The sequence below is a fragment of the Streptomyces sp. UC4497 genome (genome assembly GCF_054871485.1).
On record NZ_JBTYHB010000004.1, the window covers coordinates 283690 to 340187 of the forward strand.

Consider the following 56498-nt stretch of genomic DNA (forward strand, 5'->3'; position numbering starts at 1 on the left):
AGGTCCTCAGCCGCGTACTGGACGAGGATCCGGACGCGGTCGCGGCGCCACCGCCACCGCCCCGGCTGCGCGGCTGCGCGTACGCGGCGGCCCGGAGGGCGGGCCGGGCCTGGGGCGGGCGGGCCATGGCGGTGGGAACCACACTGGCCGTCGTCACGGTGACGGTCGCGGTCCTGGCCGTCACCCACCAGTCGTCCGGAACCGGCTCGTCGGGCTCCGCCTCGCCCGGCGGTGCCTCGGGACGCGCCACTTCCCCGCGGCCCACCGCCTCCTCCACCCCGTCCGGCACGGCGCCTGCCCTGCCGCCCGGTTTCCGCCGCTACGACGCGCCCGAGGGCTTCTCCCTCGCCCTGCCGGAGGGCTGGCGGCGCCAGGGCATCACGCGCGCGCCGGACGGCGCCTACCGCGTCGACTTCGGGGCGAGCGGGGACGCCCGCGGCTTGGCCGTCACGTACACCGAACGCGTCGACCGGGACCCGGTCGCCGTCTGGCGCGACAATGTGGAACCCGGACTGCGGCAGCGGACCGGCTACCGGCGCGTCGGGGACATCCGCGGCACGACCTACCAGGGGTACCGGGCCGCCGACATGGAGTGGCTCGCCGGCAGCGGGGACGAGCGGGTGCGGACCTTCGGGCGCGGCTTCCGCCTCGGCGGCGAGCGCGGCTTCTCCCTGCGCTGGACGACTCCCGCCGACGCCTTCACTGCCAGCACGAACCGGCAGGCGCTGCGCGTCGTGTTGAAGTCGTTCGACCCGGGCAGGGTGTGACACGCAAGAGCCCGGGCCGCCCGCGAAGGGGCGACCCGGGCACTTACGTAGAGGGCGGTTACGCCGGGCTCTCGCCCGCCTCCAGTTCCACATCCTTCGTCTCCTTGCTGCACAGCAGCGCGACGAGGGTGAGGACGGCCATCGCCGACAGGTAGACGCCGACCAGCCACGGAGAGCCGTCGCCGGCCTCCCACAGCGCCACCGCGATGAAGGGGGCGACGGCCGCGCCGAGGACGGAGCTGACGTTGTAGGAGATGCCGGAGCCGGTGTAGCGCACGGACGTCGGGAACATCTCCGGGAGCAGCGCGCCCATCGGGCCGAAGGTCAGGCCCATCAGCGTGAAGCCGAGGACCAGCCACAGCACCACACCGAGCGTGCCGAGCCCGATCAGCGGCACCCACACCAGGCCGAACACGAAGATGCCCGCGGTGATCCACGCCAGCGTCTTGCGGCGGCCGTACTTGTCGGCCAGCGGCCCGGAGATGAGCGTGAACGCGGCGAAGAAGACCACGCCGAAGATCAGCATCAGCACGAACGTGGTGTAGCTGTAGCCGAGCCCGGGGACGGCGGCGTCCTTCGCGGTGCGGCCGTAGCTCAGCGAGAACGTCGTCATCAGGTAGAAGAGCACGTACGTCGCCAGCATCGCGAAGGTGCCGAGGATCAGCTGCTTCCAGTGGTGCCGGAACACGGTCGCCAGCGGCAGCTTGCGGACCTTCTTGGTCTCCTGCGTCTTGGTGAAGACCTCCGCCTCGACCAGGCGCGTGCGCACCCACAGGCCGATCGCGACCATCACGGCCGAGAACAGGAACGGGATCCGCCAGCCCCACGACAGGAACGCCTGCGAAGGCTGCGAGGGGTCGGCGCCCGCCGCGGACGGCAGCAGGGCGGCGATGACCAGGAAGAGGCCGTTGCCGATGATGAACCCGAGCGGCGCGCCCAGCTGCGGGAACGTGCCCCACAGCGCCCGCTTGCCCGGAGGCGCGTTCTCCGTGGCGACCAGCGCCGCGCCGCTCCACTCGCCGCCGAGCGCGAAGCCCTGCGCGAGCCGCATCAGCACGAGGAACGCGGTGGCGACCCAGCCGATCGACCCGTACGTGGGCAGCACGCCGATCAGGAAGGTGGCGATGCCCATCGTGAGCAGCGAGACGACCAGCGTCTTCTTGCGGCCGAGCCGGTCACCGAGGTGCCCGAAGAAGGCCGCGCCGATGGGCCGGGCCACCATCGCGGCGCCGAACACGGCGAACGACGACAGGAGCGCGGTGGTCGGGTCGCTGCTGGGGAAGAAGAGCGCGGGGAAGACGAGTACGGCGGCCGTCGCGTAGACGTAGAAGTCGTAGAACTCGATCGTCGTCCCGATGAGGCTGGCGATCAGGACCCGCGAGCGCGGGTTGAGCGGCGCGGCCGGGTTCGGGCCGGAGGCGGGTGACGGCGCGGCAGACGTGGCAGGGGCCGGGCCGGTGGCAGAAGCGGACATCTTCGGGTCAATCCCAGGGGTGTTGCGGTGTGCGTCCACCGGCACTCGACGCCGGCGACCCTCGTACCGGTCGGACGGTACGAGGATCACAACCCTTTCATGTGTCTCACTGACCGGTAATGAGTGTTCGATATATGAGACACGTAAGGATGTGGCGGTCCGGCTACGCCGCCATCCACCGCTCCAACCCGGCCGCGTCCAGCGGCAGTTCGGCCGACAGCACCTCCGAACCGGACCCGGTCACCAGAATGTCGTCCTCGATGCGTGCCCCGATGCCGCGCAGCTCCGGCGGCACCGTCGTGTCATGGGCGTGGAAGTACAGGCCCGGCTCGACCGTGAGCACCATGCCGGGGGCCATGCGGGCGCCCTGGTACGCGGAGTAGTCGGCGCGGGCGCAGTCGTGCACGTCGAGGCCGAGGTGGTGGCCGATGCCGCACACCAGATAGCGGCGGTGGTGCTGGCCCTTGGGGGAGAGGGCCTCGTCCACGGAGACCGGAAGCAGCCCCCAGTCGTCCAGGCCGCGCGCGACCACCTCCATCGACGCCGTGTGGAAGTCGGCCCACTCCCGCCCCGGGCCCACCGCGTCGAGCCCGGCCCGGTGCGCGCGCTCCACCAGGTCGTGCACGGAACGCTGGGCGTCGGTGAAGCGGCCGGACGCCGGGAAGGTGCGGGTGACGTCGGCCGTGTAGTAGCTGTTCGTCTCGACGCCCATGTCCAGGAGCACCGCCGCGTCCTCGGCCACGGGCCCGTCGCAACGCACCCAGTGCAGGGTCGCGGCGTTGCGACCGCTGCCCACGATCGTGGCGTAGCCGGGGCCGTTCCCGTACGTGCGGGCGTAGCGGTCGAAGGTGCCCTGAAGCCAGCGCTCGCCACCGCCGCGCACGGCCGCGGGGAACTCGCGGACCACCGCGGCGAAGCCCTCGACCGTACGGTTCACGGCCTCGCGCAGCTGGCCGATCTCCCACGCGTCCTTGACCATGCGCAGCTCGGAGAGTGTGCGGCCGAGGTCGGCGGAGAACGCGATGCCGTGGCGGCGGGCCGTGTCCGGATCCAGCGGGCCGGTGAGCAGTGGGCCCTGCGACGCGCACGCGGCCAGCGCCTCGTCCAGGGCACCGAGCGGCGCCGTGTCCACGCGCAGCGCCTCGCGCCAGTCGTCCAGGCCGGGGGCCGGGCCCACCCACAGTTCGCCGTGCGCCGCGTCCGCGAAGAACGCGGTCTCGCCGGGGCGGGCCGGCGGCGGCAGATACAGCACCGCGTCGTGCCCGCCGGGCGCGGGACGCAGCACCAGAACGGCGTCCTCGACCGCGCACCCGGTCAGCCAGTAGAAGTCGCTGTCGGGCCGGAAGTCGTACGCGGTGTCATTGCTGCGCACCGGGGCCCGTCCGGCGGCGACCACGAGCGGCCGACCGGCGAACTGAGCACTGAGCCGCGCCCGGTGCGCGGCGGCCGCATCGGCGACGCCCGGCACGGTGGGCGGCGTACGGTCGGCCTCGTCCCACCCCTGGCCCATGTACGCGGCGAAGTCCGGCAGTTCGGCCAGGCGCGGCATCCGGGGGTCCGGGGTGCTCGACCTGGGCACGGAGGTGGCGGGGGTCGTTTCGGTCATGCCGACTCCACTCCTTGAGAGGTCCGGGGAGCGGCACGCCTGCGGCGGTCCCACTCCGGGTTGATGCGCGGGATCGCCCCGAGCAGGGTGCGGGTGTACGCGTCTTGCGGCTGGTCGAAGACGTCCGCGGCGCGGCCGGACTCGACGATACGTCCCTGGTGCATCACCGCCACGCGGTGGGCGATCCGGCGGACCACGGCGAGATCGTGGGCGATGAACAGGTAGGAGAAGCCGTTCTCCCGTTGCAGGCGCAGCAGCAGGTTCATCACCTGGGCCTGCACCGACACGTCGAGTGCGGACACCGCCTCGTCGCAGATCACCAGCTGCGGGCCGACCGTGAGCGCGCGGGCGATGCCGATCCGCTGCGCCTGCCCGCCGGAGAACTGTGCGGGATAGCGCAGCGCGTGGTCCGGGTTGAGGCCGACGCGCTCCATCAGCTCGCGGGTGAAGGCGCGGCGGCCTCCCGGGATGGGCAGGTGCTGGTAGTCGAGCGGGGCGGTCAGGATGCGTTCGACGGTGTGCCGGGGGTTGAGCGAGGAGTACGGGTCCTGGAACACCACTTGTACGTTGCTGCGGAAGCGGGCGAGCGCGGCGCCGCCCGCGCGTGTCACGTCCTCGCCCGCGAACTCCAGGGTGCCGGCGGTGGGTTCCATCAGCTTGGCGACCAGGCGTGCGGTGGTCGACTTGCCGCTGCCGGACTCGCCGACCACGGCGAGTGTCTCGCCGGGGTGGATGTCGAGGCTCACGTCGTCGACCGCGGTGGTCACGGACGTGCGGCCGAGGGAGCCGCGCGTGGTGAACGTCTTGGTCAGCCCGCGGGCGCGCAGCAGTGGTGCGGGCCCGGAGCCGGAGTGGTCGGGGGTCACCGGGAGTCCTCCTGTGCCGCGCCGAGCGGTGTCAGATCGGCGAGCGTCCCGCCGGGCCCGGCCAGTTCGTCGTCGATGCGGGGGATCGCCTCCAACAGCTTTCTCGTATAGGCGTGTTGGGGTGCGCAGAAGACGTCCTCCGTCGTCGCGTACTCCAGTTGCTCGCCGCCCCGCATCACCAGCACGCGGCCCGCCAGGTTGGCGATGACCGCCAGGTCGTGGGTGATGAACAGCATGCCGGTGCTGGTCTGTTGCTGGAGTTCGGTCAGGAGCGTGAGGATCTGGTCCTGCACGGTGACATCGAGGGCGGTGGTCGGCTCGTCCGCGATCAGCAGCGCCGGCTCGCACACCAACGCCATGGCGATCATGACGCGTTGGCGCTGGCCGCCGGAGAACTGGTGCGGGAAGTGGTCCACACGCTCGGCGGGCCTCGGGATGCCGACCTGGCCGAGCGCCTCGACGGCCTGCCTGCGTGCCGCCCGCCGCGATCCGCCGCGGTGGCTGCGGTAGGCCTCGGCGATCTGCAGGCCCACCGTGTAGTACGGGTTGAGCGAGGACAGCGGGTCCTGGAACACCATCGACATCGCGTCACCGCGCAGCCGGCGCAACTCCCGGTCGGGGCGGCCGAGCAGCTCGCGGCCCTGGAAGCGGACGCTGCCGCTGGTGCGCGCGCCGCGCGGGAGCAGGCCCATGACCGCGAGCGAGGTCATGGACTTCCCGCTGCCGGACTCGCCGACGATGCCGAGGGTCTCGCCCCGCTCGACGGTGAACGACAGATCGCGGACGACGTCGACGGGCCCGCGCCCGGTGGGGAACGTGACCGTCAGCCCTTCGACCGTCAACAGACCGTCCGTAGAAGCGCGTTGGTTGGGGAAATCAGTCATGACGCGGTGATCCTCACGCGCGGGTCCAGGAAGGTGTAGAGGACGTCGACGACGAGGTTGCCGAGCACCACGAAGAAGGCCGCGAGGAGTGTGACCGCCATGATGACCGGCTGGTCGTTCTTGGAGATCGCGTCGGAGGCCATCTTGCCCACGCCGTTGAGCCCGAAGACGGTCTCGGTGATGATCGCCCCGCCGAGCAGCCCCGCGAAGTCCATGCCGAAGAGTGTGGTGATGGGGGTGAGCGCGGGGCGCAGCGCGTGCCGGCGCATCAGCAGCGTCGGCCGCAGACCCTTCGCCCGCGCCGTGCGCACGAAGTTCTCGGAGAGGGTGTCGATGACGTTGGAGCGGGTCAACCGCGCGTACAGACAGGCGTATCCGGTGGCGAGCACGATCCACGGCATCAGATACGACTCGAGCCACATCTGCGGGTCGTCGCCGAAGGAGACCGCCGCGGGGAAGGGCAGGATCTGGAGCTTGACCACGAGCACGTACTGCAGGGCAAGCGCCAGTACGTAGTTGGGGATGCTGGAGCCGCCGAGCGCGAGGCTCATCGCGCCGCGGTCCCACCAGGTGCCCTCCTTGACGCCGCTGAGCAGCCCGCAGGCCACCCCGGCCAGCAGCCACAGCACGGCCGCGCCGATCGCGACGGTCGCGCTCACCGGCAGCCGCTGGAGCACCATGTCCCAGACGGACTGGCCGCTCTGGAAGCTGTAGCCGAGGCAGGGTGCGTGGCAGTGGACGAGGTTCGCGCCGCTGCCGTAGTCGCGGCCGACGACGATGCCGCTGAGGAAGTCCCACAGCTGGGTGAAGAACGGCAGATCGAGACCGAGGGACGACCTGATGGTCTCGATCCGCTCCGCCGTGCAGGTTTTGCCGCAGATCATCACGGCCGGGTCGGGGGAGAGCTGGAAGAAGATCAGATACGTGAAGACGCAGACGGCCACGAGGATGAGCGCCACCCAGGCGAGGCGTCCGGCGAGATAACGGGCCATCAGACGGCCTCCCCCGCGTCGAGGGCGTGCCGGATCCGGTCGCCGAGCACGGTCAGCGAGAGCACCGTGCCGAAGAGGAAGGCGCCGGGGATCGCGAAGTACAGGGGGTCGACCTGGTACCAGGAGACCGAACTCGCGATCATCTGCCCCCACGACGCCGTCGGCGGGGTGACACCGACACCGAGGAAGGACAGACCCGCCTCGGTGCCGATGTAGCCGGGCACCGACAACGTCGCCATCACCAGGACCGAGTTGCGCAGATTCGGCAGGATCTCCTTGAACACCAGTGGCCACTTGGCCGCGCCCGAAGCCCTGGCCGCCTCGACGAACTCCCGCTCGGCCAGCGCCAGCGTCTGCCCGCGCACCACGCGCGCCAGATAAGGCCAGCCGAACACGCTGAGCACGACGACAAGGAGCGGCGCCCGGCCACTGCCCGGCAGCGCGGACAGGATCGCGATCATGAAGATGAGCGCGGGGAACGCCATCAGGAAGTCCATGAGCCGGGAGATCACCGTGTCCACCCAGCCGCGCAGGAACCCGGCGAGCACCCCGAGCACCGTGCCGATCGCGGTGGTGATCAGGGTGGCCGCGACGGCGATCAGAAGCGAGGTACGGGCCCCGTATGCGATCCGCGCCAGCACGTCGCGGCCGTTCTGCGGCTCGACGCCGAACCAGTGCTCGGCGCTGATCCCGCCGAACGAGCCGCGCGGCAGGCCGCCGATGTCGGTGTCGACGGCCGCGCGGTCGAAGGCGTCCGGGCCGTGCCCCGTGATCATGGTGAGCAGCGGGGCGAACAGCGCCATCAGGACGATCAGGAGCAGGAAGGCGGTGCTGAGCACCGCCCCGACATCGCGGGACAGGGCGTGCAGGACCCGGCGCCCGGTGGAGCCGGGCAGCTCGGTGCCCGGCGGCGCGCCGGCCGTGCCCGGCTGCGCCTCTTGGAGGACGGAAGTGGACATGGCGGGCTACTTCTTCGGGTCCGCGAGACCGACGGAGACGAGGTCGATGCCGCCGGAGAACGACTGACTCAGGTACGCGCCCGCGATGTTGTCGCCGGTGACGGAGACGACCTTGGTGTAGTGCAGCGGCACGATCGGCGCCAGCTTCATGATCTGCCCGTCGAGCTTGCCGTACGCCGCGTTCTGCGCGTCCGGATCGCTCATCGCCTCGATCGCGTCCATCCGATCGTTGATCTTCTTGTCGTCGAGCATGGCGATGTTCGGGTTGCCGCTGTCGGAGATGTTGCGGCCGTCGAACAGCGGCGGCAGGAAGGTGCTGCCGCCCGGCCAGTCGGGGCACCAGCCGGTCAGCGCGCCGTCGTGCTGTTGCGAGGGTGTACCGATGACCTCGTAGAACGTTGACGTGTCAATGGTGTTGACCCTGACCTTGATGCCGACCCGCTTCAGGGCCTGCTGCACCGCGACGGCCGTGGCCTGCTCCACACCGGCCGCCCGGGTGTCCAGCGTGAACGTGAAGCCCTTGGAACGCCCCGCCTCGGCAAGGAGCTTGCGGGCCTTCTTCACATCACCGGTGCCGCCCTTGCTCGGGTACACGTCGGTCGTGTCACGGCCCGGAATGCCCGGCGGCTCGATGGACGTCGCGACGGTCGCGAGCGAGGAACCGCCGTGCGCGTCAACAGTTGTCTGCTTGTTGACCGCGTACTCGATGGCTTGACGGACCCGTACATCCTTGAGCGGACCCTTGCTCGTGTTGATGCTCATGTACGAGGTGCAGCCCGTCATGCCCGACAGGGTGCGCTGCTTGAGTTGAGGGGTCTGGATGCGGGAGACGCTCGCCGGCTGGAGCTGGGCGGCCCCGGTGATGGCGTTCGCGTCCGCGCCCTGCCCGGCGATCAGACGTTCGTCGATGGTCGCCGCGTCCAGACCGAAGGTCCACACGAAACTGTCCGGCTTCGCGTCCCTCACCTCGTCCGTCGACCGCTTCCACGCCTTGTTGCGTACGAGGACGAGCTTCGAGCCGTGCTGATAGCTCTTGAGCTTGTACGGGCCGGAGGCGATCGGCTCGCGGTCGAAGGCCGCCTTGGTGCCGGTGCCCTTCGGGAACGGCGTGAACGTGGGCTGCGCGGCGATGTAACCGAACTGCGCCGTCGCCTTCTTGAGATGGAAGACGATGGTGTGCTCGTCCGGCGTCTCGATGCTCGACAGGCCACCCGACTTGTACGGGCCCTGGTAGTCGGCCGGCGCCTCGATGTACTGCTTGGCGTACGGCGAGCCGATGCCGGCGTCCGGGTCCCAGGCGCGCTCGACCCCGAACTTGACGTCCTCGCTGGTGATGTCGGTGCCGTCCTGGAAGGCGGTGCCGGACTTCAGCTTGAACGTCCACGTCTTGTTGTCGTCGGACGGCTTGCCGGCGTCGGTGGCCAGGTCACCGACGATCTTCGTCCCCTTGGCGCCGGGGGCGGCCGCCTGTGTGGTGAGGGTGCGATAGATGAGGCGATAGAAGTTGTTGACCCCGCCGTCGAACCCGCGGGCCGGGTCGAGGTGGGAGAAGTCGGCGTTGGCCAGGACGTGCACCGTGCCACCGGTCGCGGCGGCCGCGCCGGGGCCGGCCTCCTTGGCAGCGGACGCGCCGCCGCCCTTGCAGGCGGAGAGCGTGAGGGCGAGCGCGGTACACAGGGCGGCGGCGGGCAGGGCTATTGCTTTTCTCATGACGCCTTCTGGAGAGGGGGAAGGATGAGAGGGGAGAGCGGCGTGCGGGGCCGAGGTGCGAGTGGGGCGAGGGGCGTGCGGGCCCGAAGTGTGAGTGCGGCGAGGGGGAGGCGGAGGACCGGCACTCAGGCGCGCCGGATCCAGACCCGCATGGGTGCTGCCTCGCGATTGCCCCACAGGAAGTACGGGACGAGGGTGAGGCCGGTGGTCCCGGCGGCGGTGGCCGTCCCGGACGCGGCGGACGTGGCGGTGCCGGCCAGTACGGGGTACAGCTCGGGCGACGCCGGGGGCGCGACGCCCGCTTCCGCGTCGAGGACGACCGCGTCCTCGAAGTGCGTGTCCGTACGGGGACGGGCGGCCGCGACCTGGCCCACGTCGAGCGTCACGTCGTCGATGTCGACGCCGCAGTCCTGCTGCTCGACGCAGTAGACGAGGGGGCCGCGGGCGACGGCGACGGCGCCGCGGGTCGCGTCCAGGTGGGGGTGGGAACCGTGGGCGCGCACGGCCATCGGCAGCCGCAGCACGAGCTCGTCGCCGTCCCGCCAGGTACGCCGGACGCTCACCCAGCCGTCCGTGACATCGGGGTCCGAGGCCTCCCCGCACACGGTGAGCCGCACATCGCCCGGGTCGGCCCAGCCGGGCACGCGCAGGGTGAGGGCGTAGGGCCGCTCCGGCGCCGCACGGACCGTCAGGCGGACCTCGCCGTCCCACGGATACCGGGTCACCATGTCGACCGCCAGCTCCTGGCCGTCGATCCGGGCCGTCGCGTACCCCGCGACCACGAGCTCGTCCGTGCGCTCGGCCGCGAGGTGCTCGCCGAGCTGGGACATCCACCGCACGATGTTGGGCGGGCAGCACGGGCACCCGAACCAGGGCCGGCGCAGCAGCTCCCCTTCGGCCTCGGCGCCGCTGCGCTGCTCGTGGTCGGCGCGGCGCTGAAGGGGATTGTCGTAGAAGAAGGCGCGACCGTCGGCGGAGGGGCCGACCGCGAACGCGTTGTAGAGGACGGTCTCGAAGGTGTCGAGGTACGTGGCGTCCCCGGTCGCCAGGAACATCCGCCAGCCCCACTGCATGGTGGCGATCGCCGCGCAGGTCTCGCTGTAGGACCGTTCGGAGGGCAACTCGTAGCGGTCGCCCACCGCTTCGTCGGAGTGCCGGCTGCCCAGGCCCCCCGTGACGTACAGCTTCGTGGCGGCCATGTCGGCCCACAGCCGGCGCAATACGTCGAGCAGCGCGTCGTCGCCGGTCTCCAGCGCCACATCCGTCGCGCCCGCCGCGAGATACGCCATGCGCACCGCGTGCCCGGTCACCGACGGCAGTTCGCGCAGCGGCACCTCGTCCTGGAAGTACGAGGGCGGGAAGACGCTGTGCCGCAGCCCGCTGCGCCGCCCCTGTCCGCGCCGGTCGATGAAGAGCCGGGCCTGCGCGAGATAGGCGTCGTCCCCGGTCTCCCGGTACAGCTCCACCAGGGCCATCTCGACCTCGGGGTGCCCGCAGACGGCCTCCTCGCCACCCGGCCCGAAACGTTTCACCACGAGATCGGCGAAGCGCACGGTGACATCGAGCAGCCGCCGGTCGCCGAGCCGCCGGTGAGCGGCGATCGCGGCCTGGGCGAGATGACCGAAGGAGTAGAGCTCGTGCCCCCAGGCGAGGTCGGACCAGGGTTCCTTGGCCTGATCGGGGTCCTGGTAATAGGAGTTGAGGTACCCGTCGGGTGCCTGGACCCGATCGAGGAGCGTGACGGTCTCCTCGTAGAAGTCACGCAGACGGTCGCCCAACTCACCGTCCAACACGCCCTCAGGTTGGGCCAGTTCGTATACGAGCCCTTCCAACGTCTTGTAGACGTCGGTGTCGAGAAACGGATACCGCCCGCGGAACGCGGGGGCCCCGCTCTCATCGGGCAGAAGCCTGCGGAGGTTGTCCACATTGCCCGCCGCGCGGAGCTGCTGCACCGTGTGCGGCAGAGTCGCCTCGCGGTTGCGGCGCTGCCAGTCGGCGAGGAGACCGCCGACGAGCTCCACCCGGGCACGGGGGAGCGGTCGGAGACGTTCAGAGGGGTGCCGCACGATCAGTCCTCCAAGTGGCGTGTACTTGGGTGCTGTTGCGTCGAAAGCGTCGAAAGTATGGAAACGAACGAGGAACCGTTCGGGTCAGTAAACGCGTTGTGCGGCATAGTGTTCGTCAAAGCGAACGCTGTCAAGGGAGTCAGGGAGAGGCTATGGACGTTCCTCAGGAGTCGGTGCGCGACATGGTGGCGGCCAATCTCCGCCGGGCGAGGACGCAGCGCGGCCTGTCGATCTCGGAGCTCTCGCGACGCTCCAAGATCGGCAAGGCGACGCTCTCCCAGCTCGAGTCCGGCACCGGAAACCCCACCATCGAGACGGTGTTCAGCCTCTCGCGCGCTCTGGAAGTGCCCGTCTCCGACCTCCTCGAGACTCGGGCGCCCGGCGGCCTGACCGTCGTGCGCGCCAAGGAGGTCGAGGTGCTCAGCGGCCAGGGCGTCGACCTGCGGCCGCTGCGCCGGATGGAGTTCGGTGACCTGGTCTTCGAGGTGTACGACCAGGTGGTGCGGGCCGACAGCAGGCAGGACTCGCTCGGCCACGTCGGCACCGAGCACACCATCGTGCAGACCGGCCGGCTCCAGGTCCGCGTGGACGGCGACGAGGTGGAGCTCGGCCCCGGCGACTACGTGGGCTTCGACGCCACGCTGCCGCACTCCTACACGGCGCTCGACGGCGACGTGCACTCGGTGCTGCTGCTCCAGTACCGGCCGCACGAGCACGCCCACTTGGGGATCCCGCACCCGAAGCAGGGTGCCTCCGAACCCGAGAACGAGTGAGCGTTACAGGTAATTAATCGATCACTCCTTCCGGACCCGTTGACACCCCCTGAAAGGCCGTCCTAGCCTCCGAGCTGTTCGATGAAACGAACGGAGGCGGTTCGATGTACGGAACGCGGGCGGTCATTCTCGGGGCCGGAATCGTCGGAGCCGCCTGTGCGCGGGAGTTGGCCCTCGCGGGCTGCACCACCACGGTCGTCGACCGCGGCCGCCCGGCCGCCGCGACCACCGCGCACGGCGAGGGCAACATCCTCGTATCCGACAAAGGCCCGGGCCCCGAACTCGAGTTGGCGCAACTGTCCGGCCGCCTGTGGCCGCAGATCATCGCCGAAATGTCCGAACGGGCCACGGACGTAACCGACTTGACGGAGTGGGACCCCAAGGGCGGCATCGTCGTCGCCACCACCGACGACGGGGCCCGCGAACTGACGAAGTTCGCGGCGGCCCAACGCGAGGCCGGCGTACGGGCCGAGACCTTGGACGCAGCGGAACTCGCGGCCGCCGAGCCGTACGTCACCCGGGAACACACAGCAGCGATCCACTACCCCGAGGACGCCCAAGTGCAGCCGTCGGGCGCGGCCGCCGCCCTCCTCGCCGACGCCCTGCGGGCAGGCGCGAGCCTGCGCACGCACTGCGAGGTGCACGGCGCGGTCACCCGTTCCGACCGCCTCACCGCGGTCCGCACGGCCGACGGCGACCTCATCGAGGCGGACATCTTCATCAACGCGGCAGGACCCTGGGCGGGCGAACTCTCCACCCGCCTCGGCGCCCCCGTCGACGTCCGCCCCCGCCGCGGCGACGTCCTCGTCACGACCCCGCTCCCGCCCACCGTCTTCCACAAGGTGTACGACGCCGACTACGTGGGCGCCGTCGGCAGCAGCGCCGAGGACCTCCAGACCTCCGCCGTCGTCGAATCCACGCGCGGCGGCAGCGTCCTCATCGGCTCCTCGCGCCGCCGCGTCGGCTTCGACGACCGACTCCGCGTCGACGCCCTCTCCGCCATCGCCGCCAAGGCGCTGCGCCTCTTCCCGTCCCTCACGGACGTACCGGTCATGCGCGCCTACGGCGGCTTCCGCCCCTACGTACCCGACCACTTGCCCGTCATCGGACCCGACCCGCGCCTCGCCGGACTGTGGCACGCGGGCGGCCACGAAGGCGCGGGCATCGGCCTGTCCGTGGGCACCGCACGCCTCGTGCGGGACCTGCTCCTGGGCCGGCCCACCGAGATCGACGCGACACCGTTCCGGGTGGACCGCCCGGCCGTCCTGGGAACCACTCAAGGAGGTTGGGCGGCATGAGCCCACGACGCGTACCGGCGGCCACGGACGCCGTCGGGCGGCGCGAGACGCCGCTCACGATCACCGTCGACGGCGAGCCCGTCGACGGAATCGAGGGCCAGTCCATCGCGGGCGTCCTGCTCGCCTCCGGCCGCCGCGCCTGGCGCACCGGCCGCTCCGGCGCACCCCGCGGAGTGTTCTGCGGCATCGGAGCCTGCTTCGACTGCCTGGTCACGGTCGGCCCCGAGCGTGATGTACGGGCGTGCCGCAGGCGGGCGCGGGACGGCGACGAGGTACGGACGCAGGCGCGCGGGGAGGAACGGTGAGCACGCGTCGACCGGATCGCCCACCTCGCCCGCTTCGTTGCCCGCGGCGGGGGACTGTGGCGCCTAACTACGGCCGATTCGAAGTCCCACGTCACAGTCCCCTTACGTACTCGCTCAACCCGATCCCCACGGAGGCCACATGACACGCCACGTAGTGGTCGTAGGCGCGGGGCCCGCAGGGCTCGCCGCCGCCGATGCCGCGCTCGGCGCGGGCGCGCGGGTCACGCTGGTCGACGAGGCCGAGCAGCCCGGCGGCCAGTACCACCGGATGCTCCCCGAGGCCTACGCCGCCGCCCGGCCGGAGCGCCTCCACCACGGCTGGCGCGCCTTCGACGCGCGTCGCCGCCGGGTCCTCGCCCATCCGCGCTGCGCCTGGTGGTCCGAGACCGCCGTGTGGGCCCTGGAGCGGCCAGACCCCGCCGAGCCGGGGCCGCCGCGCGTGCACGTGCTGCGCGGACCGTCCGACGGGGGCGGCCGGGACCGGCAGGTGCTCGACCCCGACGCGCTCGTGCTCGCGGTCGGCGCCCACGACCGCGTACTGCCCTTCCCCGGCTGGGAGTTGCCCGGTGTGTTCACCGCGGGCGCGGCGCAGGCGCTGGCGAAGGGGGAGCGGGTGGTGGTCGGCGACCAGGTGGTCGTGGCCGGGAGCGGGCCGTTCCTGCTGCCGGTGGCCGCGTCGCTGATCGAGGCCGGGGCGCGGGTGCGTGAGGTGCTGGAGGCCAGTACCCCTGCCACTCTCGCCCGCGGGTGGGGGCGGCGGCCCTGGGAGCTGGCCGCGCAGGCCGGGAAGGCCGCCGAACTCGCCGAGTACAGCGCACTGTTGGCGCGGCACCGGATTCCGTACCGCACCGGACGTACGGTCATCGAAGCGCGCGGCGACGGGTGTGTGGAGGAGGTCGTCACCGCTCGGCTGCGTGCCGACTGGTCGGTCGTGCGGGGCAGTGAGCGGACCGTCGCCGTCGACGCCGTGTGTGTCTCGCACGGGTTCAGTCCGCAGCTGGAGCTGCCGCTCGCAGCCGGGTGCGCGCTGCGCGCCACCCCCGCGGGGGAGTTCGTCGAGGTCGACGGCGACCAGCGCACCACCTGTCCCGACGTGTACGCGGCCGGGGAGATCACCGGCATCGCGGGCGCGCCCGCCGCGCGCGTCGAGGGCGCGCTCGCCGGGTGGCTCGCCGCGGGCGGCGACCGGAACACCGCCACCGTGCGCCGGCTGCGGACCAGTCGCGACCAGGGCCGCGCCTTCGCCGCCCGGCTCGCCCGCGCGCACCCCATCGGGGCGGCCTGGACCGGCTGGCTGCGGCCCGAGACCGTGGTGTGCCGGTGCGAGGAGACGGACTACGCCACCGTGTGCCGCGCCGCCACCGACGAGTCCACCGCCGCACCGCGCGCCGCCAAACTCGCCACCCGCGCCGGACTCGGGCCGTGCCAGGCCCGGATGTGCGGGCCGACCGTCGCCGAGATCGGTGCACGCCTGCGCGGGCCCGGCGACGACGACCGCACCATCGCGGGCCTGCCCCAGGCCAGCGAGCACCGGCGGCCCGTCGCCCGCCCGATCCGGCTGGGCGATCTGGCCGCCACCATCGAAACCACTGCCACGACCCCCGAAACCACTGCCACGTCCGCCAGCAACTCCCTTACAGAGGAGAGCAGTTCATGAGTGCCAATAAGCAGCAGGCGAAGGGTTCCATCGGTCTTGGTGGCGTTGTCGTCGCCACCGCTCTGCCCTATTCCGAGGACGCCTCCGCGCCCGCCGGGCTCGCCGTCGACTACGACCGTTACGCCGAGCACTGCCGCTGGCTCGTCGACAACGGCTGCCGTGGTGTCGGTCCGAACGGGTCTCTCGGTGAGTACTCGTCCCTCACGGACGAGGAGCGGCGGAGGGTCGCCAAGACCGCCATTGAGGCGGTGGGTGACGATGGTGTTGTCGTCGTCGGTGTGCACGGGGTCGGGTCCCACCAGGCGAAGCACTGGGCCGAGGTCGCGGCCGAGGACGGGGCCGACGGTGTGCTGTGTCTGCCGCCCACCCTGTACCGGGCCAACTCGCGTGATGTCATTGACCATTTCACGGCCGTCGCTTCCGTCGGGCTGCCTGTGATGGTCTACAACAACCCCTTCGACACGAAGGTGGATCTCACGCCGGATCTGCTCGCCGAGATCGCGCAGATCGACAACATCGTCGCCGTGAAGGAGTTCTCTGGTGATGTGCGGCGAGTCCTTGAGATCAAGGAGAAGGCGCCGGGGCTCGAGATCATCAGTGGTGCCGATGATGTCGTGCTCGAGAGTCTGCTGATAGGGGCCACCGGGTGGTTCGCCGGGTTCCCGAATGTGTTCCCTGCCGAGTCCGCCCGGCTGTACGACCTGGCTCTCGCGGGGAAGGTGGAGGAGGCGCGGGCGCTGTACGAGCCGCTGGTCGCCGCCTTCCGCTGGGATTCGAGGACCGAGTTCGTGCAGGCCATCAAGTTGGGGATGGAGCAGGTCGGGCGGTTCGGCGGGCCCTGCCGTCCGCCGCGCGGCGCGCTGCTGCCGGAGATGCGCGAGCAGGTCGAGGCCGACATGGCCCGCGCGATCGCGTCCCTGGAGAAGGGGGAGGCCGTCTGATGCGGTCCGTCCGGACGCTGAGCGCCGTCGACTCGCACACCGAGGGCATGCCCACGCGCGTCGTCACCGGCGGCGTGGGTCCCATCCCCGGTGACACCATGGCCGAGCGTCGCACCTACGCGCTCGAACACCTCGACGAGCTTCGCCGGTTCCTCGTCGACGAGCCGCGCGGCCACCCCGCGATGAGCGGCGCCATCCTGCAACCGCCGACCCGCCCGGACGCGGACTGGGGTGTCCTGTACATCGAGGTCAGCGGCTTCCTGCCGATGTGCGGGCACGGCACCATCGGTGTCGCCACCGTGCTCGTGGAGACCGGGATGGTGGAGGTGAGCGAGCCGGAGACCATCGTGCGGCTCGACACACCCGCCGGGCTCGTCGAGGCGCGGGTGGGTGTGCGTGATGGTGTCGCCGAGCAGGTCACCCTGCGCAATGTGGATGCCTTCGCGTTGGAGCTGGATGCCACCGTGAAGGTGCCGGGGTTCGGCGAGGTCCGTTACGACATGGCGTATGGCGGCAATTTTTACGCCATCACCGAGCTCGACCAGCTCGGGCTGCCCTTCGACCGGGCCCGCAAGGACGACATCCTGAAGGCCGGGCTCGCCATCTCCGACGCCATCAACGAGCACAACCGGCCGCAGCATCCGCTGGACCCGGTCATCGGCGGCTGCAAGCACGTGCAGTTCCTCGCCCCCGACTCGACCGCCCGGCACTCGCGCAACGCCATGGCGATCCAGCCCGGCTGGTTCGACCGGTCGCCGTGCGGCACCGGCACCTCGGCCCGGATGGCGCAGCTGCACGCGCGCGGCGAACTCCCGCTGCACACCGAGTTCGTGAACGAGTCGTTCATCGGTACGCGGTTCACCGGACGGCTCGTCGGCGACGCGAAGGTCGGTCAACTCGACGCCGTCGTACCGGAGTTCTCCGGTCGGGCCTGGATCACCGGCACGGCCAACTACCTCCTCGACCCACGCGACCCGTTCCCGCACGGCTTCGTGCTCTGACACAGCAGGGCCCCCACGGCCCCTGAGGGAGTCACCGTGTCCCGTACGAAAACCAACCCGCACCGAGACCCGGCCGGGCCCGACGGGGGGCTCCTCTCCCGCGCCGGCATCTTCCGCCTCAAGCCCGTCGACGACTCGGAGGAGGAGACCAGCGGCGGACTGCGCCGCACCATGGGCCTGTGGCAGCTGGTCGCCCTCAGCCTCGGTGGCCTGGTCGGCGCGGGCGTCTTCTCGCTGGCCGGAGTCGTGGCCAACGAGGACGCCGGGCCCGGCGTCATGCTCTCGTTCCTCATCGCCATCGTGGCCAGCGGCGCGGCCGCCCTCTGCTACGCCGAGTTCGCCGGCACCATCCCGAAGGCGGGCTCCGCCTACACCTACTCCTACGCCGCGCTCGGCGAGTTCGTCGGCTGGGCGATCGGCTGGGACCTGCTGCTCGAATACACCGCGATCGTGGCCGTCGTCGCCATCGCGGTGTCTGGGTACTTCTCGTACATCCTGGAGCACGTCGGCATTGATGTGCCGACCTGGATGCTGGGCGCGCCCGGCACCGGGTCCGGGCATCGTGTCGACCTGTTCGCGCTGTTGTTGTGTCTGCTGCTTGCGTTCGTGCTGTCGCGCGGGACGAAGGAGTCGGCGCGGTTCGAGACCATCCTGGTTGTGGTGAAGCTGGGGATCGTCGCGCTCGTCGTCGTCGCCGGGGCCTTCCACATCAAGTCCGGCAACTACACGCCGTTTCTTCCCTACGGAGTAGGGGGCGCGTTCACGGGCGCCGCCACCGCCTTCTTCGCCGTCTACGGGTACGACGCCATGAGCGCGGCCGCCGAGGAGAGCGCCGAGGCGAAGAAGGTGCTGCCGAAGGCCATCCTCGTCTCGCTCGGCATCGCCGCGTTCATCTATCTCGCGGTGTGCGTCGTGCTGTTGGGGATGCAGAACTATCGGGACATCGACGTGGCGAGTCCGTTCTCCAGTGCCCTGGGGGCAGTTGGGCTCGGCGGGCTCGGGCTCGTCGTGGCCGTGGGCGCCGTCATCGGCATCACCACCTCGGCGTTCGCCAACATGCTGGCGGTGTCGCGGGTCTGGTACTCGATGAGCCGCGACGGGCTGCTGCCGCGCTACTTCGCGCGCAACCACCCGCGCAGGCACGTGCCCACGCGGGTGATCTGGCCCGTCGGCATCGGCTCCGCGCTGATCGCCGGATTCCTGCCCATCCGGGAGGCAGCCGACCTCACCAACATCGGCATCCTGATGGCGTTCATCGTGGTCGCGATCGCCGTCGTCGTGCTGCGGAAGACGCGGCCCGATCTGCCGCGCTCCTTCCGTACGCCGCTGGTGCCGTGGGTTCCCGCGACCGGCGTCGCCTTCTCCGTGTGGCTGATCAGCAACCTGGACTGGGTGACCTGGGTCCGGTTCGCGGCGTGGATGCTCATCGGGGTGGGCGTCTACGCGGCGTACGGATACCGGAACTCGGTCGAGCACCGGGAGGGTCAGCGCAGATAGGCGAGGCCCGGGTGCGCCTGCCGGTACTCGTCCACCAGGCGCCGCGCGACATTCGCCGAGTCCACCAGCGGATGCAGTGCGAACGCCTTCACCGCCGTCGCCCGCGATCCGGAGCGGGCGGCGGCGAGGATCTCCCGCTCGACCGCCTTCACCGAGGTCACGAGACCCGTGGCGTGCCCCGGCAGCGGGTCGACGGCGACGGGGTGCGCCCCATTGGCGTCGACCAGGCACGGCACCTCGATCACGGCGTCCGCGTCGAGCGCCGAAAGGGTCGTGCGGTTGCGGACGTTGAGGATCAGCGTGGTGCGCTCGTCGCGGGCGATGGCCCGCATCAGGTCGAGCGCCACCTTCTCGTAGCCGCCGGACTCGGTGAGCGAGGCCTCGTCGCGCTCGCCCGCGCCCGCAGCCTCCCGGTTCTCCGCCATGTACGTGGCCTCGCGCTCGGCCCGCGTCGCGTCCCACGTCTTGAGCGGCGGGGCCGCCGGGTCGCGCATCCGGTCGTAGAAGCGGGACTGCTGCTCGTGCAGGAACGCGCCGCGCGTGGCCTCCGCCTCCTGGTAGGCGCGGACCGCCTCACGGTTGAAGTAGTAGTAGTGCAGGTACTCGTTGGGGATCGAGCCCAGCTCGCGCAGCCACTCCGTGCCGAACAGCTTGCCCTCCTCGAAGGAGCCGAGGAGGGTGTCGTCGGCGAGAAGGCGGGGGAGTTCGTCGCGGCCGTTCACCTTCAACCCGCGCAGCCAGCCAAGGTGGTTGAGGCCGACGTAGTCGACCCACGCGTTCCGCGGGTCGGCGCCGAGCGCCCGCGCCACACGCTTGCCGAGGCCCACGGGGGAGTCGCAGATGCCGATGACACGGTCGCCCAGGTGATCCGCGAGCGCCTCCGTCACGAGGCCCGCCGGGTTGGTGAAGTTGATGAACCAGGCGTCCGGGGCGAGTTCGGCGACCCGCCGCGCGATCTCCTCGACGACCGGGAGCGTCCGCAGCCCGTACGCGAGTCCGCCCGCGCCGACCGTCTCCTGGCCCAGCACGTTCTCGGCGAGCGCGATCCGCTCGTCCGCCGCCCGCCCCTCGAGGCCGCCCACCCGGATCGCCGAGAACACGAAGTCCGCGGCGCGCAACGCCTCGTCGAGGTCGGTGGTGACAGTGACCGCCGGCGCGTCCGGCACCCCCTCTGCCTGCTCGGCGAGGACCCGCGCGATCGCGTCGAGCCGCTGCCCGTCGAGGTCGTACAGGGCGACCTCGGTGACGCGGCCCTCCGCGTGGTCGGTGAGCAGGGCCCCGTACACCAGCGGCACCCGGAATCCGCCGCCGCCGAGAATCGTCAGCTTCATACTTGCACTACTTTCACGCCGGCCTCCGTCAGCGCCGCACAAGTCGGCGCCGGGGCGGAGGAGTTGGTCACGAGAACGTCGAGGGAGTCGGGGCCGCACACCTTGGCCATGCCGGTGCCGGGGAACTTGGAGGAGTCGGCGAGGAGCACCGTCCGGTCGGCGGCCGCGATCATGGCGCGCTTCACCGGGACCTCCACGACGGTGGTGTCCATCACCTGCCCGTCAGGGCGGACGCCGCTGGTGCCGAGGAAGAGCCAGTCGGCGTGCAGCTGGCGCAGGTTGTCCTCGGTGAGGAAGCCGACCAGGGAGCGGTACTCGCGGCGCACCATGCCGCCGAGCAGCACCAGGTCGATGCCGGTGTCGTCGGCCAGCTCCTCGTACACCACCAAGTTGCTGGTGATGACGGTGAGCCGGCGGCCGTGGAGTTGGCGGGCCAGGCGGTACGCGGTCGTCCCGATGTCGAGGAGGACCGACTGGCCGTCGGTTATCAGGGACGCCGCGTGCTCGGCGATGGTGTCCTTCTCGGGGACCCGCACCTGCGCGACCTCGGAGAAGGGCTGGTCGCCCTCCTCCATGACGGCGCCGCCGTGCACGCGGGTGAGGAGTCCGTCCTCCTCCAGTCTCACCAGGTCGCGGCGGATGGTCGCCGGGCTCACGGTGAGCTGCTCGGCGAGCTCGGCGACGGACGCGGGCCCACCGGAGCGCAGCGCACGCAGGATCAGGTGGTGTCGTCGCTCTGCCAGCATGCGGCGCACACTACTCGTCAAATTCAAGCAATTCCATGCTCACATTTGTCCAGAGCTTGATTGTGTGGTGCCGACATGAGTTCATCCGGTGCTCACCATCCGTACCGTCTGCACTCGTAGCGTCCCTGCGTACCGCGTCCGACCCGCCATCGAACCCAGGAGCCGCCGACATGACCGATCCCCTTTCCAACCCCGTGTCCCGGCGTCGGGCGCTCGCCCTCGGGGCGGGCGCCGTCGGTGCCGCCGCGGCGGGATCCCTGCTGCCGCCCTCGCTCCAGCGCGCCCTGGCCGCCGAGCCGCCGTCCGGCGGGCTCGACGCCATCGAGCACGTGGTGATCCTCATGCAGGAGAACCGGTCCTTCGACCACTACTTCGGCATGCTGCGCGGCGTCCGCGGCTTCGGCGACCGCAATGCGGTCCAACTCGCCGACGGCAAGCCCGTGTTCGAGCAGCCGGACGGCCTGAAGAGAGTCCTGCCGTTCTCGGTGCGGGCGGCCGCCGAGGCGCAGCAGCGCGACGCGCAGTACATCGGCGCCCTCAACCACGACTGGAACGGCGGCCACAAGGCCTGGAACAACGGCTGGATGAACCAGTGGGTCTCCGCCAAGACCGCGGCGACCATGGCGTATTACGACCGCTCCGACATCCCGCTCCAATACGAACTCGCCGACACGTTCACCATCTGCGACGCCTACCACTCCTCCATGCACAGCTCCACCAGCCCCAACCGCAACTACCTGTGGAGCGGCAACTCCGGCGACGAGCCGGGCGGCGGTCGCGCCATCGGCAACGACGCGTACGACGAGGGCACCCACAAGGGCTACGACTGGCCCACGTTCGCCGAACTCCTCGAGAAGGAGGGCCGCAGCTGGCAGACGTACACCGAGTGGGAGAACTTCACCGACAACCAGATCGAGTTCTACGCCTCCTTCAAGGCGGTCGCCCGCAAGGCGCTGGCCAAGACCGGCGGGCACACGTACATGGAGTCGTTCTACGCGCTGGTCCGCAAGGCCGCCGACGCCGGCGACACGGCCGAGCGGGACCGGCTGCTCGGGCTCCTGGAGGAGGGAGTCAAGGCGCTCACGAAGGCCGAGCGCAGCCTGTTCGAGCGCGCCCTGCGCCGCGTGCCCACCGGCACCCTGGCCGAGCGATTCGCCGCCGACGTCGCCACCGGGAAGCTGCCCGCGGTCTCCTACCTGGTGCCGTCCGCCGTCGACTCCGAGCACCCCAGCGTCTCCGTGCCCGCCGCGAGCGCCAGCGTCCCGTACAAGGTGCTCGACGCGCTGGCCTCGCACCCCGACGTGTGGCGCAAGACCGTCGTGCTCATCAACTACGACGAGAACGACGGCTTCTTCGACCACGTCCCGCCGCCCGTGCCCGAGCCGGGCGAGCCCGACGAGTGGTGGCAGGGACAGCCCACCGGGCTCGGCATCCGCGTGCCGATGCTCGTGATCTCACCCTGGTCGGTGGGCGGTCACGTCTGCTCCGAGCTGTTCGACCACACCTCCGTCAACCGCTTCCTGGAGAAGTGGACCGGCATCGACGACCCCAACATCACGCCGTGGCGCCGCCGGATATGCGGCGACCTGACCTCCGCGTTCGACTTCGACACCGCCGAGAAGCAGCCCGCCGTGCAGAACCCGGGCCCGGTGCCGCCCGCCGCCGCCCGCTGGAAGCCCAGCCCGCCGGCCGACCAGAAGATGCCCGTGCAGGAGCCCGGAACCCGGCCCGCGCGCCCGCTGCCGTACCAGACCGACGCGTACGCACGGATCGCCGACGGGCGCGTCGAGGTCACCCTCGCCAACACCGGCGCGTCCAGCGCCCACTTCGCGCTCTACCCGTACGAGGGCGAGTTCGATGTGCCGCAGCACCGGGACGTCTCCGGCACCCGCGCCCTGACCGTGACACCGGCCAAGGACCGCTACCGGTTCACCGTCACGGGCCCCAACGGCTTCCGCCGCGAGTTCGCCGGCCTCGCCGCGTCCACCGCCGAGGTCACGTCGTCCGTGCGCGCCAAGACCCGCGAACTGCGCATCACGCTGGCCAACCACGGCACCGAGGCCAAGGTGTTCACCGTCCGCCCGCAGGCCTACGTCCGCGCCGCCGACGCCGCCCATCTGACCCGGCAGGTCCGCGTCGCGCCTGGCGACAGCACCACGGTGACGCACCCCGCCGCGAAGTCCCACGGCTGGTACGACCTGGTGGTGCGCTGCGAGGACGAGCCCGACTTCGCGCGGCGCCTCATGGGCCACATCGAGAACGGGCGGCCGTCGGTCTCCGGGTGACCCCGCGGGCGTGAGCGGAAAACCGATCGCCGGGCGCGGCCGGGCCTGGCTACGCTCGGCCCGGCCAGGGGACCGCTCCCACGAAAGGTGACCATGGGCGTTCGCAAGCTGCACCAGGACGAGCCGGACATCGACGAGGACCTCGTCCGCGCGCTGGTCGACGAGCAGTTCCCGCAGTGGGCGGGCCTGCCCCTGAAGTACGTCGACTCGCACGGCACACAGAACGTTCTGTACCGGCTCGGCGAGGAGTGGGTGGTCCGGCTGCCGCGCCAGAACGGGGTCGTGCCGGAACTGGCGGGCGCCCGGCAGTGGATGCCGTATCTCGCGGCGCGGCTGCCGGTGCCCGTACCGGAGCAGGTGGCGGAGGGGGAGCCGGGGCACGGCTTTCCGTGGCCGTGGGCGGTGCACCGCTGGCTGCCCGGCGAGAACCCGGTCGTGGGGCGGCTCGACCGGCCCGAGGCGCTGGCGGAGGACCTGGCGGGGTTCGTCACGGCGATGCGCGCGATCGACACCGCCGGGGCGCCGGAGTCGTACCGCGGACGGCCGCTCGCCGAACGGGCCGACGAGACCGGCGAGGTGATCCGCCGTCTGGACAGGACGATCGACTCAGCGGCCGCCTGCGCCGTGTGGGACGAGGCGGCGCGCACGGCTGGCGCGGGCCGCGGCGTATGGCTGCACGGGGACCTGCAGCCCGGCAACCTCCTGGTCTCCGGAGGGCGGCTCGGCGCGGTCATCGACTTCGGGTGCATGGGCACGGGGGACCCGGCCGTCGACCTGATCACGGCCTGGTACGTCCTCGGCGCTCCGGAGCGGCGGATCTTCCGGGAGGCCGCGGCGGTCGACGACGACACGTGGGTGCGCGGGCGTGGCTGGGCGCTGACCATCGCGGTGCACGAGCTGGCGTACTACCGGGACCTGAACCCGTTCATGGTGCGGACGGCGTCGCGCGTGGTCGGTGAGATCCTCGCGGACGCGGCCCGCACCTGACGGGTGTCGAGCGCTACAGGGACGGGGCGACCGGCGACCCCTGCGCGTCCCGCTGATGCGGGATCACGATCTGCGGGCTGTTGGCCGTCAGCGCCACCGTCCGCGCCGGCGACGGGATGCTGATGCCCTCCGCGCGGAAGCGCGCGTGCAGCCGCTTGATGAACTCGTGCTTGATCCGGTACTGGTCGCTGAACTCGCCGACGCCCAGGATCACGTTGAAGCTGATCCGGGAGTCGCCGAACGTGTGGAAGCGTACGAGCGGCTCGTGCTCCGGCACGGCGCCCTCGATCTCCTTCATCACCTCGGTCACGACCTCGACCGTCACCCGTTCCACCACCTCGAGGTCGACGTCGTAGCCGACCCCGGCGAGCACGGTGAGGGTCATCTCCTGTTCCGGGCGGCTGAAGTTGGTCATGTTCGTGCCCGACAGCTGCGTGTTCGGGATGATCACGAGGTTGTTGGAGAGCGAGCGCACCACCGTGTTGCGCCAGTTGATGTCGACGACATAGCCCTCCTCACCGCTGCTCAGCCGGATGTAGTCGCCCGGCTGGATGGTCTTCGACGCCAGGATGTGCACGCCCGCGAACAGGTTGGCGAGCGTGTCCTGAAGGGCGAGCGCCACGGCCAGACCACCCACACCGAGCGCGGTGAGCAGCGGCGCGATGGAAATCCCGAGGGTCTGCAGCACGACGAGGAACCCCATCGCGAGCACCACGACCCGCGTGATGTTCACGAAGATGGTCGCCGAACCGGCCACGGCCGCACGCGACTGCGCGACCGACCGCACAAGCCCCGTGATCACCCGCGCCGCCGTCAGCGTCGCCACGACGATGAGCAGCGCCGTGAGCGCCATGTTCACATTCCGCCCCGTACGCGGGGTGAGCGGCAGCACCTCGGCGGCCACGGCGGCGCCCGCCGCGAACGCCGCCCACGGCACCAGCGTGCGCAGCGCGTCGACGATCACATCGTCCCCTGACCACCGCGTCTGCCCGGCGCGCACGCCGAGCCAGCGCAGCAGGGTGCGCAGCAGCAGCCCCGCCAGCAGGCCGCCGAGCAGGGCGACACCGGCGAGGATCAGGTCGTGGACTTCGATGCCGCGACTCATCGGGCACCTCCCGCACGAGAGCTGAACGCTGCGGTCGGGGCGGATATGTGATGCTTCGTCACGTGGTACCTGCTTGTTCGGGGCCGGAGGCGGCGCGCCGACCGGAATCGCGGTCGGGGGCGCACTGCGCACATCCTGCCGTACGTGCCCGAAGTGTGGAGAGGGTGGGGACCTCAAGTGTGCGGAGGTCGGTGTGGTGGGCGGTCAACTGGGCGCGTTACGCTGCCGAAACGGCGTGGACCGTACGAGGAAAATGTTCCCGGTAACAGTTGGCATGAAAATGTCGGCGACCGCCCGTCGAGGCCCTCACCAAGGGAGACGCCCGTGCCCGAACCGACCGCGACGACTCCGTTCGAGGTCCCCGTCGTCGACATCGCCCCTTACGTGGACGGGGGTTCGGCCGAGGATCTGGCCCGCGTGGCCCGCGCCCTCGACGATGCCTGCACCCGCGTGGGCTTCGTGCAGATCCTCGGGCACGGTGTCCCGGACACGGTGCTCGACGGACTGGCGGGCGCCGTCGACGACTTCTTCGCGCTGCCGGCCGAGCGCAAGAACGCCTACCGGGTCACGGGCGCCAACCGCGGGTACAGTCCGCCCAAGAGCGAGTCGCTCAGCCTCAGCCTCGGCGTCGAGTCGGCATCCCGGATGAACGACTTCTTCGAGGCGTTCAACGTCGGCACCGAGGCCCGCTCCTTCCCCGGCCTGAACCTCTCCGAGGATGACTACGGCCGCAACGTGTGGCCCGACGAACTCGACGCCTTCGAGTCGCGCGTGCAGGCCTACTTCGCCCACGCGGGCCGCGTCGCCCGTGTCCTGACCCGCGCCTTCGGCGACGCCCTCGGCCTGGAGCCCGGCCACTTCGAGGCGCTCACCGACCACTCCGTGGACGTCCTCCGGATGAACAACTACGCGCTCCCGGAAGGCACCGTCACCCTCGACGGAGACCTGACCGGCATGGGCGAGCACACCGACTTCGGCCTGGTCACCGTGTTGTGGGCGGACCGCGTCGCCGGACTCCAGGTGCTCGGTTCCGACGGCGTCTGGCACGACGTGTCCCCGGCCGAGGGCGCCCTCCTGGTCAGCCTCGGCGACCTCACCGCCCGCCTCACCAACGACCGCTGGATGTCGACCCTGCACCGGGTCAAGCCGCCGATCGTCGACGGGGCCATCAAGCGGCGCCGCTCGGTGGCGTACTTCCACGACGGCAACATCGACGCGGTCATCGCCACCCTCCCCAGCCACCTCGACGCCGACGCGGGACTCGCCTACGAGCCGATCACCGTCCGCGACCACATCAAGGCCAAGCTGGCGGGGTCCCGGCAGGGCAAGGCGAACACGGCGGCGGTCCGTGAGGCGGCCCGGGTGCTGGCCGCGGCGGGCCGGGAGCCGCGGGGCTGACCCGGCCGCCGGGTGGCGGCGAACTATCCGACACGCTCGCGTTCGATGAACGCGGTCAACGCGTCCACCGTCGCGCCGGGCTGCTCGTCGGGGATGAAGTGCCCGGCCTCCGGGATGAAGGCACCGGTCGCGTTCTCCGCCCACGGGCCGATCGAGGCGGCCATGTCGGGGATCGAGCCATGGGAGCTGGAGACCCCCAGGACCGGGACGGTCAGCTTCCCCCGCTCAAGAGCCTCATGGTTCTTGCGCGCCGACTCCGCCGCGTCGCGGTAGTAGGCGAGGGGCGCCCGCAGTCCGCCCTCGGCCGCGATGGCGGCGGCGTAGTGGTCGATCTCCGCGCCGTCGAAGACGTCCGGCAGGAGCGTCTTGGCCTTGAGGAACCATTCGACGTACTCGCGCTCGCGGCCGGTGAGGAGGGTCTCGGGCAGTTCGGGCACCAGGTGGAACGCGAAGTGCCAGGTCTTCCAGGCCCGTTCGGGATCGGTGGGGATCGAGTCCGGGAGGGTGATCCCGGGAATGCCGGCGTCGAGCAGAGCGACACCGTGCAGGCGCTCCTCGTGCTTCAGGGCGAGCGAGAAGGCGACCCATGCCCCGATGTCGTGGGCGACGAGCCAGTACTTCGGCACGTCGAGCGCGTCCAGTGCGGCCTGGACGTGCGAGGCGACGGTGTGGGTGTCGTAGTTCCCCTGAGGGCGCTCGGAGTGACCCTGCCCCGGCAGATCGAGCGCGATCACGTGGAAGCGCTCGGCAAGGCCTGGCATCACCTTGCGCCAGGCCCACCAGGTCTGCGGGAATCCGGCGAGCAGCACGACGGTGGGGCCGGCCGACCGGCCGCCTTCCACGGCGTGCAGCCGGATGCCCGCCGCGTCGACCCAGCGGTGGGTGAAACCCGCGAGGTCGTGCAGCGGCAGCCCGGGGAGCGGGTTCTCTTCGCGGGAGCGGCGGGAGCTGTTCGGGGCCATGGTCATGGCGGCGTCGTCGGTCATGCCTCGACCCTACGTCATCTTGAACTGATTAGTTCAAGATAGGATGGGCAGCGCCACAACGGCTGAAGTGCCACAACGGCAGGTCCGAGAACGAGGTGCATGCGTGATGGCCGGGAAGAAGCAGTTCGACGTGGGCACCGTGCTCGACGCGGCGATGGTCCAGTTCTGGCGGGCCGGACACGCCGACACGTCGGTCGACGACCTCTCCAGGACGACCGGACTGAACCGCAGCTCCCTCTACTCCTCCTTCGGCGACAAGGACGCGCTCTACCTGCGCTGCCTGGACCGCTACGCCGCGCGGTACGGAGACAGGTACGACCAGGCGCTGTCCCGTGCGTCCGAGGAACCGCTCCAGGCGGTACGGGCGTTCTTCGAGGTCACCCTGGAGCGCATCGCCGACCCCGACGTACCCGACGGATGTCTGATCGCCCAGACCGCGATGGCGTCACCGGTGCTCAGCCCCGCCATCGCCGCACGGGCGACCGAGGCGCTGGGCCTTCAGCGTGCGCGACTGCGGACCGCGTTGGGCGATGCGGGGCTGACCGAGGGGGAGGCCGAGGACTTCGCGGTGCACCTCGCGGCGGTGAACCTGTCCCTGGCCGTGACGAGCCGGGCCGGGGCGAGCCAGGAGGAGCTCCGTACGGTCGTCGACATCAGCGTGAGCGCGCTGTCGCACGCCTTGAGCGCCCGGAGCCGGTGAACCCGCCGCGAGGAGGTGGACGTCAGGAGACGGGCGCGGAGGCGGCCGACTCCGTGGACGTGGACCGGGAAGCCGGACCCGTGGTGCTGCGGGCGATGCCGATGCCGGTGTAGCCGCAGATCACCGCGAACACCGCGCCCAGGTAGCAGAGGAAGGCGTAGGGCGCGTACGAGATCGTCGCCACGCCCAGCGTCGTCGACATGTACATCGCGGCCTCGCTCCAGGGGATCAGCGGCACCATCACCGTGCCGGAGTCCTCCAGGGTGCGGGAGAGGTTCTTGGGGGCCAGGCCCTTGTCGGCGTAGACCTGCTTGAAGCCCTCGCCGGGGATGAGGATCGTCAGGTACGAGGTGCCGGTGGCCAGCGCGACGCCGATCGACGACCCCACCGTCGCCAGGATGATGCCTCCGGTACGCCGGACGCGGTGCAGCAGGCGCGTGATCAGGACGTCCATGAAGCCGGCCTCGGTGATGATGCCGGCGAACGCGAAGCCCGCGAGGCCGATGAGGACGACGCTCGTCATGGAGGAGAGTCCGCCGCGGTCGAGGAGGGTCCGGGCCGTCTCCGGGATGGCCTGTGCGTCCCAACCGTGCGCGGCGAGCATGTCGGAGTTGAAGCCCTCGGACGCGGCGGTGCTCAGTTCGGACAGGGAGAAGCCCTGCACCACGCCGCCCAGGACCGCGGCCACCACCGACGACAGAATGATCGTCGGCAGCGGCGGCTTGCGCAGCACGGCCCCCACCAGGACCACGAGAGGCGGCAGCAGGAGCAGCGGGCTGAAGGTGAACGCCTTGCCCAGGAAACCGAGCAACTCCTCCGTCTGCTTGCCCGCGCCCTGCGAGGAGCCCGTGTCCATGCCCAGGCCGAGGAAGAAGTAGGCGATCAGCGACACGACCGCAGCGGGCACCGTGGTGTACAGGAGGTGGCGGATGTGCTCGAAGAGGTTGGCGCCCGCGACGACCGGGGCGAGGTTGGTCGTGTCCGACAGCGGTGACATCTTGTCGCCGAAGTAGGCGCCCGCGACGATCGCCCCGGCCGTCATGGGCAGCGAGGCGCCGAGGCCGCCCGCGACGCTGATGAGCGCGACGCCGACCGTGCCGACCGAGCCCCACGACGTTCCCGTGAGCGTGGAGACGACCACGGTGACCAGGAACGACACGGGGAGGATCCAGTGGGGTTCGATCACCTGGAGCCCGTAGTCCACGACCATGGGGATCGTTCCGCTGATCATCCAGGTGCCGGTGAGCATGCCGATCGAGATCAGGATCAACAGCGCGGGCATGGTCGAGTCGATCTTGCGGCGGATGCCGATGAGCATCTGCTCCCAGCTCAGACCGAACCACAGCGCGTACACCCCGGCGAAGCTCGAGGCGACGATGAGCAGGATCACGGGATCGAGGCCGAGCCAGACCGTGCCGACCACCAGCAGCGCGATCATCACGGCGATCGGCGCGAGGGCCTGGAGGAAGGTGGGGGTCCGGCGCGGCGCCGCGACCGGCGCGGTTTCGGGCATGGTTCGCTCTTTCCGGGGTGGTTGAGGGCAGGTCGGGAGTGGTTGAGGGCAGGCCGGGCCGGGCCGCCGGGCATGCCGGGCGGCCGGAGACCTGCTCCGATGTCTGGGGCTGTGGGGTGTGTTCGGGGTGCGGAGCTCTTACGGGGTGGGCTCCGGCGGCGCGCCCCGGTGGACCAACAGCTCGGGATTGCCGAGCAGTTGGGCCACGCGGTCCGTGGGCAGCGCGGGTGCGTGGTGTCCTCGGATGCCGGTCACCGGGTGCGCGGCGAACAGGGAGCAGAGGACGGCTTCCTCCGTCGCCTCGGCGACGGCCCGGAACATGAGGTCCATCAGGGGGCCGTCCTCCGCCAGGGCCGAGGTGGTGCGGACGGGCCCGGAGGGTACGTGGGGTGTGCGGTTCGTCGTGGACCAGGCCAGGGCGTACTCGCCGCTGCCGTGCTGGATGATGCCTCCGGTGCGGGCCAGACCGACCGAGGCGCGCTTGGCGATGCGCCGCAGCTGGCGGGCGTCCGCCGGGGCGTCCGTGGCGACGAGGACGACACAGGAGCCGGCGCCGCGGGCGAACTCGGCCTGCTCCTCGGCCTGTTGAGGTGTGAGGTGGCGGCCGACCGGCGCGCCGAGCACCGTCAGATCCGCCGCACGGCCGAAGTTGGCGAGGACGAGGACGCCCACGGTGAAGCGGCTGCCATTACCGCCATCGCCGCCGTCACCGGTGTCCACGAGCCGCGAACTCGAACCGATGCCGGCCTTCCACCCGAAGGACACCATTCCGGTGCCCGCCCCCACGGCCCCTTCCGCCACCGGCCCTTCGGACGCCGAGGCCAGCGCGTCGAGGACATGACGCGGGCGTACGAGAAGCCCGCGGATGTCGTTGAGCCAACCGTCGTTGCACTCCAGGACCACAGGGTTGACGGTGCCCGTGGAGACGCCGATCTCCGGGTGCTCGCGCAGCGCGTGCCGGGTCAGGCCCTCGAAGGCGGCCCCGACGCCGAGCGTGTTCGTCAGCGCCAACGGTGTTTCCAGGACGCCGAGTTCGACGACTTGACTGAGTCCGGCGGCCTTGCCGAACCCGTTGACGACGTCCAGGCCGGCAGCCGGCTTGTGGCGGAACACCGAGCCGGGGGCGGGGACGACGACGGTCACGCCCGTCCGCGCCGGCTGCGCCTCGTCGTCGTGGTGAAGGGTGAGGTGTCCCACGCGGACACCTCGTACGTCGGTCAGGGAGTTCGAGGGGCCGGGCAGCAGCGTGCCCGGGACGATCCCCAGGGCGCGAGGGCTTGGCCGGGGTGTCACGTCGCCTCCGCTCGGCCCGCGCGGCGGCGCGCGGGCGTGGCCCCCTCGCCGCGGTCCGCGTGCGGCGTGTCCGACTGGAGGGAGTGCAGCAACTCGGTCTCCACCAGGGAGAGATGGGCCTCCATCAGGCTCGCGGCGAGCTCGGCGTCGCCGTCCGCGACCGCCTCGGCCATCGCCTCGTGGTCGGACAGCGAGGCCTCCGTGTGGGCGGGCCGCGACACGAGCCCGCTGCGCAGCACGATCACCTGCTGCTGAACCAGCCACACCTGCTCGGCGATACGGGGGCTGTGCGCAGCCTCCATCAGCAGACGGTGGAAGTCGAGGTCGAGGTTGTACGGGAGTTTGCGTCCCGTCTCGCGCGCCGTGCGGGAGCGTACGCACACCTTGCGCAGGCGGGCCACCTCCTTGGGCTGCCTGCGGAGCGCGGCCAGGCGTGCCGCCCGGCATTCGAGCGCCGAGCGCAGCTCGAAGAGGGCCGCCACGTCCTCGGGGCCCGCCGTCAGGACGGCGGCTCCCTTGTTGGGCACGTGCACCAGCAGCCCGTCGCTCACCAGCTGGCCGATGGCCTCGCGCAGCGGACTGCGGCTGATGCCGAGATCGCGGGCGATCTCCACCTCGTTCAGGCGGGAGCCGGACGGCAGCACACCGGTGAGGATCTGCTCGCGCAGCATCTCGACCACCTGTCCCGCCAGACGACGGTGGATCAGTCCGGTCACGGGAACCTCCGAAGGACAAAGAGCGGGCGGTGCCGGCAACGGATGGCGTTGATCTGCCGAAACACGCTGCCGAAGTGTCGACAGACGTCAGTGGACAGCCGTCCCGAACCCCCTGTCAAGGCCTCTCGGTAACCGTCTTTCATGGCGGACAACTGTCGACACTTGCTGCTGAAACTGATAACTGTCGACACTTGAAGACCTGTGAGGCCCCCGTCCGGGGCCCGCACCACCGACCGTCGAAGGACACTCATGACTGCCGCAGCCCCCAGCACGTCCACGCCCGAGTCACCGGTTTCGCGGCCGGAGTGGCCCGTGCTCGCCGAGGTGTGGCGCGGTGACTTCCTCGAGTCCGTGCACCATGGCTCCGTCGTCGTGCTCGACGCGGACGGCGCCGCCGTACTCGCGGCCGGCCCCGTCGACAGCCCCATGTACCCGCGGTCGTCCAACAAGCCGCTCCAGGCCGTCGGCATGCTCCGCGCGGGTCTCGACCTCGACGGCGAACTCCTCGCCCTCGCCTGCGCCAGCCACTCGGGCGAGGCCTTCCACCTCGACGGGGTGCGCCGGATCCTCGCGGGAGCGGGACTGACCGAGGACGCCCTGCGGTGCACCGCGGCGCTGCCCATCGGCGCCGACGCGCAGCCCGCGCACCTCGCCGCCGGGCTCGGCCCCAGCCGGATCACGATGAACTGCTCGGGCAAGCACGCGGCGATGCTCGCCACCTGCGTGGCGGCGGGGTGGACCGTCGAGGACTACCTCGACCCCGGGCACCCCCTGCAACTCGCCCTGCGCGACGCCCTGGAGGACCTCGCGGGGGAGAAGTCGACCGCGGTCGGCGTCGACGGCTGCGGCGCCCCGCTGTTCGCGCTCACCCTCACCGGCCTGGCGCGCGCCTTCGCGAAGATGGCCACCGCGGCCGACGGCACCCACGAGAAGCGGGTGGCGACGGCGATGAACACCCACCCCGAGTACGTGGGCGGCACCGGCCGCGACGTCACCACCCTCATGCGGGCGCTCCCCGGCGTCGTCGCCAAGGACGGGGCGGAGGGCGTCTACGCGCTCGCCCGCCCGGACGGCTCCGCCGTCGCCCTCAAGATCGCGGACGGCGGACAGCGGCCCCGCCCCGTGGTGATGACCGCCGCGCTGCGCCACCTCGGAGTCGACGTCGACTCCGATCCCCGACTGGCGGCGCTGACCGAGGCACCCGTCCTCGGACACGGCGAACCCGTCGGGGCGGTCCGTCCGTCGGCGCTGCTCGGGACCGCTCAGCCCCTTTCGTAACGGGAATCCGGTGGCACGGAGGACGCCACCTGTGTCTGCCAGTCGGCCCGCGCGCCGATGGCCGTGCGCCAGCGGCGCAGTTCCTTGGGCGGCATGCCGACGGCCAGGACCCCGGTCAGGGTCGTACCGCTGCGGTAGGCGACGAGGAAGCGGCCCTCCGACAGGGCCCCTTCCACGACGCGCGCCTCGTCGTGCCCCCGGAGGTGGCCGTACGCGTGCTCGTGCCGAACAGCGGGTTGTGCCGGCGGGCGACGTCCCCGGCCGCGTACACGCCGGGGGCGGCGTGCTCACGGTGCACCTGCGCCAGGTGGGCGCCCACGTCGTGGCCGACGGCGTGGGCGAGGGGGAGCGGGGCGGGCTCGACGAGGGGGACCCGCGCGCCCAACGCCCTTGCCGATGAGGCGACTTCGGCTCCTAGATGCTGGGCGCGGAGATGCCGACTGCGCGAGCCACCGCCCGCAGCGACAGATCCCCTTCTCTGCCCGACTCCATCAGCATCCGTGCCGCGGTCCTCAGGATCTCGTCCTTGAGCGCCGCCCCCTCGCCCCACTGGCTCGGCTCACGCCGCTTGAACCCCTCGCTCACCCCACGCCCCCTCCACCACCGGTGGCGTCGACCGGACGGATCCCGTCGACGCCACCGTCGTCTGCCTGGCTGTGCGCTGAGGCTTACGCGACCGTGCGGATGAGCTTCTTGTTCACGAACTCCTCGATGCCCGGACGGCCCAGCTCACGGCCGAATCCGGAGCGCTTGACGCCACCGAAGGAGAGCTCCGCGCCCTCGGCACCGACACCGTTGATGAAGACCATGCCGGCCTCGATACGGTCCGCGACCCGCTGGGCCTGGTCGGCGTCGGTGGTGAAGACGTACGAACCGAGGCCGTACGGGGTGTCGTTGGCGATCCGCAGGGCGTCGTCCTCGTCGGCGGCCTTGAAGACCATGGCGACGGGGCCGAACAGTTCCTGGCGGGCCGTCGCGTGCTCGGTGGTCAGGCCCGTGAGGACGCCGGCCGGGTAGTGGGCGCCGTCGCGCTTGCCCTCGGTGTGCAGCGTGGCGCCCTCGGCGACGGCCGCCGCGACCTGGCGCTCCAGGTTGTCGGCCGCGGCCACGGAGGACAGCGGGGCGCCGGACTGGCGCGCGAGGAGCTGGGCGGCGAACTTCTCCACGAACGCGTCGTACAGGTCGGAGACGACGACGAAGCGCTTGGCGGCGTTGCAGGCCTGACCGGTGTTGTCGAGGCGGGCGGCGACCGCGGACTCCACGACCGCGTCGAGGTCGTCGGCGGACAGCACGACGAACGGGTCGGAGCCGCCCAGCTCGAGGACGACCTTCTTCAGGTTCCGCCCGGCGATCTCGGCGACCGCGGCGCCGGCCCGCTCCGAACCGGTGAGCGAGACACCCTGCACGCGCGGGTCGGCGATGACATCGGCGATCTGCTCGTTGGTGGCGTAGACGTTGACGTACGCGCCGGCCGGGAAGCCCGCCTCGCCGCACAGCTTCTCCAGGAGCGCCGCCGTGGCGGGACACTGCGGGGCGTGCTTGAGGACGATGGTGTTGCCGATGGCGAGGTTCGGGGCGGCGAACCGGGCGACCTGGTAGGCGGGGAAGTTCCACGGCATGATGCCGAGAAGCACGCCGACCGGGCTGCGGCGGACGACCGCGCGACCGGGACCGGAGGTCACGTTCACCGCCTCGTCGGCGAGGTACTCCTCGGCGTGGTCGGCGTAGTAGTGGTAGATGTCCACACAGAAGTCGACCTCACCCTCCGCCTCGTCGCGCGGCTTGCCCATCTCCCGCACGATGCTGTCCGCCAGCTCGGTGCGGTGCTCGGCGTGCAGATCGCCGAGGCGACGCAGCAGCGCGGCACGCTCGGCCACGGTGCTGGTGCGCCCCCACGCGGTGGCCTGGTGCGCGGCGTCGACGGCCGCGGCCACCTCGGCGTCGGTGGCGGTGGGGTAGGTCTCGACGAGCTCGCCGGTGGCCGGGTCGGTGACTGCGTACATCGGATCTCCAGAAGAGTGCGAGGGGGCAGGGAACCAGGGCCTGTCGCTCGGACCAGGTCCTGGGTCGGCACGCGGTCCTCACATGCCGCGAGGCCGACTGGTGAGAACCCTACGGCTCCGCGGCGGTGTGCACCCCAGCGGGCGACTCCAGGTCAAGCATCACGGCCGCCGCCACGGCCGCCACCGTGCCGTCCGGCAGGGGCCACGGATCGTGGCCCTGTAATTTGCCGTCCACGGGCGCATCGTCCACGGCGCATCGTCCGACGCCACGACCGCCCGCAGGACCGCATTCGTCACGCACCGCAGGAGGACCCCATGAAACACCGGCTGCCACAGATCTCCGAGCTGCGCCCCCTGCTGAAGTTCGACGGGTTCAACCCCGACAGGCGTGCCGCCCGGCTCGGGAGGGCCGCCGACGTGTGGGACCTGCGCGCGATAGCCAGGCGACGTACACCCCGCCCCGCGTTCGACTACGTGGACGGCGCCGCGCAGCGGGAGTTGACGGTGCGTCGGGCGCGCAGGGCGTTTGACGACGTCGTGCTTCTGCCGCGCATCCTGCACGGGACCGAGAAGGTGGATCTGAGCACACGGATCGCGGGCGCGTCGTCCGAGTTGCCGTTCGGGATCGCACCCACCGGGTTCACGCGCTTCATGCACGCCGAGGGTGAGGACGCCGGAGCCGTCGCGGCCGCCAAGGCCGGCATCCCGTTCTCCCTGTCGACCATGGGCACCCGCTCCCTCGAACACGTCGCCGCTACGGCGCCGGACGGGCGCCGCTGGTTCCAGCTGTACCTCTGGAAGGACCGGCAGAAGTCGCTCGACCTCCTCCAGCGGGCCACGGCGAGCGGCTTCGACACACTGCTTGTCACCGTGGACACCCCGGTGGCGGGGCAGCGGCTGCGCGACGCCCGCAACGGCATGGTGATCCCGCCGAGGCTCACCCTCAAGACCGTGCTCGACGCGTCGTACCGGCCCGAGTGGTGGTTCAACTTCCTCACCACCGACCCGCTCAGCTTCGCCTCGCTGTCCGGTACGAGCCAGGACCTGCCGACGCTCATCAACTCGATGTTCGACCCGACCCTGTCGATCGAGGACCTGGAGTGGATCCGGTCCCAGTGGCCGGGGAAGCTGTTCGTCAAGGGCGTCCTCACGGCCGAGGACACGCGCCGCTCGCTCGATGCGGGCGCCGACGGCCTCGTCGTGTCCAACCACGGCGGACGCCAACTCGACCGCGCACCCGTCTCGTTCCACGCCCTGCCCGAGGTGCGGGCCGAGGCCGGCGACGACGTGGAGATCATCCTCGACTCCGGCATCATGTCCGGCGCCGACATCGTCGCCGCCCTCTGCGCCGGCGCCGACTTCACCCTCATCGGACGCGCGTACCTGTACGGGCTGATGGCCGGCGGCCGCGAAGGTGTGTCACGAGCCGTCGAACTGCTCGCCAGGGAGATCGAGGTGACCATGCAGCTCATCGGGGCCGCGACGATCGCCGACCTCGGACCGCACCTGCTGCGCACGCGGCACACGGGCTGACGCTGGGCGCGCCGACGGTGACAGGGACGGGTGAACGTCGCCGGTCACCGTCGGGCGGGGCACTATCCGACAGCCGGCTCAGACGCCCGGCTTGGGCTCCGGCTCCGGCTGCGTGGTGAGGAGTTCGGTGATCTCCTGGGCGAGGTCCGTGCCGAGTTCACCCCAGCCGGCCTTGTAGCCGTAGACGCTCGCCAGCGTACGGGCGTCGTAGTCGCCGTTCATGATGTCGATGTCATCGGGCGTGATGAGCGACGGGTGGGCGACGCCGACCGCGCCCGACACCTTCAGCAACTCCTTGCGCAGGGTGCGCAGATACATGGCGGCGCGGGTGGCCTTCGAGGGTGCGTCGAGGCCGCGCACCAGCCACGGGTCCTGGGTGGCGATGCCGGTGGGGCACTTGTCGGTGTGGCACTTCTGCGCCTGGATGCACCCTATGGACAACATCGCCTCGCGGGCCACGTTGATCATGTCGACGCCCAGGGCGAAGGCGACCGCGGCGTTCTCGGGCAGGCCGAGCTTGCCGGAGCCGATGAAGGTGAGCCGGTCGGTCAGGCCGCGCTCGGCGAACGCGCTGTAGACGCGCGAGAAGCCCATCCGGAACGGCAGCGACACCGAGTCGCTGAAGATCAGGGGAGCGGCGCCGGTGCCACCCTCCCCGCCGTCGATGGTCACGAAGTCGACGCCGCGGTCACCGCGCGCCATCAGGGTGGCGAGCTCCTCCCAGAAGCTCATCTCGCCGACGGCGCTCTTGATGCCGACCGGGAGCCCGGTCTCGGTGGCGAGCAGCTCCACGAAGTCCAGCAGCGAGTCCACGTCGTGGAACGCGGTGTGCCGCGAGGGCGAGGCGCAGTCCTTGCCGGCGGGGATGCCGCGCACCTCGGCGATCTCGGGGGTCACCTTCGCGCCCGGCAGCAACCCGCCGAGCCCCGGCTTGGCACCCTGCGAGAGCTTGATCTCCAGCGCCTTGACGGGCGCGCTGTCGACGACGGCCTTGAGCTTGTCGAGGTTGAACGTGCCGTCCTCGTTGCGGCAGCCGAAGTACGACGTGCCGATCTGGAGGATCAGGTCACCGCCGCTGCGGTGGTACGAGGAGAGGCCGCCCTCGCCGGTGTTGTGCATCGTGCCGGCCAGCGCCGCACCCTTGTTGAGCGCCGTGATCGCCGCGCCGGACAGCGAACCGAAGCTCATCGCCGAGATGTTCACGACGCTCGCGGGCCGGAACGCCTTGGCGCGCCCGCGCGGCCCTCCGAGCACCTTGGCCGAGGGCAGCGGGGCCTGCGGGTCGTGCAGGTCGGGGAGCGAACCGGCGAACGTGCGCTGCTTGACGTACGCGTGGCCCTGCACGTGCTCGACGTCGTTGTCGGTGCCGAACCCGAAGTAGTTGTTCTCTTCTTTCGCCGACGCGTAGATCCAGCTGCGTTGGTCGCGGCTGAAGGGGCGCTCCTCGTCGTTGGACGTCACGACGTACTGGCGCAGCTCAGGGCCGATCGTCTCCAGCAGGTACCGGGCGTGCCCGATCACGGGGAAGTTCCGCAGCAGTGCGTGCTTCTTCTGCACGAGGTCGCGGGCAGCGACCACCGCCAACGCGGTGGCGGCCGCCGCACCGATGTTCCGAGCACGCATGACGTTCCTCTCCTCGACTGCTCGATACCCGACGTCACCGCTGGGCGGCGGACGACGTGGGCGCCCGGCGTCGAACTCGGCCGGGCAGGCTCGGGCGTTCGACGGCGAAGCGCCACCTGATCGTAGAGGCCGTGGGTCGGGGAGGGCGTGGCCGGGGGCGGGTGGGCACTACCTCCCGCCAACAGCCAGGGGACGCAGAGGACTTCGCTTGTCACAGCTCTTGTATTACTTGAACCTGCAACCTACTTTGAAGGCGCTCCGGTGATCTATCGCTTCACAGCATGAAGACGTGGCCCTCCGCTGCCGTCGCCCGTCAGGCGGCGAATCGGCTGTAGGGGGCCTTGCACACGCTCAAGTGGACCTCGATGGAGAGGAACGCATGCGTTCACGCAATCACCCCACGGGTGGCCGGCGAAGACTGGCCCTCGGGGCCGCCGTCACCACGGTCGCCGCCCTCGTCGCCCAGCCGGGCATGCTCACCGCCCCGGCCGGCGCCCACGGGAAACCGTCCGCCGCGCCCCACCTGGGATCACGCGACGTACCGATCCTGGCCAAGGAAGGCATCCGCTTCCGCGACCTGAACCGCGACGGCCGCCTCACGCCCTACGAGGACTGGCGCCTGAGCGCCACCGCACGGGCCCGCGACCTGCTGTCCCGGATGACCCTGGAGGAGAAGGCGGGCCTCCTCGTCCACGGCAACCTCCCCACATCGGGCGACGGCTACGACCCGGCCGCGACGGCCCAACTGGTCGGCGAACGCCACGTCACCACCGCCATCACCCGCCTGTCGAAGTCGCCGGAGAAGGTCGCCGCGGCCAACAACAGCGTGCAGGCGATCGCCGAGAAGCAACGCCTCGGCATCCCCGCCGTGATCTCCACCGACCCGCGCAACGGGTTCTCCGTGGTCGAGGGCCAGACCGTCGCCGGCGCGGGCACGACGGCCATGCCCGACGCCATCGGCATCGCCGCCGCCCACAACACGCGCCTCACCGAGCGGCTCGGTGACATCGTCCGCCGCGAGTACCGGGCCGTGGGCATCACCGAAGGCCTGTCGCCGCAGGCCGACATCGCGACCGAGCCCCGCTGGACCCGCATCGACGGCACCTTCGGCTCGGACCCGGAGACCGCGGGCCGCCAAGTGAACGCCTACGTCAAGGGAATGCAGCACGGCGCCGACGGCCTCGGCCCGGACAGCGCGGCCACCGTCACGAAACACTGGGTGGGCTACGGCGCCCAGGCGAACGGCTACGACAGCCACTACTACTACGGCCGCTACGCCACGTTCCCCGGCAAGAACTTCGCCGACCACATCACGCCGTTCAAGGGCGCGTTCGCCGCGCGCACCTCAGGCATCATGCCCACGTACTCGATCCTCAAGGACCTCACGTACAAGGGCCACAAACTGGACCAGGTGGGCGCGGGCTTCAACTCGTACCTCCTGAAGGACCTCCTCCGAGGCACCTACAAATTCGACGGCGTCATCGTCTCGGACTGGGGCATCACCGGCGACTGCCCGCAACAGTGCCTCGACAACAGGCCCCCGGCGTCCTTCATCGGACCGTGGGGCGTCGGCATGCCCTGGGGTGTCGAGAACCAGTCCATCCTCCGGCGCACGGCGCTCACCCTGAACGCGGGCGTCGACCAGATCGGCGGCAGCGACCAACCCTCGTACGTCGTCCAGGCCGTACGGCAGAAACTGGTCGGCGAGCAGCGGGTGAACGAAGCGGCCCGCCGCGTGCTGGAGCAGAAATTCCGCCTCGGCCTGTTCGAGAACCCGTACGTGGACGAGGAGGCGGCCGGACGCCTGGTCGGCAACGCCGCGTTCCAGGCGGTGGGCGACAAGGCCCAGTCCGACTCCCTCACCCTCCTCAAGAACAGCGACCGAACCCTGCCCGCGCGCGGCGACCAGGTCCGCACCGTGTACCTGCACGGCGTCTCCGCCGACGAGGCGAAGGCGCGCGGCCTGAAGGTGGTCGACGACCCGGCCGACGCCGACCTGGCGGTGGTCCGCCTCGCGGACCCGAGGGCCGGATCCGACCTCACGGGCCTGGAGTTCCCCACCTCCGACCCCGCCTACCAGGCCCTGCGCAAGGCCGCATCCAGCGGCACCCCGACGGTCGCCGTCCCCAAACTGACCCGCCCCTTGATCCTGACCAACATCACCCGCACCGCCGACGCGGTCCTGGCCAACTTCGGCGTCTCCGACACCGTCCTGCTCGACACGCTCTTCGGCGACCGGACCCCGAACGGCCGACTCCCCTTCGAGCTGCCGTCCTCGATGAAGGAGGTGGAGGCGCAGCGGGGCGACGTTCCCGATGACACGGCGTATCCGCTGTACGAGCGGGGGTTCGGGCTCGGGTACCGGTGACGGGGCTCGCCGTATCGGCAGTCAGTCGTTCGTCAGGGGCTGACGACTAGGCCGTCCACCAGGGCTCTAAGTCCGTCCTTGTAAGTGTCTTTCGCGGTCAGGGGTGCCCAGCGCTCCGCGGCCTGTGCCAAGCGCGGCAGTTCGCCCGGGTCGAGTTCGGCGAAGACCTGTTCCCGGTAGGTCGTGCGGTCGTTGTCGGCGCGCCTCCGGGCCGCGGTTGTCCTGATCACGATTTCGCCCGCGGTGTAGTACCAGATCGCGCGGTAGCCGTGCACGGCCTGGTCGAGGGAGAGTCCGCACTCGACCAGGCCGTCGACGATCTGCTCGACGAACCACAGGGCCGACGTGGACATCAGGTCGTCGGCGGTCAGCACCTCCACGATCCAGGGGCATGCGGCGAGCGCCTCGTGGATCGCGGCGGCGGCGACAACGACCCGCTCGCGCGGGCGGGCGGGAAGTTCGGGGCGGGTCAGTGCCCGCGCCGCGTAGTCGTCCAGCAGCAGGACGAGCAGTTCTTCCTTGTCGCGCACGTGGTGGTAGAGCGCCATCGGCGTACTGCCGATCTCGGTGGCCAGCCGACGCATGGTCAGCTTGCGCACGCCTTCCTCGGTCACGATCCGGCGAGCTGTCCCGATGATCTCCTCGCGAGAGATACGGGGAGGTCGGCCCGGGGTTTTGCGCGGTGTTGACGGCTGCTGCATGCCCCCATCATCCCCCAGGAGTCGACAGGGGCGACCCTCGGCGCTACCTTTTCTTACATGTATAGAAACTCACGGGGGAGGCCTGGAGTGGTGCTGGCGGCAGCCGCCGTCGCCCAGTTCGTCGTCGCCCTGGACATGTCCGTGGTCAACGTCGCGTTACCCGCGATGCGCACCGCGCTGGGATTCGCGCCGCTCGACCTGTCCTGGGTCGTGCACGTGTACGCGCTCACGTTCGGCGGATTCCTGCTGCTCGGGGGACGCGCTTGCGATCTGTACGGCCAACGCCGGATGTTCACGCTGGGGTTGACCGTCTTCGGGCTGTGCTCGCTGGCGGGTGGGCTGGCTCAGGAACCCTGGCAACTGATCGTCGCCCGCGCGGGGCAGGGCGTCGGCGCCGCCGCAGCCGCGCCGGCTGCGTTGGCGATGCTCACCACCACCTTCACCGAAGGCCCCGGACGGGTACGCGCGCTCGGCGTGTGGAGCGCGGTGAACGCCGCGGGTGGCGCGCTGGGCGTGCTGGCGGGTGGGGTGTTGGCCGAGTACGCGGGTTGGCGATGGGTCATGCTGATCAATTTGCCTGTCGTCGCGGTAGCCCTTGCGCTGGTCGCCGTCGGCGTACCGGCCGACGCCCGTCTCCCGGGCCGCGAGAGGCTCGATGTCCTCGGTGCCGTCCTGGCTACGGGAGGTGTGGGACTGTTGGTGTTCACGGTCGTCCGCACCGGCACCCAAGGCTGGGGCTCACCTGTGACCTGGGCGATGCTCACCGTCGCGGCCGTCCTCCTCGCCGCCTTCGTCGTCACCGAGTCCAGGGTCTCCGCGCCCCTGCTGCGTCTCGGGCTGCTGCGCAGCCGCTGGGTGGCCGGTGCGAACGTGCTCGTGTTCCTGGCGGCGGCCGGGCAGTTCACGGCCTTCTACTTCGTATCCCTGTACCTGCAACAGGTGCTGGGCATGGGCGCCGCGGCGACCGGCACCGCATTTCTCCCCTTCTCCCTGGGGCTCGTCGCGGGGACCGTCGTCGCGACCCGCATCACCGCGGCACGCACTCCTCGTACGTCCCTGGTGCCGGGCGCCCTGCTGGCTTCCGCGGGCCTGGCCTGGTTCGCCTTCATCAGTCCGGACGGCGGCTTCCTCGCCGACGTGCTCGGCCCGTCTCTCGTCACCAGCGTCGGCGCCGGACTCGTCCTGGCCCCGGTCGCCGCGGCCGCGACCACCGGGGTCGCTCCGCGCGAGGCCGGCATGGCCTCCGGCCTCATGAACAGCTCCCGTCAACTCGGCGGCTGCATCGGCTTGGCAGCCCTGGCCACCGTCGCCGCGCAGCACACCGGCGCGGCCACCGGCCCCGCCGCGCTCAACGACGGCTATGCCCTGGGCCTGGCCCTGTCCGCTGCCATCTTCTTGCTGGCGGCGGTCGTGGCCATCGGTGTGCTGCCACGCCGCCACATCGTCGTACCACCTCCACAACCCACTGCCGCCGCACAGAAGTTGGAAGGAACCCCGTCATGACAACCACCAGCATCGACCTGTTCGCCTCGGCGTTGCGCTTCAGCGCCGACGGCGGCGTCCAAGCCGCCGAACGGCAGATGGCCGGCGGCGACTCCGACGCCTGGCAGGTCGCCACGTTCCACGTCGAGACCGACGCCGACGTCCACGCCGACCACTGGGAGATGCACCCGGAAGCCGAGGAAGCGGTGTGCTGCCTGACCGGGGGTGTCCGCCTGTACTTCCGTCCCGACGGGTCCGGCACCGAGGGCATGGTCCGGTTGCGGGCGGACACCGCCGCGGTCGTGCCCCGCGGCCGCTGGCGCCGCCTCGAACTGGACGCACCCAGCGACCTGATGTCGATCACCCTCCGCAAGGGCACCCGCCTCGAAAGGCGCACTGCGCCGTAAATCCTGTTGCGGCATGATTCACGACTGCCGGACTGTGTCTGTGCGGCCGCCGCTCCAGACCGGGCAGCCGCACGGGCTATCGCAAAGGACCTCATGGCAGCCGTTGTTGTGGTCGGTGCGGGAATCGTCGGGGCCTCGGTGGCCTACCACTTGGCGCGTCGGGCTGTTCCCGTCACCGTGCTCGAGCAAAGGGCGGAACCGGCCGCCGGGGTCACCGGGGACTCCTTCGCCTGGGCTGGTGGGGCGGGTGGTGACTGGCCCGGTGGAGCGCGAGAGCTGCGTGAGCACGTGCTGGCGGACTACCGACGGTTGGAGGGCGAACTGCCGGGTGTCACCGTCCGGCGTACCGGCTCGGTGCATTGGGGAGGCGGGCCGGATGAGGCGTCGCGGCTGGGGCCAGGGCGGTTCTGTATCGGGGCGAGTGACCTCGCTGCCCTGGAGCCGAACCTCCGGGGTCCCCCGGAGTGGGCCGTCCACGTTCCCAGCGACATCGGTGTCGACGCCCCGGCGTTGACCCGCGCCCTCCTCGCCGCGGCCACCGCCCACGGAGCAACCGTGCGTTACGAAACGGCCGTCAGCGCCCTGCAGTTGGCCGGTGAACGAGTCGTGGGCGTGCTGTCATCGGCCGGGGCGCAGGCCGCCGACACCGTCGTGGTCGCGGCTGGGATCGGCGTACCGAAGATCTGCGCGCCGTTGCCGGCCGACCTGCCCGTCGCCGCCTCCCCGGCCACCCTGGTGCGGATCAGCGCACCGCCCGGACTGGTCAGGACCATCGCGGTGAGCCCCGATTTCGAGGCCCGGGAGGTGTGTGACGGGGAGCTTCTGCTGGCGCTGTCGTACGTTCCCGGGCGAGCGGAACGCGAGCGGGCCGTGCGCGACGCGTTTCGGCATGTGCAGACGGCCTTCCGCGGCAGCGAACGGTGTCGATTGCTCGGCCACCGCACCGTCAGTCGTCCTATGCCCGCGCATGGCCCCCTCATCGGACACGTGACGCGGGACCGGTCCGCCTACGTCGCCGTCATGCACTCCGGTGTCACCCTGGCGCCCACCGTCGGGCGGCTCGTCGCGGACGAGATCGTGAACGGGGAAGGGGCGCCCGAGCTGCGTGGTTGTCGGCCGCGGATGAAGTGATGCTGTCGTGGCGTGCGAACGACCCACCTGGCGCCCGGCGGCGCGTGACTACCCCAGGACCGTGCCCGACGATTCCGTGTTGACCTCGCGCTTTCGGGAGAAGGTGCCGAGGTCGACGGCGTGGCCCGTGTGCGGGCAGGTGTAGCGCACCGGGTCGGCGTCGTGGTCGTGGCCGTTCTCGACGGCGTCGATGATCCGGTCCATGAGTGAGCCGATGATCGGTGCGTTCTTGAACTGGTTGCCGCTGGTGCCGATGGCGACGTAGAAGCCCGGCAGGGATGTCTTGTCGTAGATGGGCGTCCAGTCGTCGGCGACGTCGTAGACGCCGGCGACGCCCTGGGGCCGGTTCGGGACCGTGAGGTCGGGGAAGCGCCGGGCGGCGCGGGTGACTTGGGCCTCGAAGCGCGCCACGGTGGGGTTCGGGTTCGCGGCGTCCGGATCCTCGATCCACTCCAGCGGATCGCACTCCGGCTCGGTGCCGCCAATGAGCAGGTTCCCGCCGGCCGCGGGGCGCATGTACGTGCCCAGGTCCATGTCGCCGATCACGAAGAAGTCGGCGTCCGGCGCGAGGAGTTGGGCCGGTGCGGGCACATGGTGCACCTCCTGGCGCATCGGGGCGACCCCGATGGTGAAGTCGTCCGTGGCACCGACCATCCTGTTCACGGCGCTCGACCAGGGCCCCGCGGCGTTCACGACGACGGGGGCCTCGACGGGGTCCCGGCCGTCGATCGTCGCGCGCCAGACAGCTCCTTCGCGGGCGAGCGACGTGACCTGTTGCCGGAAGGCGAAGCGGGCGCCCCGATGCGCGGCGGCGGCCGCCAGGTTGGCCGCGGCCAGGCGGGGGTCGTCCACGTACCCGGCATCGGGGGTGTAGACGGCCCCCAGGCTGCCGTGCGGATCGTCGAAGAACTCCTCGCGGTCCACGGGCTTGGGCGGGAAGTACGAGCCGGTGTCCAAGCCCCGCACCCGCCGCGCGAGCGTCTCGGTGTCCCACTCCTCGTAGAGGACACCCGCGCGGTCGAAGAGCGCGGTCATCTTCTGGCGCGGCAGCAGCGGCACGTCCAGCATGACCTTGCCGCAGCGGTGGAACCGGGCCAGGCCCTGAGGGTCCCGATGACCCAGGTACTCCTCCCACGCCTCCCACCGGAACTTCGACTCCCAGGCGACGGCGACGCCGTCCAGCGTCGAGTAGTTGAACCGGACGACGGCGCTCGACGCACTCGTCGACCCCATGCCTGCGCCGCCGGCCTTGTCGACGACCAGCACGTCCAGGCCGCGGCGCGCCAGCTCCAAGGCCGTGGCGGAGCCGACGATTCCGGCACCGATGATCAGGGCGTCCGCTGTGGTGGCCACTGAGTGCTCCCTTCTCTGTGGATCTCCGTGGGCGTTCGTGGCGTGGAGGCATTCATGGTGCCCCTCCGCGGAGACACTCGTGTGCGGAGCCAGTCACGTGGTCAAGATCTTCCGGGTCACGAGTCTGTCCCGGCGGGTGACGACCGCGTACCGGCGAGGCAGGGGCGCGGGAACCCCGCTTCTCCCGGCCCCTCGGCGGCGTGGGGCCGTGGTCGCGCTCGTCGTGCCACCGGATGTACGTAACAGCCATGTCTTAGCGGGGCCTTGGGCGGAACGGTTCGCCCGGTCGGCGTGGTCCTGGTGATCAGAGACGGCCGCTCGTACCGACTCGGCCCGAGCGGTCGGCCACCTCCCACCTCCCACCAAGACCGAGGAAGAATCCATGCGTGTTCGCAGCGTTCGCAAGCTCACCTTCGCCGCCCTGGCCGTCGCCGCGGGACTGTCGCTGACGGCCTGCAACGGCGACGACGTGGCACAGGGCGGCTCGTCGTCGGAGTCCTCCGCATCCTCCTCCGCCTCGTCCACGGGCGGCGGTTCGGAGCAGGGCGGCGGGACGGACCCCACCGGCAAGGGCGGCGACGAGGACGGGCAGGGCACGGCCGGCGGCAGCGGTTCCGACGCGAACACCGGGGCCGAGAAGTGCCGCACCGACGACCTGGAGATCACCGCGGGTGACGCCACGGTCGGCGGCGACACCGAGGGCACGGTCGCGGTCACGTTCAAGAACCGCGGCGACCAGGGCTGCGTCCTGTCCGGATACGCCGGCGTCGACCTGAAGACCAGCGAGGGGGACCTGTCCGCGCAGCGCAGCGGCCAGGAATCCACGCCGATGACCCTGGAGAGCGGCAAGTCGGTGGACTTCGGTGTCACCTACCCGATCAACGACTCGGGCGGCTCCGGCGTCAAGGTCAGCACGCTGGTGGTCACCCCGCCCGACGAGACGAAGTCGTTCTCCCTCGCGTGGCCGGGCGGTGCCAGCCTGCCGGTCACCGACGGCTCCGGTTCCGCCGTCAAGGTCGGCCCGATGGGCAGCGCGGGGCAGGGCGGGGACCGCTGACCGTACGTCCGGGGCCTCGGGGTTTTCGTACCGCAGGCACCCCGGAGTGGGCCGCGGGCGTACGACTCCGGATGCGAGTTGTCTCGCGGAAGACCTGACGAACTCTGGGTAAGGGTTGTACGTTCGGTTGCGGCGGTCGCGGATGCGCGCCGCCACGGCCCCCTGTCCCCGGGCCCCTTTGTACAGACCGCAGGCCGCTGGGGCCGCGTCGCCGACCTTCGGCGGCCCCAGCTCACGCCCTGTCATGTGCTGTGCGGAGCGGCCTCCCGTGCTCTCCGCCCCGTGCAGGGCGTCCGCGTGGGGGAGGGAAGGGGAGCTTCCCTCCCCCACGCTCGGCGGCGTCCCGCCGGAGAGTTCCGTCCGGCGGCAGTCGCTGCTTCTTGCATGCCCGAAATGTGTTCACGTACGCGCCCGGGGCGCCCCGCCGAACGCCCCTGTACCGTCCGCCCGTTGCCACCACGCCTCCAGGCCCGCCTGGTCGAGGGACCGCCAGTCCGGGGTCTCCTGGACCAGGCCCCGGCCGAGCCGCCGGCCGAGGTCGACCATGACCCGGCCGGTGGGTGCGCGATCGGCGTCGTACGCGGACAGGGCCTCCGACCAGGTGGACGCGGAGGCCAGGGCCGACTGGAGGGCCGTGGCGTCCTGCAGTGCCTTGACGGCGCCCGCGCCCGTGTGCGGCCGGGCGACCGTGGCGGCGTCGCCCATCAGCAGCGCGCTGTCCACCGCGTAGCGCGGCGCCGTGAAGTCGTAGAGGGGCTGCAGGAACAGCTCGTCGTGTGTCGTCGCCCGCACCACGTCACCCCAGAAGGCGGGCAACAACTCCTCGGCCACGTAGGCGAGATGGGCGCGGAGGCCGTCGCCCGCCGTGCCCGGAGGCAGGGTCGTCGGAGTCTGCAGGCCCTGGTCGAGTCCGGGCGGCGGGGCCGTGTACAGGACCCAGTTGACCCGGTGACCGCCCTGGCCGCCGTCCGGGATGCGGTACGTGACGAGGTGTCCGCCCGGGAAGACGACGTACACGCACTCGTCCTCGGGCCACAGGCCGGGATCGCGCAGCCTGGCCGACGGGTAGGCGCCGCGCCAGGCCAGGTATCCGGCGTACGTGGGTCGGACGTCGGGGTGCACGGCCGCGCGGACCGCCGACCGGTAGCCGTCCGCGCCGATCACCATGTCGTAGCGGTCGGTGCGCCCGTCCGCGTGCACGGCGGCGCCCTCCGGTGTCACCTCGACCGCCTCGACCGCCGAGCCGTGCCGGAAGTCGACCTCCTCGGGCACCCGGCCGTGCAACTCCCGCCAGAGCGGGCCCCAGTTGTAGGTGCGGAACGGGAACGGCAGCACCGCGAGCTCGCGCCCCAGTGGACCGCTCGCCGCCGCGTCGTCGTCCCGTACGTACCAGCGGCGACGGGCGACCTGGTGGTACGGCATCGACGCGTCGACCAGGCCCGCCGACTCCAGTTCGGCGTAACGGGCGTTGTGCATGGCGAGGCCGACGCCACGGTCGGCCAGGCGGCCCGCCGCGCGCTCGTACACGGTGACCTCGTCGGCCCCGCCACGCCGCAGCGCGAGCGCCGCCGCGCATCCCGCGATGCTTCCGCCTACGACCGCGACCTTGCCGCCATGCATGTCCACGCCCCCGTGGTTCGTCCATCGGCTGGGTACGTCGCCGGTTCGGCATGACGTACTGGCGTCATGATGCCAGCGGGGAGGGCGCGGGGGCCGGGACGCGCCGAGGCCCGTCGGCGGCCATGGCTGTGACCGTGGTGCTGCGGCCCGCCGACCGCTCCACCCATACTCAACCGCCTTGATACCAGGCGCCGTTGACACCCTCACGCCCCGCGTGCTTGCATCGCGCCATGTCACTGCCGGAGCCTCTGACGCGTCGCCGCACCGTGGACCTCGTCCGCGTCGCTGCCGCGCTCTGTCGGTTCCCTGACTGATCACTCGCCGCATGGGCCGGGACCCAACTGCCGTATGTGGCAGCTCTGTTGGGTGCGTCGGTCCAGCCGCTGGACGTCCCGCGCGCCGCCGCCCCACTCCACTGATCACGAGGACCGCCATGTCTGAATCCGCGCTGCCCGAATCCCCGTTGCCCGAATCCGCCGTGCCGCCGCCCCGCCCCACACCTCACCCCGCACCCCGCCTCGACGAGACCGCCTACGACCGGCGCAGACTGCGCCAGTGGCTGGCCGGGGACGCCCGCGCGGACGGGGTCAGCCGCCGCCGGCTGCTCACCCTGCTCGCCGCCACGGCCACCGCCACCACGCTCCCCGCGCCGCGCCCGGCACACGCCGCCGACGCGCCCATCGTCAAACCGCTGCCGCCCGAGTGGTTCATCCAGCGCGGCACCAACGCCGAGACCCGCTGGGAGGCCCTGCGCGGGACCGGCCGTCTCACCCCCAACGAGCGGTTCTTCGTCCGCAATCACACCGCCACGCCCGTCCTCGACGCAGCCGACTGGCGGCTGCGGTTGTGGGGCAGCGGGCTGCGGGGCGCGCACGGCGAGGACAGGCCGGTGGAGTTCGGCTACGACGATCTGCGCACCCTGCCCGCCGTCACCCGCACCGCGTTCGTCGAGTGCGCCGGGAACGGGCGCAGCTACTACACGTCCCAGCAGGGCGAGACGGTGACCGGCACCGCGTGGACGCTGGGCGCGGTCGGCGTCGCCCGTTGGCGCGGGGTGCGCCTGGGCGACGTACTGCGGAAGGCAGGGCTGTCGTCGGGCGCCGTCGACGTACAACCGCGTGGGCTGGACGCCGAGTACGTCAGCGAAGGGGAGAACCTCGGCCGGGTGCGCCGTCCGCTGCCGCTGGCCAAGGCGCTGGACGACGTCCTGCTCGCGTACGAGATGAACGGCGAGCCGCTGCCGTACGACCACGGCTACCCGGTGCGCGTGCTGGTGCCGTCGTGGGTCGGGATCGCCTCGATCAAGTGGGTCGGTGACATCGAGGTGTCCGCGCAGCCGCTGTTCTCACCGTGGAACACCACCTTCTACCGGCTGTTCGGCCCCGGCTACCCGGAGAACGGCAGCGCGCCGCTGACCCGGCAGACCATCAAGAGCGCCTTCGAGTTGGCGAGCGGCGCCCGGTTCCCGGTGGGGGAGGCGCAGGTGCTGCACGGCCGGTCCTGGTCGGGGGCGGGCGGCGTCGCGCGCGTCGATGTCAGCACCGACGGCGGGGCCAGCTGGCGGCCCGCCCGGCTGCACGACCGGCCCCGCGCGGGCACCTGGACCCGCTGGTCCGTGCCCTGGAAGCCCGACACCTCCGGCGTCACCCATGTCCTGGTCCGAGCCACCGACACCGCGGGCCGCAGCCAGCCGGACGTCGCGGTGCCCAACACGCAGGGGTACCTCTTCGACGCGGTGGTGCGGCACCCGGTGACGGTGGTGTGACGGCGACTTCCGGCTCTCGGAATCTCTCAGAATGTGGAATCCGGCCCGGGCGCTGTTGACCGGCCGGACTTTCCGCTGCTTTGATCGATGACATGAAGCGACAGGACCTCACGCAGCGACGCCACGTCGATCTCGCGCGTGTCTCCAGCTCCTTCTGTCGCTGTCGGGTCTGAGCGCGCCCGCGAAACCCCTCGCACACGCGTCGCTCCCCTTCCCCCTCGCGGATCCCACCCGCTGACCTCCCTTGTCCGGGAACGTCGCCCCCGTGCGCCTGATTCGGTCCACCGAGCCCTTGTGCCTGTCAGCGCACGTGTCTCTTCCGTTCGCGCCCTCGCACCGGGGCACCCCTGACCCCACGGCCTCCGCCCGACCCACTCGGTCGCGGCCGTCCCGAACCCAGAGAGAAGGCCCCCATGGCCACCGTCCTGTCCGTCTCCGGCAGTCCGTCCCCCACCTCTCGTACCGCCCGTCTGCTGCGCGCGCTCGACACCCGGCTCGCCGGTCAGGGACACGAGGTGATTCCGCTCGATGTGCGGACGATCCCGGCCGAGGCCCTGCTCCACGCCGACTTCAGGCATCCCGCGATCGTCGAGGCCACGGCGCTGTTCGAGCGGGCGGACGGAGTCGTGGTCGGCACGCCGGTCTACAAGGCCGCCTACTCGGGGTTGTTGAAGTCGCTCCTCGATCTGCTGCCGCAGTACGCGCTGGCCGGAAAGACGGTGCTGCCGCTGGCCACGGGCGGCTCCACCGCCCATGTGCTGGCGATCGACTACGCCCTGCGTCCGGTCCTCGCATCCATGGGGCCCGACCACATCACGCCGGGCTGGTTCACGCTCGACAAGGACATCAAGGTGGGCGACGACGGCACGCTCACCGTCGCGCCGGGCTCGGCGGAGGCCCTGGCCCAGGTCACCGACCAGTTCTCCGCCGCGCTGGGCGGCCGCACGCAGCTCCTCGCGGCCACCGGATGAGCGCCGCGACCGTGCTCGCCGACCTGACCGGCACTGCCGCAACAGGTGACCCCGATCGGAGAATCCCTGTGTCCCTCGCCCTCCACCGGTCCTCGACCACCGACCTGCACGGCGAGCAGGTGGCCTCGTGAAGTTCCTCGCCATCACCCTGATCACCCACCGGCCCGACCCGGTCACCGGCATCCAGAAACCGACCCACGAACGGTTCCGCGAAGTGCTCGAACACGCGGTGCTCGCCGAGGAGTTGGGGTTCGACGGGTTCGGCGTGGGGGAGCGGCACGAGCGGCCGTTCATCTCCTCCTCACCGACCGTCGTGCTCAGCCACATCGCCGCGCTGACCAGACGCATCCGCCTCTTCACCGCGGTGACCACGCTCAGCCTCCTCGACCCCGTGCGCGCCTACGAGGACTACGCCACGCTCGACCACCTCTCCGACGGGCGCCTCGACCTGATCATCGGCAAGGGCAACGGGACCGCCCAGCGCGAGCTGTTCCACGTCACGCCCGAGGACCAGTGGGACCGCAACGCCGAGAGCTACGAGGTGTTCCGCAAGCTCTGGCGGCAGGACAAGGTCACCGCGGCGACCCGGTTCCGCCCGCCGCTGACCGACGCCGAGGTGTGGCCACGGCCGTACCAGCAGCCGGTCCGGGTCTGGCACGGCAGCGCCACCAGCAAGGAATCGGTGGACCTCGCGGCGCGCTACGGCGACCCGCTGTTCTCGGCGAACGTCACCAACCCCATCGAGCCGTATGCCGAGTTGATCCGCCACTACCGCGAGCGCTGGGAGCACTACGGCCACGACCCGGCGAAGATCGCCGTCGGCGCCGGTACGGCCGGGCTGTACGTGGCCCGCACCTCGCAAGAGGCGGTGAAGGTGTACCGGCCGATCTTCGAGTCGACGCTGGCGTTCCAGCGGCAGTCCGGGCTCCCCGTGGTCTTCGAGACCGTCGAGGACTTCGTCGAACGCAGCTCAGCCCTGATCGGCAGCCCGCAACAGATCATCGAGAAGGTGCACCGCTATTACGAGCAGTTCGGGCACTCGGTGCTGCATCTGCACGCGGACGGCAGCGGGTTGACGGACACTCAGCACCGCGACTCCCTCGAACTGTTCCAGTCCGAGGTCGCCTCGGTGCTGCGGCACGAGCTCCCCGACCCGCCGTTCGCCTGGGAGCCCGTGCTCCCGGCGCCGCCGGCCGTCGAGGAGCCCGTGCGCGTCTGACCCCGATCGGCTCCCGCTAGGGCGCACCCACCCCCGTACGCGACAGATCGGCGAGCGGCACCGGCGCCGGACGCGGGGCGCGGCTGGACACCGTGACGGAGGTGCCGCCCGCCGCCGAGCCGAGCAGGGACTCCATGATGTCAAGGACGTGGTACGCCAGCGTGCCCGACGCACGTGGCTCGTGCGTCGGGAGCGTGGCGGCCAGATCGGCGATGCCGTAGCCGCGGCCGGAGTCGCTGTAGCCGGCGGAGACCGGGAGCGTTTCCCATGTCTCGGCGCCGAGGCGGAACAGGCGTGTGTCGCCGGCGAAGTGGTTCGGGTCGGGGACCGCGAGGGACCCCCGCGGCCCGTGGACCTCGATGTTCGAGGAGTGTGTCGCGACCGCGTCGAAGCTCACCACGAGCGTCGAAAGCGCGCCGGACTCGTGCACCAGCACCCCCGTGACATGGGTGTCGACCTCGACCGGCACCCGCTCACCGGCCCGGGGGCCGCTGCCGATCTCCCGCTCGGAGCGGGGGTGACTCGCGGCGCCGATCACCGAGGTGACCGGTCCGAGGAGGGTGACCAGGGCCGTGATGTAGTACGGCCCCATGTCGAGGAGCGGGCCGCCGCCCGGCGCGTAGTAGAAGTCAGGGTTGGGGTGCCAGCGTTCGTGGCCCGGTGTCACCATCGTCGCCGTCGCCGCGACCGGGCGGCCGATGAGCCCGTCGTCGATGGCCTTGCGCGCGGTCTGGATGCCGGTGCCGAGCACCGTGTCCGGCGCGCAGCCGACGACGACGCCCGCCTGCCGTGCGGCCTCCAGCACCTGGCGGGCCTCGTCCGTGGTGGCCGCGAGCGGCTTCTCGCCGTACACGTGCTTGCCCGCCGCGATCGCCTTGAGGGCTATCTCGGCGTGCGCGGCGGGGATCGTGAGGTTGAGGACGAGGTCCACGTCGTCGGCGGCGAGCAACTCGTCGACGGGGACCGCGCGTACGTCCCCGTCCCACTCCTTCGCCACCGCGCGCGCACGGTCCGCGTCCAGGTCGGCCACGGCGACCAACTCGACGTCGGCCAGCCTGCGCAGACTCGCCAGGTACTGGCCCACGATGGTCCCGCATCCGATGATGCCGACGTTCAACGGCCTGCCCACGTTCAACGGCTTGCCCACAGCAGGCCCCTTTCGACGACGGTGCGCACGCTCGGGTGCTCGAGGTCCTCGACGTGGTGTCCCGGTGTGCACACGAAGATGCGGCCCTTGCCCCACTTCCGTGTCCAGATGGCCGGCGAGGTGACCTCCCGGTGCCACGGGTCCCAGGCGCGGATCTTCTGCGTGGTGGTGGCCAGCACGTCGATGTAGTCGTCGGCGAGGACCCAGTACTGCTCGGTGACGAGGTCGAAGTCCTCGATGCCCTCGGTGATGGGGTGTTCGGCCGCCGCCGGGAGCATGTTCACCGTGTACGGGACGTAGTTGTCCGCCTGCTCGCCCTTGCGCTCGTCGGGGTGCTTGCCGGGGTGGCAGGCGAACTGGCCGCCGATGAGGTGCAGATAGTCCGCGGTGTTCCGGTAGGAGTCGGCGATCCCGCCGTGCCATCCGGCGAGCCCGGTCCCGTTCTCGACGGCTGTGCGCAGCCCCGCGAACTCCTCGCGCTCGATCGTGGACATCGTCATGCACTGCATCACCAGGTCCACGCCGGCCATGTACGCCGCGTCTGCGTAGACCTTGGGCGAGTCCTCGACGCGTACGTCGTAGCCGTTGGCCTTCAGGTGCGGGATGAACAGGTCGGTGGCCTGGACGGGTTGGTGCCCGTCCCAGCCTCCGCGTACGACGAGTGCCTTCTTGGCGGTGGTCACAGATCTCCTTTGCCGGGTGAGGGTCCCGCGGCCGTGTTCGTCCGTTCCTCGGCGTTGAGGGACGGGACCGAAATATTTCGAAGATTGTTCGAGACCCTGGAACCGTAGAAGTGGCGACGGGGGCGGTCAAGAGGCCGTGCACAGAGAAGATTTGGCGCCCGGGGGTTGACGCCGATGGCACCGCGGCCCAAGCTGCCGTCACCGAAAATGTTTCGATACTCAGGAGGCCCTGTGTCGCTCCCGTCCTCCTCGGCCAAGCCGACCCTGGCCGCCATCGCGCGCGGCACCGGAGTCTCCACCGCGACGGTGTCCAAGGTCGTCAACGGGCGGGCGGACGTGGCCGACGAGACCCGTGCGAAGGTGCTGGCCGCTCTGGAGGAGGTCGGCTACCGCTCGCCGTCCCAGCGTCGAGCGCCCTCCGGGCCCGACGTCGTCGAGGTCGCCTTCGACGCGATCGACTCCGCGTACCCCTCGGCACTGCTCAACGGCATCCTCGACCACGCCGCGAGCGCAGGCGTCGAGATCGTCGTCGGCACCACCGGACGCCGGCGCACCACCGAACCCGTCCTCGGCCGCAAGGCGCAGCGCATCATCAACGAGGGCCGCGCCGGGGTCATCGTCGTGACCTCGGCCTACGGCGAATCAGGACTCGCCGCTTTCCTCCGCCGGCACATCCCCGTCGTGGTCATCGACTCCTACAACCCGCCGCCCGCCGACGTCGTCAGCGTAGGGGCCGCCAACTGGGCGGGAGGCAAGGCCGCCACCGAACACCTCCTGGACCTCGGCCACCGCCGCATCGCCTACCTCGGCGGCCCGGAGGCCATCGAGTGCAACCAGGCGCGTCTGCACGGCTATCTGTCCGCGCTCGCCTCGCGCGGCATCGAGTCCGACCCCGAGCTGGTCCTGCACGGCCGCTTCCGCGCCGAGTACGGCATCGAAGGGCTGAGCACCCTCCTGTCCCGTACGCGCCCGCCGACCGCGGTCTTCGCGGGCAACGACGCGATCGCCGTCGGCGTCCTGCGCGAGGGCCGCAGGCGCGGCATCCGGGTTCCGGAGGACCTGAGCCTCGTCGGCTTCGACGGCACGGCCCTCGCCAGGGACTCCGTCCCCGCCCTGACCTCCGTCGCCCAGCCCCTCCAGGAAATGGGCCGCGCGGCCCTGCGCGCCGTACTGCGCCAGGCACGGGGCGAACAGCCCGACACACACCGGGTGGAACTGGCGACGCAACTGGTCGTACGGGAGTCAACGGCCGTGCTGCAATGAGGAGTTGGGGGCATTGGGCCTGCGGGTTCTCGGTGCCTCAGCCGGTGACCGCTGCTGCGACGTGCACGGGGTGGTCGAGGATCTGGTTGTTGAGGTAGCCCAGCCGGTTCCACGGGACGTGGGCCGGCTGGGTGCGGCCAGTGTCGTCCGTGGCGCGGATCGAGAGGGTGTGGTCGCCCGGGTCGGGGGTCCAGGTGAAGTGCCAGCGGGTCCAGGCGCCGGCCTCCCGGGAGCCGGTGAGCCGGGCCTCGTGCCAGGGGCCCCGGTCGATGCTGTAAGCCACCGAGGCGATGCGCTGCTCCCCGGCGAACGACCGTCCGCGTACGAGCTGGGGTTCCGGCTTCAGGTGTGCGGGCCAGTCGAGTTCCACCAGGCTGGTCACCGGGAGTTCGTTGATGGGGGTGCCCAGGACGGGCCCGTGCGCCGGGTGGTCGGGGCCGATGAGGACGTAGTCCTCGGTGTTCCAGGGGACGTGGATCGGTCTGCGGGACACCTCGATGCGGCCGACCCACTTGATGCTGGCCGCCCCCAGCCAGCCGGAGACCACCACCCGGGCCGGGTAGCCGTGGTCGGGCGGCAGCGGCTCGCCGTTCATGGCGAGGGCGAGCAGGGTGTCGTCGGCCATCGCCTTGTCCAGGGGCATGGGCCGCCGGGCGCCGCACTCGTCGAGCGCCACGGGCATGACGTCGTGCGCGTCCGGGCCGACGCCCGCCGCCTCGAGCAGGTCACGCAGCCGTACGCCGTTCCACTCGGCGGTGCTGACCGCGCCGCGGCCCCACGGCGTCCCCGCGATGCGCCGACCGTGCTGCCGGCCGAACAGCACACGGCGATTGCCCGCGCACTCGATCGTGCGCGTGACGGAGACCAGCGGGAACGCCCGCCACAGGTCGTCGTAGCCGAAGGTGGCGGGCGACCGCACGGCATCGCCCTCGATCCGCAGGGACCACTCCTCGGCGTCGATCCTCGGCGTGGGGGAGTGGCTGCGGACGAAGAAGCGGTCGTTGGGGGTCAGGTGGCCGGGCATCCGGTCCGCCCGGG

The 56498-nt window shown here is 71.2% G+C and carries 51 protein-coding genes (2 of these 51 only partly in view); 25 read left to right on the forward strand and 26 right to left on the reverse strand.

Annotation, left to right across the window (positions count from 1 at the left end):
• Positions 1-767, forward strand: the 3' portion of a protein-coding gene (locus ACYSUO_RS08470) for a serine/threonine-protein kinase (protein WP_461775419.1). It extends 790 nt beyond the left edge of the window; the window shows 767 of its 1557 coding nt (coding positions 791-1557); its start codon lies off the left edge, out of view; it ends in the stop codon at positions 765-767.
• A 58-nt stretch (positions 768-825) separates the two neighbouring features.
• On the opposite strand, the gene ACYSUO_RS08475 is transcribed toward ACYSUO_RS08470, so the two are convergent.
• From ACYSUO_RS08475 to ACYSUO_RS08510, 8 genes are all read right to left on the reverse strand, one after another.
• Complete coding sequence (locus ACYSUO_RS08475) at positions 826-2241, reverse strand: MFS transporter (RefSeq protein ID WP_461775420.1); 1416 nt, start codon at positions 2239-2241, stop codon at positions 826-828.
• A gap of 163 nt (positions 2242-2404) precedes the next feature.
• Positions 2405-3847, reverse strand: coding sequence for an aminopeptidase P family protein (locus ACYSUO_RS08480; protein WP_461775421.1), 1443 nt, complete (start codon positions 3845-3847; stop codon positions 2405-2407).
• Positions 3844-4713, reverse strand: coding sequence for an ATP-binding cassette domain-containing protein (locus tag ACYSUO_RS08485; RefSeq protein WP_461775422.1), 870 nt, complete (start codon positions 4711-4713; stop codon positions 3844-3846). Before ACYSUO_RS08485 ends, ACYSUO_RS08480 begins: the two co-directional genes overlap by 4 nt.
• Positions 4710-5597 carry an ABC transporter ATP-binding protein gene (locus tag ACYSUO_RS08490; RefSeq protein WP_461775423.1) on the reverse strand — a complete coding sequence of 296 codons (888 nt, stop codon included), beginning with the start codon at positions 5595-5597 and terminating at the stop codon, positions 4710-4712. Before ACYSUO_RS08490 ends, ACYSUO_RS08485 begins: the two co-directional genes overlap by 4 nt.
• A complete protein-coding gene (locus tag ACYSUO_RS08495) occupies positions 5594-6589 on the reverse strand; it encodes an ABC transporter permease (protein WP_266717189.1) in 996 nt (331 codons plus the stop codon). The genes ACYSUO_RS08490 and ACYSUO_RS08495 overlap by 4 nt, the downstream gene beginning before the upstream one ends.
• Complete coding sequence (locus tag ACYSUO_RS08500; RefSeq protein ID WP_461775424.1) at positions 6589-7548, reverse strand: ABC transporter permease; 960 nt, start codon at positions 7546-7548, stop codon at positions 6589-6591. The genes ACYSUO_RS08495 and ACYSUO_RS08500 overlap by 1 nt, the downstream gene beginning before the upstream one ends.
• 6 nt (positions 7549-7554) lie before the next feature.
• The gene (locus ACYSUO_RS08505; protein WP_461775425.1) at positions 7555-9258 is read right to left on the reverse strand and encodes an ABC transporter substrate-binding protein; all 1704 of its coding nucleotides are present in this window, start codon (positions 9256-9258) and stop codon (positions 7555-7557) included.
• Between the two features lie 125 nt (positions 9259-9383).
• Positions 9384-11279 (reverse strand): glycoside hydrolase family 127 protein, encoded by a 1896-nt coding sequence (locus ACYSUO_RS08510; protein ID WP_461775426.1) that lies wholly within the window; start codon positions 11277-11279, stop codon positions 9384-9386.
• Between the two features lie 197 nt (positions 11280-11476).
• Between ACYSUO_RS08510 and ACYSUO_RS08515 the strand changes: the two genes are divergently transcribed.
• From ACYSUO_RS08515 to ACYSUO_RS08545, 7 genes are all read left to right on the forward strand, one after another.
• Positions 11477-12097, forward strand: coding sequence for a helix-turn-helix domain-containing protein (locus ACYSUO_RS08515; protein ID WP_461775427.1), 621 nt, complete (start codon positions 11477-11479; stop codon positions 12095-12097).
• Between the two features lie 104 nt (positions 12098-12201).
• On the forward strand, positions 12202-13395 hold the full coding sequence (locus ACYSUO_RS08520; protein ID WP_461775428.1) for an NAD(P)/FAD-dependent oxidoreductase: 1194 nt from the start codon (positions 12202-12204) through the stop codon (positions 13393-13395).
• Entirely contained in the window at positions 13392-13700 is a 309-nt protein-coding gene (locus tag ACYSUO_RS08525; RefSeq protein ID WP_461775429.1) for a (2Fe-2S)-binding protein, read from the forward strand. Before ACYSUO_RS08520 ends, ACYSUO_RS08525 begins: the two co-directional genes overlap by 4 nt.
• Before the next feature lie 139 nt (positions 13701-13839).
• The gene (locus tag ACYSUO_RS08530; RefSeq protein ID WP_461775430.1) at positions 13840-15357 is read left to right on the forward strand and encodes an FAD-dependent oxidoreductase; all 1518 of its coding nucleotides are present in this window, start codon (positions 13840-13842) and stop codon (positions 15355-15357) included.
• Positions 15354-16298 (forward strand): dihydrodipicolinate synthase family protein, encoded by a 945-nt coding sequence (locus tag ACYSUO_RS08535; protein ID WP_461775431.1) that lies wholly within the window; start codon positions 15354-15356, stop codon positions 16296-16298. Before ACYSUO_RS08530 ends, ACYSUO_RS08535 begins: the two co-directional genes overlap by 4 nt.
• Entirely contained in the window at positions 16298-17299 is a 1002-nt protein-coding gene (locus tag ACYSUO_RS08540; RefSeq protein ID WP_461775432.1) for a proline racemase family protein, read from the forward strand. The genes ACYSUO_RS08535 and ACYSUO_RS08540 overlap by 1 nt, the downstream gene beginning before the upstream one ends.
• Before the next feature lie 108 nt (positions 17300-17407).
• Entirely contained in the window at positions 17408-18796 is a 1389-nt protein-coding gene (locus ACYSUO_RS08545; RefSeq protein WP_461775504.1) for an amino acid permease, read from the forward strand.
• Here ACYSUO_RS08545 and ACYSUO_RS08550 read toward each other — a convergent pair.
• Together ACYSUO_RS08550 and ACYSUO_RS08555 are read right to left on the reverse strand one after the other, a co-directional pair.
• Positions 18784-20127, reverse strand: a complete 1344-nt coding sequence (locus ACYSUO_RS08550) for a 6-phospho-beta-glucosidase (protein ID WP_461775433.1) — start codon at positions 20125-20127, stop codon at positions 18784-18786. The genes ACYSUO_RS08545 and ACYSUO_RS08550 overlap by 13 nt on opposite strands.
• Positions 20124-20873: a DeoR/GlpR family DNA-binding transcription regulator gene (locus ACYSUO_RS08555; protein ID WP_461775434.1), complete on the reverse strand. Its 750-nt coding sequence runs from the start codon at positions 20871-20873 to the stop codon at positions 20124-20126. Before ACYSUO_RS08555 ends, ACYSUO_RS08550 begins: the two co-directional genes overlap by 4 nt.
• Before the next feature lie 170 nt (positions 20874-21043).
• On the opposite strand from ACYSUO_RS08555, the gene ACYSUO_RS08560 reads away from it, so the two are divergent.
• Together ACYSUO_RS08560 and ACYSUO_RS08565 are read left to right on the forward strand one after the other, a co-directional pair.
• Positions 21044-23158: a phosphocholine-specific phospholipase C gene (locus tag ACYSUO_RS08560; RefSeq protein WP_461775435.1), complete on the forward strand. Its 2115-nt coding sequence runs from the start codon at positions 21044-21046 to the stop codon at positions 23156-23158.
• A 93-nt stretch (positions 23159-23251) separates the two neighbouring features.
• Positions 23252-24145, forward strand: a complete 894-nt coding sequence (locus ACYSUO_RS08565) for an aminoglycoside phosphotransferase family protein (RefSeq protein WP_461775436.1) — start codon at positions 23252-23254, stop codon at positions 24143-24145.
• 13 nt (positions 24146-24158) lie between these two features.
• Here the strand turns inward: ACYSUO_RS08565 and ACYSUO_RS08570 are convergent, their stop codons facing one another.
• On the reverse strand, positions 24159-25250 hold the full coding sequence (locus ACYSUO_RS08570; protein ID WP_461775437.1) for a mechanosensitive ion channel family protein: 1092 nt from the start codon (positions 25248-25250) through the stop codon (positions 24159-24161).
• A 324-nt stretch (positions 25251-25574) separates the two neighbouring features.
• Here ACYSUO_RS08570 and ACYSUO_RS08575 point away from each other — a divergent pair, with 324 nt between their 5' ends.
• A complete protein-coding gene (locus ACYSUO_RS08575) occupies positions 25575-26648 on the forward strand; it encodes an isopenicillin N synthase family dioxygenase (RefSeq protein ID WP_461775438.1) in 1074 nt (357 codons plus the stop codon).
• A 23-nt stretch (positions 26649-26671) separates the two neighbouring features.
• On the opposite strand, the gene ACYSUO_RS08580 is transcribed toward ACYSUO_RS08575, so the two are convergent.
• The gene (locus tag ACYSUO_RS08580; protein ID WP_461775439.1) at positions 26672-27634 is read right to left on the reverse strand and encodes an alpha/beta fold hydrolase; all 963 of its coding nucleotides are present in this window, start codon (positions 27632-27634) and stop codon (positions 26672-26674) included.
• Between the two features lie 106 nt (positions 27635-27740).
• On the opposite strand from ACYSUO_RS08580, the gene ACYSUO_RS08585 reads away from it, so the two are divergent.
• The gene (locus ACYSUO_RS08585) at positions 27741-28334 is read left to right on the forward strand and encodes a TetR/AcrR family transcriptional regulator (protein WP_461775440.1); all 594 of its coding nucleotides are present in this window, start codon (positions 27741-27743) and stop codon (positions 28332-28334) included.
• A gap of 22 nt (positions 28335-28356) precedes the next feature.
• Here the strand turns inward: ACYSUO_RS08585 and nhaC are convergent, their stop codons facing one another.
• The 3 genes from nhaC to ACYSUO_RS08600 form a co-directional block, all read right to left on the reverse strand.
• Positions 28357-29847 (reverse strand): Na+/H+ antiporter NhaC, encoded by a 1491-nt coding sequence (nhaC, locus tag ACYSUO_RS08590; RefSeq protein WP_461775441.1) that lies wholly within the window; start codon positions 29845-29847, stop codon positions 28357-28359.
• A gap of 138 nt (positions 29848-29985) precedes the next feature.
• Positions 29986-31140, reverse strand: coding sequence for a DmpA family aminopeptidase (locus ACYSUO_RS08595; protein ID WP_461775442.1), 1155 nt, complete (start codon positions 31138-31140; stop codon positions 29986-29988).
• Positions 31137-31856 (reverse strand): GntR family transcriptional regulator, encoded by a 720-nt coding sequence (locus ACYSUO_RS08600; protein WP_461775443.1) that lies wholly within the window; start codon positions 31854-31856, stop codon positions 31137-31139. Before ACYSUO_RS08600 ends, ACYSUO_RS08595 begins: the two co-directional genes overlap by 4 nt.
• 249 nt (positions 31857-32105) lie before the next feature.
• Here ACYSUO_RS08600 and ACYSUO_RS08605 point away from each other — a divergent pair, with 249 nt between their 5' ends.
• The gene (locus ACYSUO_RS08605; RefSeq protein ID WP_461775444.1) at positions 32106-33134 is read left to right on the forward strand and encodes an asparaginase; all 1029 of its coding nucleotides are present in this window, start codon (positions 32106-32108) and stop codon (positions 33132-33134) included.
• Here ACYSUO_RS08605 and ACYSUO_RS08610 read toward each other — a convergent pair.
• The 4 genes from ACYSUO_RS08610 to ACYSUO_RS08625 form a co-directional block, all read right to left on the reverse strand.
• Positions 33119-33310, reverse strand: a complete 192-nt coding sequence (locus tag ACYSUO_RS08610; RefSeq protein ID WP_461775445.1) for a hypothetical protein — start codon at positions 33308-33310, stop codon at positions 33119-33121. The two genes, ACYSUO_RS08605 and ACYSUO_RS08610, sit on opposite strands and share 16 nt — an antisense overlap.
• Before the next feature lie 238 nt (positions 33311-33548).
• Complete coding sequence (locus ACYSUO_RS08615) at positions 33549-33719, reverse strand: hypothetical protein (RefSeq protein WP_461775446.1); 171 nt, start codon at positions 33717-33719, stop codon at positions 33549-33551.
• Between the two features lie 83 nt (positions 33720-33802).
• Positions 33803-35137 carry an NAD-dependent succinate-semialdehyde dehydrogenase gene (locus tag ACYSUO_RS08620; RefSeq protein ID WP_461775447.1) on the reverse strand — a complete coding sequence of 445 codons (1335 nt, stop codon included), beginning with the start codon at positions 35135-35137 and terminating at the stop codon, positions 33803-33805.
• A 109-nt stretch (positions 35138-35246) separates the two neighbouring features.
• Positions 35247-35372, reverse strand: coding sequence for a hypothetical protein (locus ACYSUO_RS08625; RefSeq protein WP_461775448.1), 126 nt, complete (start codon positions 35370-35372; stop codon positions 35247-35249).
• 80 nt (positions 35373-35452) lie between these two features.
• Between ACYSUO_RS08625 and ACYSUO_RS08630 the strand changes: the two genes are divergently transcribed.
• Positions 35453-36670, forward strand: a complete 1218-nt coding sequence (locus tag ACYSUO_RS08630; RefSeq protein ID WP_461775449.1) for an alpha-hydroxy acid oxidase — start codon at positions 35453-35455, stop codon at positions 36668-36670.
• A 78-nt stretch (positions 36671-36748) separates the two neighbouring features.
• Here the strand turns inward: ACYSUO_RS08630 and ACYSUO_RS08635 are convergent, their stop codons facing one another.
• The gene (locus tag ACYSUO_RS08635) at positions 36749-38293 is read right to left on the reverse strand and encodes an FMN-binding glutamate synthase family protein (RefSeq protein WP_461775450.1); all 1545 of its coding nucleotides are present in this window, start codon (positions 38291-38293) and stop codon (positions 36749-36751) included.
• Between the two features lie 379 nt (positions 38294-38672).
• Here ACYSUO_RS08635 and ACYSUO_RS08640 point away from each other — a divergent pair, with 379 nt between their 5' ends.
• On the forward strand, positions 38673-40661 hold the full coding sequence (locus ACYSUO_RS08640) for a glycoside hydrolase family 3 protein (RefSeq protein ID WP_461775451.1): 1989 nt from the start codon (positions 38673-38675) through the stop codon (positions 40659-40661).
• Between the two features lie 32 nt (positions 40662-40693).
• Here ACYSUO_RS08640 and ACYSUO_RS08645 read toward each other — a convergent pair whose 3' ends face one another.
• Positions 40694-41362, reverse strand: coding sequence for a TetR/AcrR family transcriptional regulator (locus tag ACYSUO_RS08645; RefSeq protein ID WP_461775452.1), 669 nt, complete (start codon positions 41360-41362; stop codon positions 40694-40696).
• Positions 41363-41419: 57 nt separating this feature from the next.
• Between ACYSUO_RS08645 and ACYSUO_RS08650 the strand changes: the two genes are divergently transcribed.
• The 3 genes from ACYSUO_RS08650 (at position 41420) to ACYSUO_RS08660 (ending at position 44382) form a co-directional block, all read left to right on the forward strand.
• Complete coding sequence (locus tag ACYSUO_RS08650) at positions 41420-42865, forward strand: MFS transporter (protein WP_461775453.1); 1446 nt, start codon at positions 41420-41422, stop codon at positions 42863-42865.
• Positions 42862-43251, forward strand: a complete 390-nt coding sequence (locus ACYSUO_RS08655) for a cupin (RefSeq protein WP_461775454.1) — start codon at positions 42862-42864, stop codon at positions 43249-43251. Before ACYSUO_RS08650 ends, ACYSUO_RS08655 begins: the two co-directional genes overlap by 4 nt.
• A 93-nt stretch (positions 43252-43344) precedes the next feature.
• Entirely contained in the window at positions 43345-44382 is a 1038-nt protein-coding gene (locus ACYSUO_RS08660; RefSeq protein ID WP_461775455.1) for an NAD(P)/FAD-dependent oxidoreductase, read from the forward strand.
• A 48-nt stretch (positions 44383-44430) separates the two neighbouring features.
• Here the strand turns inward: ACYSUO_RS08660 and ACYSUO_RS08665 are convergent, their stop codons facing one another.
• Positions 44431-45735: an NAD(P)/FAD-dependent oxidoreductase gene (locus ACYSUO_RS08665; protein ID WP_461775456.1), complete on the reverse strand. Its 1305-nt coding sequence runs from the start codon at positions 45733-45735 to the stop codon at positions 44431-44433.
• A gap of 382 nt (positions 45736-46117) precedes the next feature.
• Between ACYSUO_RS08665 and ACYSUO_RS08670 the strand changes: the two genes are divergently transcribed.
• Positions 46118-46792, forward strand: a complete 675-nt coding sequence (locus ACYSUO_RS08670) for a DUF4232 domain-containing protein (RefSeq protein ID WP_461775457.1) — start codon at positions 46118-46120, stop codon at positions 46790-46792.
• Between the two features lie 399 nt (positions 46793-47191).
• Here the strand turns inward: ACYSUO_RS08670 and ACYSUO_RS08675 are convergent, their stop codons facing one another.
• The gene (locus tag ACYSUO_RS08675; protein WP_461775505.1) at positions 47192-48412 is read right to left on the reverse strand and encodes an FAD-dependent monooxygenase; all 1221 of its coding nucleotides are present in this window, start codon (positions 48410-48412) and stop codon (positions 47192-47194) included.
• Between the two features lie 433 nt (positions 48413-48845).
• On the opposite strand from ACYSUO_RS08675, the gene ACYSUO_RS08680 reads away from it, so the two are divergent.
• The 5 genes from ACYSUO_RS08680 to ACYSUO_RS08700 all read left to right on the forward strand — a co-directional run bounded on the left by ACYSUO_RS08680 (position 48846) and on the right by ACYSUO_RS08700 (position 52367).
• On the forward strand, positions 48846-50177 hold the full coding sequence (locus ACYSUO_RS08680; RefSeq protein WP_461775458.1) for a sulfite oxidase: 1332 nt from the start codon (positions 48846-48848) through the stop codon (positions 50175-50177).
• 92 nt (positions 50178-50269) lie between these two features.
• Positions 50270-50350 carry a putative leader peptide gene (locus ACYSUO_RS08685; protein WP_353962433.1) on the forward strand — a complete coding sequence of 27 codons (81 nt, stop codon included), beginning with the start codon at positions 50270-50272 and terminating at the stop codon, positions 50348-50350.
• Between the two features lie 240 nt (positions 50351-50590).
• A complete protein-coding gene (ssuE, locus tag ACYSUO_RS08690; RefSeq protein WP_461775459.1) occupies positions 50591-51148 on the forward strand; it encodes an NADPH-dependent FMN reductase in 558 nt (185 codons plus the stop codon).
• Positions 51145-51279, forward strand: coding sequence for a hypothetical protein (locus ACYSUO_RS08695; RefSeq protein WP_461775460.1), 135 nt, complete (start codon positions 51145-51147; stop codon positions 51277-51279). Before ssuE ends, ACYSUO_RS08695 begins: the two co-directional genes overlap by 4 nt.
• On the forward strand, positions 51276-52367 hold the full coding sequence (locus ACYSUO_RS08700; protein WP_461775461.1) for an LLM class flavin-dependent oxidoreductase: 1092 nt from the start codon (positions 51276-51278) through the stop codon (positions 52365-52367). The genes ACYSUO_RS08695 and ACYSUO_RS08700 overlap by 4 nt, the downstream gene beginning before the upstream one ends.
• Positions 52368-52383: 16 nt before the next feature.
• Here the strand turns inward: ACYSUO_RS08700 and ACYSUO_RS08705 are convergent, their stop codons facing one another.
• On the reverse strand, positions 52384-53514 hold the full coding sequence (locus tag ACYSUO_RS08705) for a Gfo/Idh/MocA family protein (RefSeq protein ID WP_461775462.1): 1131 nt from the start codon (positions 53512-53514) through the stop codon (positions 52384-52386).
• Positions 53499-54197 carry a ThuA domain-containing protein gene (locus tag ACYSUO_RS08710; protein WP_461775463.1) on the reverse strand — a complete coding sequence of 233 codons (699 nt, stop codon included), beginning with the start codon at positions 54195-54197 and terminating at the stop codon, positions 53499-53501. The genes ACYSUO_RS08705 and ACYSUO_RS08710 overlap by 16 nt, the downstream gene beginning before the upstream one ends.
• 231 nt (positions 54198-54428) lie before the next feature.
• Here ACYSUO_RS08710 and ACYSUO_RS08715 point away from each other — a divergent pair, with 231 nt between their 5' ends.
• On the forward strand, positions 54429-55460 hold the full coding sequence (locus ACYSUO_RS08715) for a LacI family DNA-binding transcriptional regulator (RefSeq protein ID WP_461775464.1): 1032 nt from the start codon (positions 54429-54431) through the stop codon (positions 55458-55460).
• Positions 55461-55497: 37 nt separating this feature from the next.
• Here the strand turns inward: ACYSUO_RS08715 and ACYSUO_RS08720 are convergent, their stop codons facing one another.
• Positions 55498-56498: the 3' portion of a sulfite oxidase gene (locus ACYSUO_RS08720; RefSeq protein WP_461775465.1), read on the reverse strand. Its footprint extends 100 nt past the window's final position; 1001 of the gene's 1101 nt are visible here — the last part of the coding sequence; its start codon lies beyond the right edge, outside the window; it ends in the stop codon at positions 55498-55500.

Bases quoted from the DNA above. Each gene is read 5' to 3' on its own strand.
- ACYSUO_RS08475 (WP_461775420.1), bottom strand. From the start codon at position 2,241: ATGTCCGCTTCTGCCACCGGCCCGGCCCCTGCCACGTCTGCCGCGCCG.
- ACYSUO_RS08480 (WP_461775421.1), bottom strand. From the start codon at position 3,847: ATGACCGAAACGACCCCCGCCACCTCCGTGCCCAGGTCGAGCACCCCG.
- ACYSUO_RS08490 (WP_461775423.1), bottom strand. From the start codon at position 5,597: ATGACTGATTTCCCCAACCAACGCGCTTCTACGGACGGTCTGTTGACG.
- ACYSUO_RS08495 (WP_266717189.1), bottom strand. From the start codon at position 6,589: ATGGCCCGTTATCTCGCCGGACGCCTCGCCTGGGTGGCGCTCATCCTC.
- ACYSUO_RS08500 (WP_461775424.1), bottom strand. From the start codon at position 7,548: ATGTCCACTTCCGTCCTCCAAGAGGCGCAGCCGGGCACGGCCGGCGCG.
- ACYSUO_RS08505 (WP_461775425.1), bottom strand. From the start codon at position 9,258: ATGAGAAAAGCAATAGCCCTGCCCGCCGCCGCCCTGTGTACCGCGCTC.
- ACYSUO_RS08515 (WP_461775427.1), top strand. From the start codon at position 11,477: ATGGACGTTCCTCAGGAGTCGGTGCGCGACATGGTGGCGGCCAATCTC.
- ACYSUO_RS08520 (WP_461775428.1), top strand. From the start codon at position 12,202: ATGTACGGAACGCGGGCGGTCATTCTCGGGGCCGGAATCGTCGGAGCC.
- ACYSUO_RS08525 (WP_461775429.1), top strand. From the start codon at position 13,392: ATGAGCCCACGACGCGTACCGGCGGCCACGGACGCCGTCGGGCGGCGC.
- ACYSUO_RS08530 (WP_461775430.1), top strand. From the start codon at position 13,840: ATGACACGCCACGTAGTGGTCGTAGGCGCGGGGCCCGCAGGGCTCGCC.
- ACYSUO_RS08535 (WP_461775431.1), top strand. From the start codon at position 15,354: ATGAGTGCCAATAAGCAGCAGGCGAAGGGTTCCATCGGTCTTGGTGGC.
- ACYSUO_RS08540 (WP_461775432.1), top strand. From the start codon at position 16,298: ATGCGGTCCGTCCGGACGCTGAGCGCCGTCGACTCGCACACCGAGGGC.
- ACYSUO_RS08550 (WP_461775433.1), bottom strand. From the start codon at position 20,127: ATGAAGCTGACGATTCTCGGCGGCGGCGGATTCCGGGTGCCGCTGGTG.
- ACYSUO_RS08555 (WP_461775434.1), bottom strand. From the start codon at position 20,873: ATGCTGGCAGAGCGACGACACCACCTGATCCTGCGTGCGCTGCGCTCC.
- ACYSUO_RS08560 (WP_461775435.1), top strand. From the start codon at position 21,044: ATGACCGATCCCCTTTCCAACCCCGTGTCCCGGCGTCGGGCGCTCGCC.
- ACYSUO_RS08565 (WP_461775436.1), top strand. From the start codon at position 23,252: ATGGGCGTTCGCAAGCTGCACCAGGACGAGCCGGACATCGACGAGGAC.
- ACYSUO_RS08570 (WP_461775437.1), bottom strand. From the start codon at position 25,250: ATGAGTCGCGGCATCGAAGTCCACGACCTGATCCTCGCCGGTGTCGCC.
- ACYSUO_RS08580 (WP_461775439.1), bottom strand. From the start codon at position 27,634: ATGACCGACGACGCCGCCATGACCATGGCCCCGAACAGCTCCCGCCGC.
- ACYSUO_RS08585 (WP_461775440.1), top strand. From the start codon at position 27,741: ATGGCCGGGAAGAAGCAGTTCGACGTGGGCACCGTGCTCGACGCGGCG.
- nhaC (WP_461775441.1), bottom strand. From the start codon at position 29,847: ATGCCCGAAACCGCGCCGGTCGCGGCGCCGCGCCGGACCCCCACCTTC.
- ACYSUO_RS08605 (WP_461775444.1), top strand. From the start codon at position 32,106: ATGACTGCCGCAGCCCCCAGCACGTCCACGCCCGAGTCACCGGTTTCG.
- ACYSUO_RS08620 (WP_461775447.1), bottom strand. From the start codon at position 35,137: ATGTACGCAGTCACCGACCCGGCCACCGGCGAGCTCGTCGAGACCTAC.
- ACYSUO_RS08630 (WP_461775449.1), top strand. From the start codon at position 35,453: ATGAAACACCGGCTGCCACAGATCTCCGAGCTGCGCCCCCTGCTGAAG.
- ACYSUO_RS08635 (WP_461775450.1), bottom strand. From the start codon at position 38,293: ATGCGTGCTCGGAACATCGGTGCGGCGGCCGCCACCGCGTTGGCGGTG.
- ACYSUO_RS08640 (WP_461775451.1), top strand. From the start codon at position 38,673: ATGCGTTCACGCAATCACCCCACGGGTGGCCGGCGAAGACTGGCCCTC.
- ACYSUO_RS08645 (WP_461775452.1), bottom strand. From the start codon at position 41,362: ATGCAGCAGCCGTCAACACCGCGCAAAACCCCGGGCCGACCTCCCCGT.
- ACYSUO_RS08650 (WP_461775453.1), top strand. From the start codon at position 41,420: ATGTATAGAAACTCACGGGGGAGGCCTGGAGTGGTGCTGGCGGCAGCC.
- ACYSUO_RS08655 (WP_461775454.1), top strand. From the start codon at position 42,862: ATGACAACCACCAGCATCGACCTGTTCGCCTCGGCGTTGCGCTTCAGC.
- ACYSUO_RS08660 (WP_461775455.1), top strand. From the start codon at position 43,345: ATGGCAGCCGTTGTTGTGGTCGGTGCGGGAATCGTCGGGGCCTCGGTG.
- ACYSUO_RS08670 (WP_461775457.1), top strand. From the start codon at position 46,118: ATGCGTGTTCGCAGCGTTCGCAAGCTCACCTTCGCCGCCCTGGCCGTC.
- ACYSUO_RS08675 (WP_461775505.1), bottom strand. From the start codon at position 48,412: ATGCATGGCGGCAAGGTCGCGGTCGTAGGCGGAAGCATCGCGGGATGC.
- ACYSUO_RS08680 (WP_461775458.1), top strand. From the start codon at position 48,846: ATGTCTGAATCCGCGCTGCCCGAATCCCCGTTGCCCGAATCCGCCGTG.
- ACYSUO_RS08685 (WP_353962433.1), top strand. From the start codon at position 50,270: ATGAAGCGACAGGACCTCACGCAGCGACGCCACGTCGATCTCGCGCGT.
- ssuE (WP_461775459.1), top strand. From the start codon at position 50,591: ATGGCCACCGTCCTGTCCGTCTCCGGCAGTCCGTCCCCCACCTCTCGT.
- ACYSUO_RS08695 (WP_461775460.1), top strand. From the start codon at position 51,145: ATGAGCGCCGCGACCGTGCTCGCCGACCTGACCGGCACTGCCGCAACA.